Source organism: Arhodomonas sp. AD133, from assembly GCF_051195215.1.
Taxonomy (GTDB): domain Bacteria; phylum Pseudomonadota; class Gammaproteobacteria; order Nitrococcales; family Nitrococcaceae; genus Arhodomonas.
On sequence record NZ_JBNAZM010000002.1, the window covers coordinates 1 to 57,380 of the forward strand.

The 57,380-nt window shown below is 66.2% G+C and carries 50 protein-coding genes, 2 pseudogenes and 1 riboswitch; of the genes and pseudogenes, 26 read left to right on the forward strand and 26 right to left on the reverse strand.

Annotated elements, in window-relative coordinates; all coding sequences use genetic code 11:
• The 3 genes and pseudogenes from ACPEES_RS01455 to ACPEES_RS01465 form a co-directional block, all read left to right on the forward strand.
• Positions 1-161, forward strand: a pseudogene (locus tag ACPEES_RS01455) (IS481 family transposase); the annotation flags it as partial.
• 38 nt (positions 162-199) lie between these two features.
• Positions 200-631: an ABC transporter ATP-binding protein gene (locus ACPEES_RS01460; RefSeq protein WP_435100755.1), complete on the forward strand. Its 432-nt coding sequence runs from the start codon at positions 200-202 to the stop codon at positions 629-631.
• A 304-nt stretch (positions 632-935) separates the two neighbouring features.
• Positions 936-2,270, forward strand: coding sequence for a PKD domain-containing protein (locus tag ACPEES_RS01465; RefSeq protein ID WP_435100242.1), 1,335 nt, complete (start codon positions 936-938; stop codon positions 2,268-2,270).
• A 351-nt stretch (positions 2,271-2,621) separates the two neighbouring features.
• On the opposite strand, the gene ACPEES_RS01470 is transcribed toward ACPEES_RS01465, so the two are convergent.
• On the reverse strand, positions 2,622-3,023 hold the full coding sequence (locus ACPEES_RS01470) for a GlcG/HbpS family heme-binding protein (protein WP_435100245.1): 402 nt from the start codon (positions 3,021-3,023) through the stop codon (positions 2,622-2,624).
• Positions 3,024-3,474: 451 nt separating this feature from the next.
• Here ACPEES_RS01470 and cynS point away from each other — a divergent pair, with 451 nt between their 5' ends.
• The 4 genes from cynS (at position 3,475) to ACPEES_RS01490 (ending at position 8,143) form a co-directional block, all read left to right on the forward strand.
• A complete protein-coding gene (gene cynS / locus ACPEES_RS01475; RefSeq protein WP_435100757.1) occupies positions 3,475-3,924 on the forward strand; it encodes a cyanase in 450 nt (149 codons plus the stop codon).
• Between the two features lie 107 nt (positions 3,925-4,031).
• Positions 4,032-4,844: a formate/nitrite transporter family protein gene (locus tag ACPEES_RS01480; RefSeq protein ID WP_435100248.1), complete on the forward strand. Its 813-nt coding sequence runs from the start codon at positions 4,032-4,034 to the stop codon at positions 4,842-4,844.
• Between the two features lie 103 nt (positions 4,845-4,947).
• Entirely contained in the window at positions 4,948-6,672 is a 1,725-nt protein-coding gene (locus ACPEES_RS01485; RefSeq protein ID WP_435100251.1) for a protein kinase domain-containing protein, read from the forward strand.
• A 379-nt stretch (positions 6,673-7,051) separates the two neighbouring features.
• Positions 7,052-8,143: a GlxA family transcriptional regulator gene (locus tag ACPEES_RS01490; RefSeq protein WP_435100254.1), complete on the forward strand. Its 1,092-nt coding sequence runs from the start codon at positions 7,052-7,054 to the stop codon at positions 8,141-8,143.
• Positions 8,144-8,172: 29 nt separating this feature from the next.
• Here the strand turns inward: ACPEES_RS01490 and ACPEES_RS01495 are convergent, their stop codons facing one another.
• The 5 genes from ACPEES_RS01495 to ACPEES_RS01515 form a co-directional block, all read right to left on the reverse strand.
• Entirely contained in the window at positions 8,173-8,661 is a 489-nt protein-coding gene (locus tag ACPEES_RS01495) for a hypothetical protein (protein ID WP_435100257.1), read from the reverse strand.
• A gap of 4 nt (positions 8,662-8,665) precedes the next feature.
• Positions 8,666-9,199, reverse strand: coding sequence for a hypothetical protein (locus ACPEES_RS01500; RefSeq protein WP_435100260.1), 534 nt, complete (start codon positions 9,197-9,199; stop codon positions 8,666-8,668).
• A 110-nt stretch (positions 9,200-9,309) separates the two neighbouring features.
• On the reverse strand, positions 9,310-10,734 hold the full coding sequence (locus ACPEES_RS01505) for an efflux transporter outer membrane subunit (RefSeq protein ID WP_435100263.1): 1,425 nt from the start codon (positions 10,732-10,734) through the stop codon (positions 9,310-9,312).
• Positions 10,727-13,921 carry an efflux RND transporter permease subunit gene (locus ACPEES_RS01510; protein WP_435100266.1) on the reverse strand — a complete coding sequence of 1,065 codons (3,195 nt, stop codon included), beginning with the start codon at positions 13,919-13,921 and terminating at the stop codon, positions 10,727-10,729. Before ACPEES_RS01510 ends, ACPEES_RS01505 begins: the two co-directional genes overlap by 8 nt.
• 151 nt (positions 13,922-14,072) lie before the next feature.
• Complete coding sequence (locus ACPEES_RS01515) at positions 14,073-15,263, reverse strand: efflux RND transporter periplasmic adaptor subunit (RefSeq protein ID WP_435100269.1); 1,191 nt, start codon at positions 15,261-15,263, stop codon at positions 14,073-14,075.
• Positions 15,264-15,955: 692 nt separating this feature from the next.
• Between ACPEES_RS01515 and ACPEES_RS01520 the strand changes: the two genes are divergently transcribed.
• Together ACPEES_RS01520 and ACPEES_RS01525 are read left to right on the forward strand one after the other, a co-directional pair.
• Positions 15,956-16,912 (forward strand): AraC family transcriptional regulator, encoded by a 957-nt coding sequence (locus tag ACPEES_RS01520; protein ID WP_435100271.1) that lies wholly within the window; start codon positions 15,956-15,958, stop codon positions 16,910-16,912.
• A 14-nt stretch (positions 16,913-16,926) separates the two neighbouring features.
• A complete protein-coding gene (locus tag ACPEES_RS01525) occupies positions 16,927-17,430 on the forward strand; it encodes a DinB family protein (protein ID WP_435100273.1) in 504 nt (167 codons plus the stop codon).
• Positions 17,431-17,460: 30 nt separating this feature from the next.
• On the opposite strand, the gene alkB is transcribed toward ACPEES_RS01525, so the two are convergent.
• From alkB to ACPEES_RS01545, 4 genes are all read right to left on the reverse strand, one after another.
• Complete coding sequence (gene alkB, locus ACPEES_RS01530; RefSeq protein ID WP_435100276.1) at positions 17,461-18,138, reverse strand: DNA oxidative demethylase AlkB; 678 nt, start codon at positions 18,136-18,138, stop codon at positions 17,461-17,463.
• Positions 18,125-18,871, reverse strand: coding sequence for a 2OG-Fe(II) oxygenase (locus ACPEES_RS01535; RefSeq protein ID WP_435100279.1), 747 nt, complete (start codon positions 18,869-18,871; stop codon positions 18,125-18,127). Before ACPEES_RS01535 ends, alkB begins: the two co-directional genes overlap by 14 nt.
• A gap of 157 nt (positions 18,872-19,028) precedes the next feature.
• On the reverse strand, positions 19,029-19,493 hold the full coding sequence (locus ACPEES_RS01540; RefSeq protein WP_435100759.1) for an SDR family oxidoreductase: 465 nt from the start codon (positions 19,491-19,493) through the stop codon (positions 19,029-19,031).
• Positions 19,480-19,794 (reverse strand): SDR family NAD(P)-dependent oxidoreductase, encoded by a 315-nt coding sequence (locus ACPEES_RS01545; protein ID WP_435100282.1) that lies wholly within the window; start codon positions 19,792-19,794, stop codon positions 19,480-19,482. The genes ACPEES_RS01540 and ACPEES_RS01545 overlap by 14 nt, the downstream gene beginning before the upstream one ends.
• Before the next feature lie 222 nt (positions 19,795-20,016).
• On the opposite strand from ACPEES_RS01545, the gene ACPEES_RS01550 reads away from it, so the two are divergent.
• Positions 20,017-20,388, forward strand: a complete 372-nt coding sequence (locus ACPEES_RS01550; RefSeq protein ID WP_435100285.1) for a VOC family protein — start codon at positions 20,017-20,019, stop codon at positions 20,386-20,388.
• A 476-nt stretch (positions 20,389-20,864) separates the two neighbouring features.
• Here ACPEES_RS01550 and ACPEES_RS01555 read toward each other — a convergent pair whose 3' ends face one another.
• Positions 20,865-21,218: a rhodanese-like domain-containing protein gene (locus tag ACPEES_RS01555; RefSeq protein WP_435100288.1), complete on the reverse strand. Its 354-nt coding sequence runs from the start codon at positions 21,216-21,218 to the stop codon at positions 20,865-20,867.
• Positions 21,219-21,352: 134 nt separating this feature from the next.
• Between ACPEES_RS01555 and ACPEES_RS01560 the strand changes: the two genes are divergently transcribed.
• The 5 genes from ACPEES_RS01560 to ACPEES_RS01580 all read left to right on the forward strand — a co-directional run bounded on the left by ACPEES_RS01560 (position 21,353) and on the right by ACPEES_RS01580 (position 28,131).
• Positions 21,353-22,264: a LysR family transcriptional regulator gene (locus ACPEES_RS01560; RefSeq protein ID WP_435100291.1), complete on the forward strand. Its 912-nt coding sequence runs from the start codon at positions 21,353-21,355 to the stop codon at positions 22,262-22,264.
• Between the two features lie 52 nt (positions 22,265-22,316).
• Positions 22,317-22,916, forward strand: a complete 600-nt coding sequence (locus ACPEES_RS01565; protein WP_435100760.1) for a glutathione S-transferase — start codon at positions 22,317-22,319, stop codon at positions 22,914-22,916.
• Positions 22,917-23,512: 596 nt separating this feature from the next.
• A complete protein-coding gene (locus ACPEES_RS01570; protein WP_435100294.1) occupies positions 23,513-26,974 on the forward strand; it encodes a hypothetical protein in 3,462 nt (1,153 codons plus the stop codon).
• A gap of 18 nt (positions 26,975-26,992) precedes the next feature.
• Complete coding sequence (locus ACPEES_RS01575; protein WP_435100297.1) at positions 26,993-27,883, forward strand: RHS repeat domain-containing protein; 891 nt, start codon at positions 26,993-26,995, stop codon at positions 27,881-27,883.
• 5 nt (positions 27,884-27,888) lie between these two features.
• Positions 27,889-28,131 carry a hypothetical protein gene (locus ACPEES_RS01580; protein ID WP_435100300.1) on the forward strand — a complete coding sequence of 81 codons (243 nt, stop codon included), beginning with the start codon at positions 27,889-27,891 and terminating at the stop codon, positions 28,129-28,131.
• A gap of 412 nt (positions 28,132-28,543) precedes the next feature.
• Here ACPEES_RS01580 and ACPEES_RS01585 read toward each other — a convergent pair whose 3' ends face one another.
• Positions 28,544-28,804 carry a hypothetical protein gene (locus ACPEES_RS01585; RefSeq protein WP_435100303.1) on the reverse strand — a complete coding sequence of 87 codons (261 nt, stop codon included), beginning with the start codon at positions 28,802-28,804 and terminating at the stop codon, positions 28,544-28,546.
• 414 nt (positions 28,805-29,218) lie between these two features.
• Here ACPEES_RS01585 and ACPEES_RS01590 point away from each other — a divergent pair, with 414 nt between their 5' ends.
• Entirely contained in the window at positions 29,219-30,490 is a 1,272-nt protein-coding gene (locus tag ACPEES_RS01590) for an MFS transporter (RefSeq protein WP_435100306.1), read from the forward strand.
• Positions 30,491-30,570: 80 nt separating this feature from the next.
• Here the strand turns inward: ACPEES_RS01590 and ACPEES_RS01595 are convergent, their stop codons facing one another.
• The 3 genes from ACPEES_RS01595 to exaC form a co-directional block, all read right to left on the reverse strand.
• Positions 30,571-31,665 (reverse strand): M48 family metalloprotease, encoded by a 1,095-nt coding sequence (locus ACPEES_RS01595; protein WP_435100309.1) that lies wholly within the window; start codon positions 31,663-31,665, stop codon positions 30,571-30,573.
• Positions 31,666-31,825: 160 nt separating this feature from the next.
• Entirely contained in the window at positions 31,826-32,224 is a 399-nt protein-coding gene (locus ACPEES_RS01600) for a DUF779 domain-containing protein (RefSeq protein WP_435100312.1), read from the reverse strand.
• Positions 32,225-32,313: 89 nt separating this feature from the next.
• Positions 32,314-33,834 carry an acetaldehyde dehydrogenase ExaC gene (gene exaC / locus ACPEES_RS01605; protein ID WP_435100315.1) on the reverse strand — a complete coding sequence of 507 codons (1,521 nt, stop codon included), beginning with the start codon at positions 33,832-33,834 and terminating at the stop codon, positions 32,314-32,316.
• Between the two features lie 387 nt (positions 33,835-34,221).
• Between exaC and ACPEES_RS01610 the strand changes: the two genes are divergently transcribed.
• A complete protein-coding gene (locus ACPEES_RS01610; protein WP_435100318.1) occupies positions 34,222-34,803 on the forward strand; it encodes an ATP-binding cassette domain-containing protein in 582 nt (193 codons plus the stop codon).
• Positions 34,800-35,750 (forward strand): prolyl aminopeptidase, encoded by a 951-nt coding sequence (gene pip, locus ACPEES_RS01615; protein ID WP_435100321.1) that lies wholly within the window; start codon positions 34,800-34,802, stop codon positions 35,748-35,750. The genes ACPEES_RS01610 and pip overlap by 4 nt, the downstream gene beginning before the upstream one ends.
• Positions 35,751-35,759: 9 nt before the next feature.
• Here pip and pqqD read toward each other — a convergent pair whose 3' ends face one another.
• The 4 genes from pqqD to ACPEES_RS01635 form a co-directional block, all read right to left on the reverse strand.
• Complete coding sequence (gene pqqD, locus ACPEES_RS01620) at positions 35,760-36,068, reverse strand: pyrroloquinoline quinone biosynthesis peptide chaperone PqqD (protein ID WP_435100324.1); 309 nt, start codon at positions 36,066-36,068, stop codon at positions 35,760-35,762.
• Positions 36,038-36,799: a pyrroloquinoline-quinone synthase PqqC gene (pqqC, locus tag ACPEES_RS01625; protein ID WP_435100327.1), complete on the reverse strand. Its 762-nt coding sequence runs from the start codon at positions 36,797-36,799 to the stop codon at positions 36,038-36,040. Before pqqC ends, pqqD begins: the two co-directional genes overlap by 31 nt.
• Before the next feature lie 13 nt (positions 36,800-36,812).
• Positions 36,813-37,727, reverse strand: a complete 915-nt coding sequence (pqqB, locus tag ACPEES_RS01630) for a pyrroloquinoline quinone biosynthesis protein PqqB (protein ID WP_435100330.1) — start codon at positions 37,725-37,727, stop codon at positions 36,813-36,815.
• A gap of 298 nt (positions 37,728-38,025) precedes the next feature.
• A complete protein-coding gene (locus ACPEES_RS01635) occupies positions 38,026-40,050 on the reverse strand; it encodes a sigma-54-dependent Fis family transcriptional regulator (RefSeq protein WP_435100333.1) in 2,025 nt (674 codons plus the stop codon).
• 504 nt (positions 40,051-40,554) lie between these two features.
• Here ACPEES_RS01635 and ACPEES_RS23550 point away from each other — a divergent pair.
• Entirely contained in the window at positions 40,555-40,713 is a 159-nt protein-coding gene (locus ACPEES_RS23550) for a hypothetical protein (RefSeq protein WP_438825205.1), read from the forward strand.
• Here the strand turns inward: ACPEES_RS23550 and ACPEES_RS01640 are convergent.
• Complete coding sequence (locus tag ACPEES_RS01640; RefSeq protein WP_435100765.1) at positions 40,659-41,156, reverse strand: hypothetical protein; 498 nt, start codon at positions 41,154-41,156, stop codon at positions 40,659-40,661. The genes ACPEES_RS23550 and ACPEES_RS01640 overlap by 55 nt on opposite strands.
• On the opposite strand from ACPEES_RS01640, the pseudogene ACPEES_RS01645 reads away from it, so the two are divergent.
• Together ACPEES_RS01645 and ACPEES_RS01650 are read left to right on the forward strand one after the other, a co-directional pair.
• Positions 41,040-41,285, forward strand: a pseudogene (locus tag ACPEES_RS01645) (outer membrane protein assembly factor BamB family protein); the annotation flags it as partial. The gene ACPEES_RS01640 and the pseudogene ACPEES_RS01645 sit on opposite strands and share 117 nt — an antisense overlap.
• 167 nt (positions 41,286-41,452) lie before the next feature.
• Positions 41,453-41,668: a hypothetical protein gene (locus ACPEES_RS01650; RefSeq protein ID WP_435100766.1), complete on the forward strand. Its 216-nt coding sequence runs from the start codon at positions 41,453-41,455 to the stop codon at positions 41,666-41,668.
• A 245-nt stretch (positions 41,669-41,913) separates the two neighbouring features.
• On the opposite strand, the gene ACPEES_RS01655 is transcribed toward ACPEES_RS01650, so the two are convergent.
• From ACPEES_RS01655 to thiC, 3 genes are all read right to left on the reverse strand, one after another.
• On the reverse strand, positions 41,914-42,300 hold the full coding sequence (locus ACPEES_RS01655) for a PilZ domain-containing protein (protein WP_435100336.1): 387 nt from the start codon (positions 42,298-42,300) through the stop codon (positions 41,914-41,916).
• Positions 42,301-42,393: 93 nt separating this feature from the next.
• On the reverse strand, positions 42,394-43,230 hold the full coding sequence (locus tag ACPEES_RS01660; protein WP_435100339.1) for an IclR family transcriptional regulator: 837 nt from the start codon (positions 43,228-43,230) through the stop codon (positions 42,394-42,396).
• A gap of 128 nt (positions 43,231-43,358) precedes the next feature.
• Positions 43,359-45,239, reverse strand: coding sequence for a phosphomethylpyrimidine synthase ThiC (gene thiC, locus ACPEES_RS01665; RefSeq protein ID WP_435100342.1), 1,881 nt, complete (start codon positions 45,237-45,239; stop codon positions 43,359-43,361).
• A gap of 58 nt (positions 45,240-45,297) precedes the next feature.
• Positions 45,298-45,398, reverse strand: a riboswitch (TPP riboswitch).
• A gap of 231 nt (positions 45,399-45,629) precedes the next feature.
• Between thiC and gcl the strand changes: the two genes are divergently transcribed.
• The 4 genes from gcl (at position 45,630) to ybiO (ending at position 51,852) form a co-directional block, all read left to right on the forward strand.
• A complete protein-coding gene (gene gcl / locus ACPEES_RS01670) occupies positions 45,630-47,405 on the forward strand; it encodes a glyoxylate carboligase (RefSeq protein WP_435100761.1) in 1,776 nt (591 codons plus the stop codon).
• Positions 47,406-47,438: 33 nt separating this feature from the next.
• On the forward strand, positions 47,439-48,215 hold the full coding sequence (gene hyi, locus ACPEES_RS01675; protein ID WP_435100345.1) for a hydroxypyruvate isomerase: 777 nt from the start codon (positions 47,439-47,441) through the stop codon (positions 48,213-48,215).
• Positions 48,216-48,258: 43 nt separating this feature from the next.
• On the forward strand, positions 48,259-49,146 hold the full coding sequence (locus ACPEES_RS01680) for a 2-hydroxy-3-oxopropionate reductase (protein WP_435100348.1): 888 nt from the start codon (positions 48,259-48,261) through the stop codon (positions 49,144-49,146).
• Between the two features lie 348 nt (positions 49,147-49,494).
• Positions 49,495-51,852 carry a mechanosensitive channel protein gene (gene ybiO, locus ACPEES_RS01685; RefSeq protein ID WP_435100351.1) on the forward strand — a complete coding sequence of 786 codons (2,358 nt, stop codon included), beginning with the start codon at positions 49,495-49,497 and terminating at the stop codon, positions 51,850-51,852.
• 24 nt (positions 51,853-51,876) lie between these two features.
• Here the strand turns inward: ybiO and ACPEES_RS01690 are convergent, their stop codons facing one another.
• The 3 genes from ACPEES_RS01690 to ACPEES_RS01700 are packed head-to-tail and all read right to left on the reverse strand — an operon-like array spanning position 51,877 to position 56,083.
• On the reverse strand, positions 51,877-52,830 hold the full coding sequence (locus tag ACPEES_RS01690) for an ABC transporter substrate-binding protein (protein WP_435100354.1): 954 nt from the start codon (positions 52,828-52,830) through the stop codon (positions 51,877-51,879).
• The gene (locus ACPEES_RS01695; RefSeq protein WP_435100357.1) at positions 52,827-55,346 is read right to left on the reverse strand and encodes a PAS-domain containing protein; all 2,520 of its coding nucleotides are present in this window, start codon (positions 55,344-55,346) and stop codon (positions 52,827-52,829) included. The genes ACPEES_RS01690 and ACPEES_RS01695 overlap by 4 nt, the downstream gene beginning before the upstream one ends.
• Before the next feature lie 5 nt (positions 55,347-55,351).
• Complete coding sequence (locus tag ACPEES_RS01700) at positions 55,352-56,083, reverse strand: response regulator (protein WP_435100360.1); 732 nt, start codon at positions 56,081-56,083, stop codon at positions 55,352-55,354.
• Positions 56,084-56,340: 257 nt separating this feature from the next.
• Here ACPEES_RS01700 and ACPEES_RS01705 point away from each other — a divergent pair, with 257 nt between their 5' ends.
• Positions 56,341-57,354: a substrate-binding domain-containing protein gene (locus ACPEES_RS01705; RefSeq protein WP_435100363.1), complete on the forward strand. Its 1,014-nt coding sequence runs from the start codon at positions 56,341-56,343 to the stop codon at positions 57,352-57,354.
• Positions 57,355-57,380: the final 26 nt, after the last annotated feature.

Here is a 57,380-nt window from a genome sequence, read left to right on the forward strand (position 1 = left end):
TCCAGGCCACGCTCACGCGCTACGTCTGGCTCTACAATCACCATTTGCCCCAGAAAGCGCTCGGCCATATCGCGCCCGTGCAGGCGATGAAACACTGGTACGCTGACAGGCCCGATCTATTTCACAAAAAGCCACGGAATCGTCCGGGACCTGACAGCTAGCCAATCGCGGCAACTTCTGCCTTGGCGACCTGCACATCCTGGTCCGGCTTTACGCCTGGCACACCCACCGTGCCGGCGCCCTGGCCGTCGGCCAGCCGCAACGGGCCTGGATCGCCATGGCCCTGACCCAGCAGACCGATATCCTGCTGCTGGACGAGCCGACCACCTTTCCGGACTGGGGCTACCAGTTGAAGGTGCTGGAACTGCTCAGACGCCTCAACAAAACCCGGGGCCTGACGGTGGTCATGGCCCTGCACGACCTCAACCAGGCGGCCCAGTTCGCAGACCAGGTGGCGGTCCTGGCCACAGGCCGTCTGCAGGGTCTGGGCGCGCCGGAGCAAGTGATCGACGAAACCCTGCTGGCGCGCATCTTCCGGGTCCGCGGCACCGTGACCCGCACCGAGCAGGGCCACCCTCTATGCATGTCAGGTCGCATTGGGTCGGTTCCGGTCTGTCGTCACTGTATATGACGCGTATCCCCAGAAGTCGCTGTGGCGTCGCGTGGGCCGTAATACAAGCCATCCCCACGGGGTCGCTCCGACTGTGGGGCTGGGTGAATATGACAAGCTCGCTCTTGCCAACGGCAGCAATCCCCGCCTCAGCCACCTGTACCCCCTAATTTGCCTTCACGCCTGATACCTCCACCGTGCCGGTGGTTTGGACGGGCAGACCGGAGGTGCGCAAGAGCGTCTTAGGTCTATGCAAGATGCTCCAAGCCCGTGCTCGCTCCCGTCGCATATGGTGCTAGGGCGCCACTAGAGAAAGCGAGGCCGCATGATGACCAGCAATACTTCTGCCGCATACGCTCGGATGGGGGCGACAAGTGGCTCGGATGGCATAGACGCTAGGGTAACCGGACCGCGACGTTCAGCGTTCACACTGGTGATGCTCTCGCTAGTGCTTGCCCTGTTAAGCGCCTGCGGATCGGGCAGTGATGAAGACAACGATGGGTATACCGGGAGCATCACGGCAAGTCAGGTGGAGGGATTTGCGCCCCTGGCCGTCGACTTGAAGCTTACTGACCTGCCCGATGACACTGGATACTCGGGAGGTAGCTGGGATTTTGGAGACGGCGAACGAACATCGTCCCTCAATTTCCGAACGAGCGTTTCCCACACGTACGATGAGCATGGGAAATATACCGTTACCGCCACACTCCCCGACTATAACGGGAATACGTATCAGGTTTCGAAAACCATCGTGGTACATTCGAGAGCGAATCTGGTTGTCTCCAACTTCGCTGCGTCATCGATGCTCATCCCGGGACAGGACAACACGATTTCGGCGACAATTAGGAACGTCGGCACCGACCGGCTTACATGCAGCGAGCAACGGGGCTCGTCCTGCCGGATCCATGTCGGCTACTACCTCTCCAAGGATGGCGAGATAACCGTTGACGATATGCTCATCGGCGATACGACGATGCATATTAACGCCGATGAGCTTGACCCCGACGAGCACGCCTTGGAACTCGGGCCGCAGGAGACGTACACGTACAATCACCGCCTCCACCTGAAGACCAATATTCCGGCTGGTCATTACTTCATCGGCGCCATCGTCGACCACCTCGGCTTCTACGAGTGGGACAAGGTTCGACCGGTTACGGACACAGAGGAGTACTCCTTCCCGGAGCCCTACCCGCACATCTTGGAAACCGACGAAGGTGACAACGTTAGCGCGCTGCTCAAGCGCTCCGTAATAGGCTCGGAGGTTTGCCAGAGCGACCTCTATGAGGACAACGACGTCCGCGCCGATGCGAACGAGCTTCTTGTCGGGAGCACGCAGCAGCACACGTTGTGCTTCGACAACTCCGATTGGTATCGCTTTCAAGCGGTGAAGGGAGAGGTGAGCCAGATCACGACGACCGAGGACGGCGCAGCGGTCGATGAGCGCCTGCAGCTCTTCCTCTATGATCCGGAGGGGAAGCCGGTGCTATTTGACGAGCGCAATGGTGCGTGGTCCGCGACTGCGCCCGAGATCGTCTGGAAAGCGACTGCTACCGGCGAGTATCTGCTGAAAGTGCGCGTCAAGTTCTGCGACGAGGACGAGTGCGGATACTCAGCACATGGCGTTGGCTCGCAGACGGAGTATTCAATTTCACTGCAATAACTCTGGAAGCGCCCGGAGCCGCCCGCGTGTAGACGACAATATCCGTTTCACGCATCGGCCCCGGGCGCTTGCCCAGAATGCCGGTCTCTCTGTAGAGCGACGTGAAACGTCGTGCTACCTGAGCAATGTGCGGATTTGCGTGCAGAAGCTCCTGCGACGTTAGCGGTCATGTAACTTGGGTTCGTCAACCCACTGATTAGGAAAAGGTTGGCGCCTACATCATCGGCGAATGGCATTGCATCTATGTTCATTCAGCCGATACGGGAAGAGTGCCTTCGCGAGCGGTTCTAGCGTGTTAGCCCCACGAGTTGTCGCGACCGTGGGGCTAGCGGTGCACATCACAACCTCACCCTAACCAATCGCAGCAACCCCCGCCTCAGCAACCTGCACATCCTGATCCGGTTTCACGCCTGACACGCCCACCGTGCCGGCGACCTGGCCGTTGGCCATTACGGGCACGCCGCCGGACATCAGTCCGTCCATGGGGGCGGAGAGGAAGGCGTTGCGGCCGCCGTTGATCATCTCCTCGAACACCTGGGTGTTCTTGCGGCCCAGGGCGGCGGCGCGGGCCTTTTCGCTGGCGATGGAGGGGGTCATGGGCGCGGCGCCGTCGAGGCGGCGGAGGCCTAGGAGGTGGCCGCCGTCGTCGGCCACGGCGATGGTTACGGCCCAGCCGTTGGTCTCGGCCTCGCGCTGGGCGGCGTCGAGGATGGCGTTGACGTCCGTCAGCGTCAGGAAGGGTTTCGTCTGCATGTCTCCATCTCCTCAGTAGTTGTCGTGACTCTTGCCGATGGCTGTCGGCTTATGGGCCCAGCTTATTGCCTCATTTCGCCTGCGGCTAGGGATCGGTTGCCACTGCGTGGATGACGATTCCGTTATGGATTCGAGGGCGCACCAACGCTGTTGGTGTTCGCACTGGCTTGGTGCGGTGCATCAGGGGTGGCTCTCCGATGGTTGTGTAACCGATTGATTTTGCGTGATTTGTTCGTTGGCACGGTATTCGCTTAGCTCGTGTTGCGCTTCTCCGATCCGCTTTGGCCGCCCCGAGGGGGCGGCGGGCGGTGGAAATCCATGCAAGCGATGGCGTTCGGCAGTGACCGCCGGGAGTGCCGGGCACGGAATCCTGATCGGCCGAAGCGGGGAGCGCTCCATTCGGCCCGACGACGACAGGCACGCGCCAGCCACGCAGCACTGTCACAGGGGGTTGACCATGACCAAGAGCCAGATGCGGGAGGCCGTTCTCGAAGCCAAGGCGACCAGGCGGATGACCTGGGAGGCGATCGCCGAGCAGGTGGGCTGCTCGCCGGTATTCGTGTGCGCCACCTGCCTGGGCGAGCACAGCATGACCGACGACCAGGCCCGGGCGCTCGGGGAGGTGCTCGGGCTCGGCAAGGACGTGATCCGGGCGCTCACCGAATGCCCCACCAAGGCCCAGCAGGGCGAGGCGTTGATGACGGATCCGCTGGTCTACCGCTTCAAGGAGATCGGCATGGTCTACGGCGAGTCGGTCAAGCAGATCGTCCACGAGAAGTTCGGCGACGGGATCATGAGCGCCATCGACTTCACGCTGGACGTGGATCGGGTCGAGGACCCCAAGGGCGACCGTGTCCAGATCACGATGACCGGCAAGTTCCTGCCCTACAAGCGCTGGTAGCGCGGACGTTCACAGTGCCGCGCCGCCGGCGGCGCTTGGCAGGCGGGCGAAGGTGCCCCTGACCGGCGGAGCGAGGGCAAGCGTGTACACCAATAAGGAAGAGCATTATGTCGTACTTACAACCCACCGAATTCGTCACCAAGATGGTGGACGCCGGGGAATCCAAGATCTTCATGTCCACCCGCGACGCGGTGATCCGGGCCTACATGGCCGGCGCTATCCTGGCGCTCGCGGTGGTGTTCGCGGTCACCATCAACGTGCAGACCGGCCACCCCATCATCGGGGCGGCGCTGTTCCCGGTCGGCTTTTGCATGCTGTACCTGCTGGGCTTCGACCTGCTCACCGGCGTGTTCGTGCTGACGCCGCTGGCGTGGCTGGACCGCCGGCCGGGGGTCACCCTGGGGCGCGTGTTCGAGAACTGGGGCAAGGTGTTCGTCGGCAATTTCCTCGGCGCCATGACGGTGGCCGTCATCATGGCGATCAACTTCACGTACGGCTTCGACGCGCCGGTGAGCAAGGTCGGCCAGGTGGTGGCCACCATCGGCGAGAGCCGCACCGTCGGCTATGCCGAGCACGGCGCTGGCGGCTGGCTGACGCTGTTCATCCGGGGGGCGCTGTGTAACTGGATGGTCTCGCTCGGGGTGGTCGGCGCGCTGATTTCCACCACGGTACCGGGCAAGGTCATCGCCATGTGGATGCCGATCATGGTCTTCTTCTTCCTCGGCTTCGAGCACTCCGTGGTGAACATGTTCCTGTTCCCGCTGGGGCTGATGCTCGGCGGCGCGTTCTCCATCGGCGATTACATCTTCTGGAACGAGATCCCCACCGTGTTGGGCAACATCGTCGGCGGCCTCTCGCTGACCGGGCTCACGCTGTACTCGACGCACGTGCGCACTGCGCCCAAGCGTCAGCTCGCGTGATCCGCGCGTGAGAACCGGGCCCCGGCCTCGGTGGGAGGGCGGGGCCCGGTCGTGTAGGGACGGCCGCGATCGATCCGCCGTGAATTCCGCTCGGGAGCAGGGCATGCCGGGGCAGCTGGTGGTATCCGTCGGGCAGAGCTCCGAGAAGGGCCGTAAGGCGCGCAATCAGGATTTCCACGGCGCGTACGTGCCGAAGCCGCCCCAGCTCGGCTCGAAAGGTGTGGCCATCGCGCTGGCGGACGGCATCAGCAGCAGCGACGTGAGCCACGTCGCGAGCGAGACCGCCGTGCGGAGCTTCCTGGAGGACTACTTCTGCACGTCGGACGCCTGGTCGGTGAAGCAGTCCGCGCAGCGCGTGCTCATGGCGACCAACTCGTGGCTGTACGCCCAGACCCGGCGCAGTCAGTACCGCTACGACAAGGATCGGGGCTACGTCTGCACGCTGAGCGCCCTGGTCATCAAGTCGACCACGGCGCACGTTTTCCACGTGGGCGACGCGCGGGTGTACCGCCTGCAGGGCGGCGCGCTGGAGCAGCTCACCGAGGACCATCGGTTGTGGGTCTCCCGCGAGGAGAGCTATCTGCGCAACGCCCTGGGCGTGGACGACCAGGTGGAGATCGACTACCTGCCGCTGCCGGTGGAGGAGGGCGACGTCTTCGTGCTCGCCACCGACGGCGTCTACGAGCACGTGAGCGCCCGGTTCATGGCCGGGGCCGTCCGCAATCCGCAAAGCGATATGGACGAGTCCGCGCGGGCCATCGTCGCGGAGGCCTACGAGCAGGGCAGCCCTGACAACCTGACCGTGCAGATCGTCCGCGTCGAGCGCCTGCCCGAGCACGACGTGGACGAGCTGCACGAGCGGCTCACCGAGTTGCCGTTCCCGCCGGCCCTGGAGCCGGGGACGGTGCTCGACGGCTACGAGATCCTGCGGGAGCTGCACGTGAGCAGCCGCAGCTACGTCTATCTGGCGCGGAACCAGGAGACGGGCATGGAGGTGGCCCTCAAGTCGCCCGCCAGCGATCTGGCGAACGATCCCGTCCTGCTGGACCGGTTCCTGACCGAGGAGTGGATCGCCCGGCGCGTGAGGAGCCCGCACGTGGTGAAGCCCTTCTCGCCGAACCGCCGCCGCAGCCATCTGTACACGGTCACGGAGTTCGTCGACGGAAAGACGCTGACGCAGTGGATGGCCGATAACCCCCGGCCGGACATCGAGCGCGTTCGCGGCATCGTCGAGCAGATCGCGAAGGGGCTGCGCGCCTTGCACCGCCAGGAGATCGTGCATCAGGACGTGAGATCCCACAACGTGCTGATCGATGCCGCCGGGACGGTGAAGATCATCGATCTGGGCTCGGCCCGCGTCGCCGGCATCGAGGAGCGGGCGTCAGCCCTGGAGGAGCGGCATCTGCTGGGCACGGCCCAGTACACCGCGCCGGAATACTTCCTCGGGGAGCGGGGCACACCGCAGTCGGATATCTTCTCGCTGGGGGTGATCGCCTACCAGATGCTCACCGGCCGGCTGCCCTACGGGGCGCAGGTGGCGAAAACGCGAACACGGGCTGCACAGAACCGGCTCAAGTACGATCTCGCCCACAGGCACAACCGCGACTGCCCGGCCTGGGTCGACGGCGCGCTGCGCAATGCCGTCCACCCCGATAGGAACAGGCGTTACGAGGAAGTCTCGGAGTTCGTCTACGACCTGCGCCATCCCCGGAAGGCGTTCCTCGACGAGACGCGCCCACCGCTCATCGAGCGCAGCCCGGAGCGCTTCTGGCAAGGCGTCTCGCTGGTGCTGGCGATCGCGGTGGTGGTGTTGCTGTTTCTCGTGTAGCTCCCTCCCCATGCCGAAGCTGCGGTATGGCGCAGGCAAGCCACCGCACATCAGGCGGGAGATTGCCGTGCTCAAGGTGCTCCGAGGCGACGGAGCAGGCGTTCGGCGGTCTGTGCCACCGCCCGCCAGAGTCGAGCGCCGTCGGCGTCCCCGTCGAATCCGGCCGCCTCGGCTCGTTGTCGCGCTCGTTGCGGTGCCCGGGGACCGTGACGAGCGACCATTGCCCGAGCCGCGCGCCATCGGGTGAGATCTTCGACCATCTCGTATGCCTCGCTGTCGCTGGCTGTCCGGCGGGTATCGACCCGCCGCGCTCGCGGTCGGAAGTGGCTGACTGCATCGCAGCCCGGGCGACGCCTTGTCTGCCGAGGACAGCACAAGCATGGCGCTTGAGGAGTCGGCGGGTAAGAGCAAGACTCGTCGGTATCGGTCCGAATCCGTCACGGAGGTGGCGATGACCGCGCAACGGCAACCGGTCCACGTGAGCGTGGCGGGTATTCCGGGCTCGCTGTCACTGCCCGTCACCGGGCTTTTCGAGGTGCTCTCGGCGTTTCCCATGTTACGGAACCTCTACGAGGGGGTTCCCGAAACGCCGCCCTTCGATGTCGAGATCGTGGCCTGCGACAAGGCGCAAACGACCTCGCCGAGCGGTATGACCTTCAGCGTTCAACGGGCGATCTCCGAGATCGAGCGCACCGACATCGTCATCGTGCCGTCCATGGCCGGTCAGGAAGACTGGGACTGGCGCACCGGGCAGCACCGCGAGTTCGTGGAGTGGATGGTCCGGATGCACGAACGCGGGGCCATGCTGTGCTCTGCCTGCTCCGGCGTGCTGGTGCTCGCGGAGACCGGACTTCTCGACGGACGGCGCGCGACCATTCACTGGGCGTTCGCACCTGCCTTCCGGCGTAACTTCCCGTCGGTGACGCTATGTGTCGACGAGGTGCTGGTGGTCGCCGGTGAGCGCGACGAGCTCGTCATGTCGGGGGCGACCGCGTCCTGGCAGGACCTCGTGCTGTATCTGATCACGCGCCTGGTGAGCCCCACCGCGGCCCAGGCGATGGCCAAATTCATGTTGCTGGACTGGCATGCGGAGGGGCAGGCGCCGTATGTCCCGTTCACGGGGAGCCCGGATCACAACGATGCCGTCGTGAGGGGGCTACAGGAGTGGCTGCGCACGAATTACACGGTCGCGAGGCCCGTCGAAGAGATGGCGCGGCGTGCCGCGCTCTCCCGTCGCACATTCGAACGACGGTTCAAGCGTGCGACCGGTTATGCGCCCATCGATTACGTGCAGCGGTTGCGGGTGGAAGAAGCGCGGCGAAGGCTGGAGCGCACGGACACCGCCATCGACGAGATCGGTTGGGAGGTGGGCTATGAGGACGCCGCTGCGTTTCGTCGCCTGTTCAAGCGAATCACCCACGTCACACCCGGCGCGTATCGGCGGAAGTTCCGGATGCCGGCGCTCAGCTGACGGCCGCCGGCTGCGGGAGGCAATCCCGTTCACCACGGAACCAGCATGGCAATCGTTCCCGCGAGGGGCGCGAGCAGCAGGCTCACCAGCCATCGCCGCCAGACGAAGGGCCAGCCCATCATGGGCAGCTCGAATGCGAGCACGCGATGCAGGGCGAGTACCGACCACGCCGTGATCAACGCGACCATCTGCGGGGTGCCGGCGCCGGCGCGGAAGAGCACCAGCACCAGCGGGAAGGAGACGGACGGCCCCCCGGGGAGCACGCCGCCGAGCACGGATGCCGCGAGGATGCCTGTCATCCCGGAAGTGGAGCCCAGCACGGTCGCGAACCATTCCTGCGGCAGGAGCTCGGCCAGGAAGCTGGCCGCCACCAGGGCCACCGGCAGGCGCACGAGCAGCGGCCGGAGCTGGCGCCAGCCGAGTGTCCAGACCTGGCGGTGCTCCACCTCGGGGTGGCGGTGGCCGGCGAGCACCGTCACCATGAGCAGCGCGACGACAGTCAAGTAGGCGATCAGCATGCACTCATCCGCGCATGCGCCGCATTGCCAGCGTGGCCGCCATGCCCGCGATCAATGGCAGCGGAATCGAGACCAGCAGCCGCAGGAACGCGAAGTGGGCGCCCAGGAAGGGGATTTCCCAGACCAGTACCCGCTGGATGCCGAGCACGGACCAGGCGGTCAGGTAGGTGATGCATACGGGCATCGATGCGCCGGCTCCGCGGAGGCCGACCACGAGCGGGAACGCGGAAAACGGCCCGCCCGGCGTCAGCGCCCCGGCGGCGGTGGCGAGGATCAGGCCGCGCATGCCGCTGCCGTCGCCGAGCCAGCGCTCCGCCAGGCGCAGGGGCAACAGCCGCTGCACATAGGCGGCCATGAGCACGGCCAGCACCACCAGGGGCAGTATGGCGGCCAGCAGTCCGCCGGCGTGCCCCAGCGCCGCGGTCACCGCGTCGCCGCCGTGTTGCCACCACAGGGTGACGCCTGCAACGACGGCCACCGCCGCGAAGAACAGTGTTGTGCCGTCGGTGGCGGGAACGCGACTGTCGGGTCCGGACATGGTGTTACTCGCCCGCCCCGCTGACGGGCGATGGCTCCGTGGCGCTTTCGTGCATCGACTCTAACAGGTTGCCGGCCGCGAGGCGGATCGGGGCCGGCGTCATCCTCCGGCTACTCGGCGGCCGCTACGGCATCGACCGGTTCGCGAGGCGCGCCCGCCAGGGCACGGTAAACGTCCACCATGGCCAGTGTCGCCGCCATGCGGCTACGCACGGCAGCATCGCGGGTGGTGGTGAGCGCCTGTTCCGCGTCGAGCACTTCGAAGTAGGCGATCAGGCCGCGCTCGTAGCGTGTGCGGGCCAGCTCGACGGCTTGCCGGGCGTCCTGTTCCGCCTGCCGCAATCGTCGGACCCGTTGGCGCGATCGATGGTAGCGCTCCAGGCGTGTTTCGGTCTCTTCCAGGGCGGTGAGCACCGTCTGCCGGTATTCGGCCAGCGCTTCCCGCCCGGTCGCATCGGCGGCATCGATGCGGGCGCGCACCCTGGCGCGATCGAGGAATGTCCAGTCGACTCCCAGGGCGATGCGCCGCGATTCCGCCGGACCGGAGAACAGGTCGCCGGTGTTCGCGGCGACCGAGCCCAGCAACCCGCCCAGTGTGAAGCGCGGGAACAGGTCCGCCGTCGCCACGCCGATGCGGGCCGTTGCCGCCGCCAGCCGCCGTTCGGCGGCGGCGATATCCGGGCGGCGGCGCAGGAGTTCACCGGGGCTGTCCACCGGAATGGTGGGCAGGCTGGCCGGCAGTGGTTTCCTCGGCGCCAGGGTCTCGATCAGTGCCGCCGGGGGCTGGCCGGTGAGAACGGCTATGCGGTGCATGGCCGCGCGGATGCCCGCTTGCAGGGTGGGTAGCTCCGCACGGGTGCGTTCCAGTTGCGCCCGGGCGCGCACCCGGTCGAACGCCGTTCCGCGGCCGGCGTGGACGCGCGCATCCACGATTTCCAGGGAGGTCGCCTGCAAGGCGACGTTCTGTTCGGTCACCCTGTACTGTGCCTGCAGGCCCCGGAGCCGGAAGTAGCTGCTGGCCACCTGCCCGGTCAGGGCGACTTGCAGCGCGCCCACGTCCGCGCCGGCGGCGGCCAGCTCCGCCCGTTGCGCCTGGGTCGCCCGTCGCAGGCGGCCGAAGAAGTCCAGCTCCCACGTGGCGGCGACTCCGGTCCGGTAGGTCTCCACGCGTTCCGGGCCGGTGCCCGCGGGCGTGCGTTCCACCGCCGCCGGATGCGTCTCGGCGGCGGTGGCGCTGGCGGTGACGCTGGGCCAGCGGTCCTGCTCGGCACTGTCGAGCAGGGCGGCAGCCCGCTCGTAGCGGGCCATTGCCCCCTTCAGGGTCTGGTTGGCGTCCAGGGTCCGGTCGATCAGCCGGGCGAGGAGGGGGTCGTCGAACCCCTGCCAGAAACGCTGCTCGGCCTGGTCGAAGTCGCCGTTGCGGTGCGCGGCATTGAAGCCCGTTGGTGCCGGGGTGGCCGGTTTTTCGTAGTCCGGCCCCACGGCACAGCCGGTCAGAATGGCCAGTGCGCCGATCGCGACCATCCGCTTATGCATGGTTCTCTCCCGGCTGTGGGTGGTGGGCTTCGCCTTCCATCGTGGAGGCATGGTGGCTGGCGGGCCGGCGGCCGCCGGCGAGCTTGCGCAGGGCCACGTAGAACACCGGCGTGAGGAACAGTCCGAACAGAGTCACGCCGAGCATGCCGGCGAAAACCGCTATACCGAGCGCCTGGCGAACTTCGGCACCGGCACCGGTGCCCAGCATCAGCGGCACCACCGCTGCGGTGAAGGTGATCGAGGTCATGATGATCGGGCGCAGCCGCAGGCGGCAGGCCTCCAGTGCTGCCTCCACGGTGCCCCGGCCCTGCAGCTCCAGCTCCCGGGCGAACTCCACGATCAGGATGGCGTTCTTGCAGGCCAGAGCGATCAGTACCACCAGACCCACCTGCACGAAAATGTTGTTGTCGCCACCGCCGTACCAGACGCCGATGAGCGCCGAGAGCATGCACATGGGCACGATCAGGATCACCGCCAGCGGCAGCGTCCAGCTCTCGTACAAGGCCGCCAGCACCAGGAATACCAGCAGGACCGACAGCGGGAAGACGATCAGCGCGGCATTGCTCTGGGTGGCCTGCTGGTAGCTCAGGTCGGTCCATTCGAAGGTCATGCCGTGGGGCAATGCCTGGTCACCGATGGCTCGCAATGCGTCCATCGCCTGGGCGGATGACAGCACCGTCGGGTTGTATTCCCCGGCCAGGTCCGCCGCCGGGTAGCCGTTGTAGCGCAGCACCGGATCGGGCCCGAAGCTTTGCTGGATATCCACCATGGAGCCGATGGGCACCATTTCGCCGTGCTCGTTGCGGGTACGCAGCCGGGCGATGTCTTCGACGCTGTCGCGGTAGGGCGCGTCCGCCTGGGCGATGACCTGCCAGGTACGGCCGAAGCGGTTGAAGTCGTTCACGTAGGTGGAGCCGAGGTACGTCTGCAGGGTGTTGAACAACTCCGTGAGCGGCACGCCCTGGGCTTTCGCCTTGAGCCGGTCGACCTCCGCGTCCAACTGAGGCACGTTGGCCTGATAGCTGGTGATGGGGAAGCTCAGCCCCGGTGTCTGGGCCACCGCGCCCTGGAAGGCATGCACCGCTTCCTGCAGCTTACCGTAGCCACGGTTACCGCGGTCCTCGATGAACAACTGGTAGCCGGAACCGTTGCCCAGGCCGAGTATCGGCGGCGGCATGAACGAAAAGGCCATGCCCCCCTTCAGGCCGGAAATCTTGCGGTTGATCTCGGCGTTGATGGCCTTGGCGCTGGCTGTGCGCTCCTCGAAGGGGTCGAGGGGGAAGAACACCACCCCGGTGTTGGATGTGTTGGTCTGCTGCAGGGCATTGAGGCCGGGGAAGGCCACGGAATGCGCCACGCCCTCGGTGTTCATGGCGATGTCGGTGACCTGCTGCAGCAGCTCGTCGGTACGTTGCAGCGACGAGCCCTCCGGCAGTTTCACGCCGGCCATCAGGTACATCTTGTCCTGAATGGGGATGAAGCCCGGTGGCACCACCCGGAACATCACGCCGGTGGCGGCGAGCAGCAGCGCGTAGACCAGGAACACGGCTCCACGCCGGCGCAGGGTACGCGACACTGTGCCCTGATAACCTCGCGAGCTGGCGTTGAAGAAGCGGTTGAAGGGCCGGAAGATCCAGCCGAACAGCCAGTCGATAATGCGTGTCAGCCGGTCCCGGGGCGCATCATGAGCCTTGAGCAGCTTCGCCGCCAGCGCCGGTGACAGGGTCAGCGAGTTGATCGTGGATATCACCGTGGAAATGGCGATGGTCACCGCGAACTGCCGGTAGAACTGCCCGGTCACGCCGGAGAGGAACGCCATGGGCACGAACACCGCGCAGAGCACCAGGCCGATGGCGACGATGGGGCCGGAGACCTCCTTCATGGCCTGATGGGCAGCGGCCAGCGGCGTTAGCCCTTCCTCGATGTTCCGCTCCACGTTTTCCACCACCACGATGGCATCGTCCACCACGATGCCGATGGCGAGCACCAGGCCGAACAGGGTCAGCGTGTTGATGGAGTAGCCCAGCAGATAGAGCGCCGCGAACGTGCCCACCACGGATACCGGCACCGCCAGGAGAGGAATGATGGATGCCCGCCAGGTCTGCAGGAACAGGGTGACCACGAGCACCACCAGGAGAACCGCTTCCAGCAACGTCTTGATCACCGAGTGGATGGAGTCGCTGACGAACACCGTGGTGTCGTACACGGTGCGGTAGTCCACCCCTTCGGGGAAGCGGGTAGCGAGCTCGTCCATGGTGTCGATGACCTGCTCGCGTATCTCCAGGGCGTTGGCACCGGGGGCCTGGAAGATACCGACGGCCACGGCGTTCTTGCCGTCGAGCTGGGCGCGCAGGGTGTAGTTGCCGGCGCCCATTTCCAGGCGCGCCACATCCGCCAGGCGGGTGATTTCGCCGTTTGCGCCGCTCTTGAGCACGATGTTGCCGAACTCTTCGGTAGTGCGCAGGCGGCCCTTGGCGTTGATCAGCGTCAGAAAGTCACTGCCGGGCATGGGCTCGGCGCCGAGCTGGCCGGCGGAGACCTGCACGTTCTGCTCGCGTATGGCGCTGACCACATCGCTGGCGGTGAGTCCGCGCGCGGCCACCTTGTCCGGGTTGAGCCAGGCGCGCATGGCGTAGTCGCCGCCGCCGAAGATCTGCGCGTCGCCCACCCCGCGAATCCGCGCCAGCCGGTCCTTCACGTGCAACCGGGCGTAGTTGCGCAGGTAGAGGGTGTCGTAGCGGCCGTCCGGCGAGGTCAAGTGCACCACCATCAGGAAGGTGGGGGACTGCTTCTGGGTGGTCACGCCCTGGCGGCGCACGGCCTCCGGCAGCCGCGCCAGTGCCTGACTGACCCGGTTCTGCACCCGCACGGTGGCGTCTTCGGCGTCCGTGCCGGGGCGGAAGGTCACGGTCATCCGCAGCACACCGTCGGATCCGGCCACGGACTTGAAGTACATCATGTCTTCGACGCCGTTGATGGCCTCTTCCAGGGGCGTGGCTACGGTTTCGGCGATGACCTTGGGGTTGGCGCCCGGGTAGACGGTGCTCACCACCACTGACGGCGGCACGACTTCCGGGTATTCGCTCACCGGCAGATTGGGGATGGAGATCAATCCGACGGCGAAGATGATGATGGACAGCACCGCGGCGAAAATCGGCCTGTCCACGAAGAATCGGGAGAAATTCATGGCAATACGCTCCTGCGCGGCCCGGGGGAAGCCGCTGCCGCGAACGTCCTCGACGCGAGGATGAACGGGCAACGTGCCCCTGGGCCGGTTTGCCGTGGATCCGCGTTCCCTTGGTGTGCGTCAGGCGGCCGACGCCGGACGCATCGCTGGATTACGGGCGGTTCGTGGCCATGGCGGTATCGTCGACGGCCGGTTGCCCGCGCATGGCTATCTGGTTGGGGGTGACTTTCATGCCGGCACTGAAGATCTTCTGTGTGCCATTGACGATCACCCGGTCACCGCTTTCGAGGCCCTCGCGAATCACCAGAAGGTCGTCCACCCTGTGGCCGGTGGTGACCTGGCGCCGCGCCACTTGATTGCTGTCGTCCACCACGTAGACGTAGCGGCGGTCCTGGTCGGTGAGCACGGCCTTGCGGTTGACCAGCAGTGCCTTGTCGAGCTCGGCCACCGGCATTTCCACACGCGCGAATTGCCCGGGCTTGAAGGTGCCGTCCGGATTGGCCAGTACGGCCCGATACTGCAGTGTGCCGGTGCTGGCGTTGAGCCGGTTGTCGACGAAATCCAGCTCACCCCGGTGCGGAAAGCTTTCCTCGCCGGCCAGGCCGATCCGCACCGGGGTCGTCTTCTCCGGACCCAGCAGGGGCTGGCTGCGCATGGCGCTGGCTTCGTTGCTGTCGAAGTAGACATGCAACGGATCGACGGCCACCACGGTGGTCAGCAGGGTCTGGTCCGCCCTCGCCAGGTTGCCCTGGGTGACCAATGCACGCCCGGTACGACCGCTCACCGGTGCGGTGATCCGAGTGTACTGCAGGTCGAGCTCCGCTGTTTCCAGGGCCGCCCGGGCCGCGTTGACGCTGGCCTGTGCGCCAAGCCGTGCCGCCTGGCGGCGGTCGTATTCCTCCCGGGAGATGGCTCGGCTTTCGAGCAACTGCTTGGCACGGCTGGCTTCGGTGTCGGCGAGCTGCAGGTCGCTGCGCGCCTGCGCCAGCTCGGCCCGGGCCGCCTTTACCTTCGCCTGGTAAGGGCGTGGGTCGATCCGGAACAGCAGGTCACCGGCTTCCACCATCTCGCCTTCTTCGAACGCCACTTTGTGGACGTAGCCGCTTACCCGGGGCCGCAACTCCACGGTCTCGGATGCGTCCACGCGACCGGTGAAAGTCTCGGTCACGGTCACCGGCTCCGCCACGACACGTGCCACGTCCACTTCAGGCGGTGGCGGACTGGCCGGTTTGGCCTCGCCCTGGGCATCGCAGCCTGCCAGCAACGCCAACGAGATGAGCGAGGCGGTCAATCCCCAGACGAAACGTTTGTTACCGGCGGTTTCTCTACTGGAACCTTCCACGGCTTATCGCTCCTGATGTGATGAATAAAGGCCCACCTGTCTGCGGGGGTGCCAATCCATGAGCCTTTCCACAGCCGGGGACGGGCACGCCGAGGTGCGCCAGGACCCATGGATTAGCACGCTCTTGTCGAATGAGTCCGGCAGGACTCGACAGCGAAGGTATTTGCTCAATTAAGGTTGAGGTCAATAAGGGCCATCCCCGGTTTGCCTGTGGCAGGCGGGTAACGATCAGGCCCCATGGGCGATTACCTTAGTCGGGCGGGGACTGGAGCCGGTAGCGCATTACTGCGCAACGCTTGCCTGATTCTGCGGGCTGGGTTCGGTGCGCCTGCTGTAGCCAGGGCAGTAAGGTGTTGCTATCGGTTTAGGGCGGTTCCGTTACCACGGCTTTCAGGCAAGCGACACCCTGGTAGGCGATGCCCGGTTGGGATGCCGTTGTCGCTGCCGCAACAGGCCAAGGGGGCGGCCGAAGGGGCGCAGCGGGCTCCGGGGCCACGGGCGAGCGCGCCGGCGATACAGTCTCGGCATCCGGCACGGGGCGTGGCCGGGCTCGGCACGGATACGCCGGAGAATTGCACGTTTCTGCGAAGTGATTGCCCGATCCTGCGCAATCGCCGGGGATGCACTACCGGTAAAGACAGTGCTACTTATACTGCGGACGTTGTCGCGACCCGTTTGGAGGAAGGGCAGAAATGACGGCTACGAACGCCTTGCCGGAACGCGAGGCCGCAAACTCGCCCCACGACCAGCTGGTTCGCCTGGTCAGTGAGTGGGTGCCGGAGTCGGGTGGGCGGACGACGGCCATTGAAGGGCTGGATCTGTATCGTTCCGATACGCCCACCCATTGCGAGTCGTCGGTTTATGAGCCGTCGATGACATTCGCCATCCAGGGGGCCAAGAGCATCCAGCTCGGTGACCGCGAGATTGTCCAGGGGCCGTTGACGTATCTGGCGAGCAACGTGTCGCTGCCGGTGTTGGGGCAGATCGTGGACGCGACGCCGGAACAGCCCGCTCTCGCGGCGAGGTTGACCGTGGATCCGCAGGAGGTCACTGACCTGGTGCTCGCCTCCGGCGACCGGTTGCCGGCTTTCGATCCGGACGAGGCCTGTCCGGACATGGCGTGCGGGCTGTGTACCGCCCCCATGGATGATGCCATGCAGGTCGCGTTGCTGCGCTTGCTGTCACTGCTCGATACACCGGCGGATATTCCGGTGCTGGCGCCGCTTGCCCGGCGTGAGATCCTCTATCGCGCGTTGACCGGGGAAATCGGGCCGCGAATTCGCAAGTTCGCGGCCACGGATTCGCAGGTGTATCGGGTTTCCCGCGTGATCGCCACGCTCAAGGATCGCTACGCGCAGCCGTTGCGCGTCAGCGATCTCGCCGGAGAGGTCAATATGAGCGAGTCCAGCCTGTTTCACAGCTTCAAACAGGTCACTCGCATGTCACCGCTGCAGTTCCAGAAGAAGCTCCGTCTGCATGAAGCACGTCGCCTGATGCTGGCCGAGGGCCTCGAGGCGGCTGCCGCGAGTTACCGCGTGGGCTACGAGAGCCCGTCCCAGTTCAGCCGGGAATACCGTCGCCTGTTCGGCGCTCCGCCCCGGGCGGATGTCACCAAGCTGCGCGGTGGCGCCGAGCCGGCGCGGGCATGAGCGAGGAGGTCTGCATGCTGACTTACGCGCGTACCATGGCGAGCTACAACCGCTGGATGAACGAGCGTCTCTACGATGCCGCGGCGTCGCTACCGGATACCGCGCGCAAGCGTGACGTGGGCGCGTTCTTCAAGTCCGTCCACGGCACGCTCAACCACTTGCTGCTGGCCGACCGGCTGTGGATGGGGCGATTCACCGGAGAACCCTATGCCGTGCGGTCGTTGGACGAGGAACTGTATGCGGATTTCGCGACGCTGCGTGCCGAGCGGGAGCGCGAGGACGAGCGGATCATCGACTGGGTGGAGACGCTGACGCCGCAAGATCTGGACGGCGAGCTATCCTACGCCAGCGCGGTGAATCCGCGCCCCCGGCGCTATCCGCTGTGGTTCGCGGTCTCCCACTTCTTCAACCACCAGACCCATCACCGCGGGCAGGTAACCACACTGCTCACCCAGCAGGGTGGCGACCCGGGCGTCACGGACCTGATCTGGCTGCCCGAGTTCAACGCGGCAGAGTGAGGTGGCCGGTGGCGCGCACACGGGGTGTGCTCAGACCGCCCGGCGCAACGTCAGATTGATGCGGCACCTGCCGAGCAGTGGGTGATGCCCCGTTTCGAGCCGTTTCACGCCATGGTAGCGAAGGCGCGACGGACCGCCCCAGACCACGACATCGCCGTGGGTGAGGGGTAGCTGTGCGGGCCGGTCCTTGCGTCTGACGCCGCCGAAGAGAAACGTGGCCGGCAGCCCCAGGGAAACCGAGACGATGGGCTGGTCGTAGTCCCGCTCATCCTTGTCCTGGTGGAGCGAGAGGCGGGCCCCGGGGTCGTAACGGTTGATAAGGCAGGCGTCCGGGGTGAAGCCCGGGAAGCCGGCGGCTTCGGCGGCATCGTGGGCGAGGCGCTCGAAGACCTTGGGCATGGGCGGCCAGGGCTTACCGCGTTCCGGGTCGATGGTGTCGTAGCGGTAGCCGTGCCGGTCGGTGACCCAGCCGTAGGTCCCGCAGTTGGTCATGGCCACGGACATGCGGTAGCCGCCCGGGGTGATCATGTGGCGAAACGGCGCGGCGCGGGCGACGTGGTCGATCGCGGCTTGCAGCGCCGCTTCGGCGGGGCGCGCGAAGCCGCGCAGCAGCATCGCGCCGGGACAGAGCGTCTCGTAGCGGGGAAGCGCACCGGAGGTCCCCGCGAACAGGTCGCCGGTCATGGCGTCGTGGTCAGGCCGCGTCATGGAAGATGATCCCCAGGGCCTTGCGATGACCGGCACGAACGCGGCTCACGCCATGGCGCAGGTTGACGCGGTAGAATCCGCGCTTGCCCCGGACCGGCCGGTGGCGCACGGCGAAGACCACCGCATCGCCGCGTGTCAGCGGTACCACGTCCGCCCGGGATTGTCGGCGTGGGCGCTGCTCGGTCATCACGAACTCGCCGCCGGTGAATTCACTCCGCGGCTCCGAGAGCAGTGCCGCGATCTGCATGGGAAACACGTGGTCTCCGTAGAGGTCCTGATGCAGGCAGTTGTAGTCGCCGGCGCCGTAGCTCAGCACCAGCGGGGTGGCGCGGCGCTGGCCGGCGGCGTGGCATCGCTCGAGGAATTCCGCGTGGGCCGCCGGAAAACGTGCCTCGAAGCGCATCGTCTCGTGCCAGCGGTTCGCAAGCGCCACCAGGTGTGGATAGATTCGGGTACGTAATCGATCCACGAGCCCGGGCAGCGGGTAGTCGAAGTACTTGTACTCGCCGCTGCCGAAGCCGTGGGACGCCATGACCACGCGGCTGCGGAAAATGCCTTCTTCGCCATAGAGCCCCGCCAGCGTCTTGCACTCGTCGACGGTGAGCAGGCCGTTGATCAACGCGTGGCCGTGGGTGTCCAGGTCCGCGCACACGCGGTCCCAGTCGATCGCCTCGACGCGCTCGCCGATGTCCGTTGCGGTGGCCGCCACGGCCGTTTCCACGGGGTCGTTCATGGACTATTCCCTCGAGCGTCACGCTCGCCATCCGAGCGTATCAAGCGGTGGGCACGATCGCATTCCGAACGTGCCCTGTAGCGTCATTGCGTGCGTCGGCACCGATCGAAGGCGCAACGTGAACCGCTCCCCGGCGTGGGTTACGGTGGTTGCCGGATCACGTTCGAGCGATGGACACGCCACCGTCGACCCGGTGTGCAGTACCGGTAACGAAGCTCGACGCCTCGGAGGCGAGATAGACGGCCGCGCGAGCGACCTCCTCAGGGGTGGCCATGCGTTTCATCGCGTGTAGGCCATTGACGAATTCCCGCACCTCCGGCCCGGCGTTCGGGAAGTTCGCTATGTTGGTCGGTGTGTCCGTGCCGCCGGGGAGGAGGGCGTTCACGCGAATGCCCTGGCCGCCGAGCTCCGCGGCGAGTGCCTGGGTGAGACCCACCAGCCCCGCTTTGGCGGACGCGTAAGCGGCCATGTTGGGCAGGCCGACGCCGTTACCCACGAACGAGGCGGTGAAGATCAGGGAGCCGCCGCCGCGTTCGAGCATCGCCGGGATCTGGTACCTGGCGCCCAGGAAACCGCTCGTGAGGTTCGTCTCCAGGGTGTCGTGCCAGTCACCGAGGGTCAGCTCCGGGGGCGGGCGCCATGGTGCCGGCGGTGCCGGCGTTGTTGAAGGCGATGTCGAGCCCGCCGAAGCGGGTTACGGCAGTCTCCACCAGGTTCCGGGCGCAGGTCTCGTCACGGATGTCACCCGCCACGGCCACGGCTTCCCCGCCGCTGGCGGTGATCTCCGCGGTCAGTGCGTCCAATGCCGCTTGGCGGCGGCCCGACACCACGAGTCCGGCGCCTTGCGCAGCGAACAGCGTGGCGGCGGCACGTCCGATGCCGGAGCTTGCGCCGGTGATGATGGCGACTTTGTTCGTGAGCATGGGCATCTCCAACGTCCTTTGTGTGATGGGGCGGGAGCAATTTGCATCCCCGGCGCGGGGCGTAGCTATCCGGATCTTGCGCCGCAATTCGCCGTTGCGGGCAGTCGGTCGTCGCAGCAGCCGCAATCGGCAGGGCGCAGTCGATTTCCGGCGTGCCCGTTCGACATCTGGTTACGGGGCGTGCACGCGCCGTGACATCAATCGCCAGGATGGAGAGCAGCCATGAGCAACAACCCGGTATGCTGGTTCGAGATCTATGTCCAGGACATGGCCCGGGCCAGGGCGTTCTATGAAAGCGTGTTCTCGGTAACGCTCGAGCCGTTGGACAATCCGGACTTCGAGCTGTGGGCATTCCCCGCGAACATGGCGGGTGCGGGCGCAGGCGGTGCGCTCGTGCGAATGCCCGGCCTGTCTTCCGGCGGCAACAGCACCATCGTTTACTTCGCCTGCGATGACTGCGCCGTGGAAGAGGCGAGGGTCAGGGAGTGCGGTGGCAGGATCCAGCGGTCCAAGACGTCGATCGGTGACTATGGATTCATGGCGCTGGCCATCGACACGGAAGGCAATATGTTCGGGCTGCACTCGATGCAGTGAGCCGCGGATCGGGCCCACGCGGCAACGGCGTCGTGTGGCGGAGGTATGCCCGCAGTCACGGACTGATCAAAAATTAACCGTGTTTGTATTCGGGTGATTAGACGGTGTTTTTTGCGGTTGTCCACAGTGTTCTCCACGGGGTGAGTGGATAACACGTGGCTGTAATACGCGGTGGACATCGGTGCCTGGGCGGTGGCCTTCGTGGGACGGCTGTGTCTGCGGTCACGACGCAGCCATTGGCGTTCCGCGATCCTCCGCCTGCGAGCGCACCCCGGCCGCGCGAGTAGGTCGGGGACCGCCGCAGGCGGTGCCCGACGTTGACGTGGAGGCGGTCTCTCGCCGCTGCTGTATGGGATCGGACATCGGCGCTGGCCGGCGTGTGCAATGCTGGTCCGGCTCGCATCGCCCCGCGGTGGGGCGAAACCCGGGATGTCGGCTGCCAAGGGCAGCCGACCCACGGGAGGCGAGGCGCATGGTTACCGGCCGGTGGCCTGCGTCGATTCGCCGGATTCCGTCGGGTAGCCGGCTTCCACCCAGTCGGCCTTGCCTTCGTGATAGTCACGTACGTTGGTGTAACCGAGCCGGGTGAGCTCTTCGGCGGCGATGGCGGAGTTCCGGCACGGCCCGCTGGCGCAGTAGACCACGATCTCCGCGGACCGCTCGGGCAGCATGTCCGCCGCCAGCTCCCGGACCTCGTCGTGGGGAATGTTGAGAGCCCCCGGCAGGTGCTGGTGGCGGTAGTAGCGTGCGGGCAGGGCCTCGACCAGGGTGACGTCGTCACCACGGTCCAGCTTCGTCTTGAGCTCGTCACGGGTGATCTTCTCGGTCATAGCGGGTTCTCCAACAGAGCCTGTGATTGCCGCAGCGGTCTGCGGGTGAGTGCTATTCTGGGTTTGCGCTGCTGCATCCGGAAGAAGCAGTACTGCGAGTTCGAATTGCGTCAATGCAATGCAATGGAGTGGCAATGCTCGACTGGGACGATCTCCGCACCGTGCTAGCCATCGCGCGTAGCGGCACGGCTGCGGCCGCCGCGGAACGTTTGGGCGTGCACGCCTCCACCGTCTTTCGCCGACTCAACGCCATGGAGCGTCAGCACGGCGTGCGCTTTTTCGAGCGGCTACCCGATGGCTATGTGCCGACCGCGGCCGGCGAGGAGGTCTGCGTCGCCGCCGAGAAGGTGGAAGCGGAGGTCGCCGTGCTCGGACGACGGCTCTCCGGGCGCGATCTCCGTCCGTCCGGGACGGTGCGGGTGACCACCACCGACACGCTGGTGGGGCTGATCAGCACGGACCTTGCCGGGTTTCGCCGGGCGTATCCGGATATCGACCTGCAGATGAACGTTACCAACCGCTTCTTCGACCTCACCCGCCATGATGCGGACGTGGCGGTACGTCCGACGGTCAAGCCGCCGGAGACGCTGGTGGGGCGCCGTGTGGCACGGGTCGCTGCAGCGGTTTACGCGGCGGATGGCTATTTCGGCGAGATGCCGGCCAACGCGGACCTCGCTGCCTGTGACTGGATCGGCCCGGACGAGAGCCTCGGGCACCTGCCTGCCGCGCGCTGGCTCGAAACTGCAGTGCCCGCGGTCCGGGTGCACTACCGGGCCAGCACCCTGATGGCCGCGTTCGAGGCAGCGAAGGCGGGTGTCGGTTTGTGCGTGCTGCCCACTTTTCTCGGTGATCCGGAGCCGCGGCTGCAGCGGGTACGCGATCCACTGCCGGAGCTGGAGAGCACATTGTGGCTGTTGACCCACCCGGATCTGCGCTACGTTGCGCGGGTCAAGGCCTTCATGGATTTCGCCGCCGATGCCCTGGGGCGCCAACGTGACACACTGGAAGGCCGGGGCGCCCCCGCTAATGGCTTGGCAGGGAGGTAATCGTGCAACTGGTCATCGGTAACAAGGCCTATTCGTCCTGGTCGCTGCGCCCCTGGCTGCTGCTGGCCGAGTAGGCGTGGCGTTCGAGGAGGTCCGGATACCCCTGGACACCGAGAAGACACAGAGCCTTATCGCCGCACACAGCGGCGCCGGCAAGGTGCCGGTGCTCCATGACGGGAATCTGGTCGTCTGGGACTCGCTGGCCATTTGCGAGTACGTGTCGGAACGGTATCTCGATGGCGGCGGATGGCCGGCCGATGCGGCGGTGCGGGCGCAGGCGCGCGCGAGCGCCGCCGAGATGCACTCGGGGTTCTTCGAACTGAGGGCGAAGATGCCGATGAACTGCCGGGCCACCGGACGGCGCGTGGTGATGACCCCCGGACTGGAGCGGGACGTGAACCGCATCATCGATCTCTGGACGACGCTCAGGGACCGATACGCCAGCCAGGGCCCATGGCTGTTCGGGGTGTTCTCCATCGCCGACTGCATGTATGCCCCCGTCGTCTCGCGCTTTCACACGTACGGCGTGCCGGTACCCGATGCCTGCGCGGACTACATGGAGCATGTCCTGGCGAATCCCGGCATGCAGCGCTGGCTCGCGCAGGCGGCGGAAGAGACTGAAACCATCGACGACGCCGAGGTGGGGCTCTGACAGGGCGGTGCCGAGTGCAGGAGCCGATCAGTTGGGAACTTGGCCGGACACGATCCCGAAGAGGCGCATGGAACGCAACGCCCCAGGAACGGCGGCTTCGTGTGAATGCCGCTGTAGGAGAGTAGATAGGTAGGGAGCCCAAGCCGGAGCGCGACCAGCCGTCCGGCCGTCGGCGTCCTGTGAAATTTGTCGCACTATTGAACGCCCAAGTTTGACGGGGGATTCCAGAAGTACCCTATCCTGCATATAAGGAACATGTTTTGCGCCACACGGAGGTGCCCTATGGGTGTTCTGGCGCGTTGCATCGGCGTGCGGCCGATTGCCCTATCCCTGTCAGACAGGCTACTCACCGGCGCTCGTACTTTGAGCGCTTCCGGAGGCGGGCAACGCGAACCCCCGCGTTCTACGCCCGGTTAGGACGTACTCGTCCAAGCGTCGACGATGCGATTGTCGGGATTCCGTATTGCCATGCGTGTGAACCGTTCGCGTCGCAATGGCTTATCCATGCATCGCATCCGCGCGCTATATGGAATTTCGTCTAGGTCCTCGAACTGCTGAATACTGTCTACTTGGTGGACGGCGCAAGGAGTGCTGCCATGAAACCGACATATCGGACCGTCATGCTCGCGATGCTGGTGTGCGGCGTCGCAACTAAAGCGAGCGGCGCCATACGTGACTATTACAATGAGCCGGGCCTGAATCCGTTACGCGAAACCATAAACGACAACTTCAACGAACACATCGATCCGTTCTCAGGCATCCTCCAACTTTCTTTCACGGATGTATTCATTCCCGGCGATGGCGGGTTGGATCTCAAGATACGACGTGTCTACACGAACCCCCAGGAGACGTTCCTGGACTATAGCCCGTACGGCTACGGCTGGCGTATTCATTTCGGCCGCATCGTCGTTTCCAGGGCCAACGACGATAAAATCTGCTCGCAGAACTCATGGGATACCTCGGTTCGGGATAACCCTTCGCTGGAATTGCCTGATGGAAGTCGCCACCTCCTGGTTCTCGCCGACTACCATGAACCGGAGCTGATTACCCGAAACTTTTGGGCAGCGGATTGTGATGGTGACGAGATCATCGTGCGTTCACCCGACGGGGTTCGGTACGAAATGACGCATTGGAGCACTGGGCGTGATATGATAAGCGTTTACACAACGCGTATCGAAGACCCCAATGGCAATAGTATCGATATCCAATACGAAACGAATTCTATCGGTCACTCCCGTATCGAGGGGGTAACGACCAGCGACGGGCGGGATGTCGACTTTCAATATGATGACACCGGAACCGATAGGGTGAGGCTGGAGCAGATCGAGGCAAACGGCAGGACTTGGGACTACGAATACGAGTTCACGAATAATACCATTCCCGATTTTCCTCAGCTCGTCGAGGTGGAACGCCCGGACCGAAGCCGGTGGCGATATAGTTATTATCCACAGGATCCCGACGACCCAGGGTCTCTCGCATTGCAACGTGTGGAATACCCCTGGGGCGGTTATATCGAGTACACCTACGACGAAGTGGATTTCGACCCGCATGAGTATGGAAAGGATGCCGTCGTCTCCCGCAAGGAGACCGGCGGCCGGGACATAGACGACGGTGAATGGACCTTCGAGTATACCCCGGGCTGGAAAGGCAACGACGATTACGACGAGACGGTCGTGGAGAAGCCGGACGGCGGGAAACGCTACTATCACGTTGGCTATTCAACGGTGGGCAGCGGCGATATCTGGCGTATCGGTCTGAAAAAGCGTGAGGAAACGCTGTCTTCAGGCGGACGAGTTATTGACTCGAAGGAATGGGATTATACATGGGTTGCGATATCTGACGAGAATTACTGGCACGGTCGGGATACGACGAAGAAGGATGACATGACGGTTTCTCCGCGTATCCAGGAAGTGCGTCATTGGCGGCAGTATGACGAGGTCAAGACGACCTATTCGGACACGAATGCCTACGGCATGCCACAGGAAGTCACGGAGACGACGACGGCGTCTTCCTGGCCGCCGCGCGTTACGACCTACGAGTATGCCAACGACGAATCGGACTGGATTCTGGGGCTCGTCGAAGAGAAAACCGTGGAGCACGATGTGCATCCGGACGGCGGTCGACGCTGGACGATACAGCGATCGTTCGACGACGCCGGCAACGTCGTTTCCGAGGATCGCTACGGCGCGGAAACCACCTATTCCTACACCTCGGAAGGCAACGTGGCGAGCGTTACCGATCCGCGGCGCCACACCACCCGATACGACGACTACTACTTGGGCGTGCCGCAGCACGAGGGTCGACCCGACGGCACGGATGTCTACCGCGACGTCAACAGCGACGGAACGATCGCGAGCGTCACGGACGGACGTGGGAACACCACGCGATATGGCTGGGACGCACTGGGGCGTCTTACCGGCATCGACTATCCGGTACGGGCCGATGTCCACGTCGACTATGACTACGACGCAAAGGTGCTGACACGCGGCAGTTACCGGGAAGTCAGGGAGTGGGACGGTTTCGGGCGGCCTACGCACATAACCCGTGACGACACCACGACACCCGGATCGATCACGACAAAGCGCACGCGTGACGCCATGGGCCGAGTCAATTATCGAAGTTATCCGGGTAGTCGCAATGGCGATGTCATCGGGTATGACGCGCTTGGACGCCGTGAATACATCAGCCACGCGGATGGAACCAGTCGCGTTTTCGACTATGCCAGTGGCACGGAAGTGGTCATCGAGGACGAGAACGGTCACGAAACCACACGACACTACGTACGCATCGGCGCCATGGACGACGGTTGGCTCATGCGCATCGAGTCGCCCGAATCGATCACGACGACATTGGCACGGGATGCGCGCGGAAAGATGGTCCGGGCGGTTCGGGACAACCGGTCGGGGGCGGATTGGGTACGGGAGTACGCCTATGACGACCGCGGCTATCTCACGAGCGCGACTCATCCGGAAACGGGCGTGACGCAATACGGCCGGGATGCTGCCGGCAATATGACAGCACGGGAGGTCGGAGAAAGCGGCATCGTCGAACGGTTTCGCTACGATGAACGCAACCGCGTCACTCGTGTTACATACTCAGACGGCTCGCCCACCGCGTACTTCGACTACGACGGCAATGGCAATCTCACAGGCCTCGAGCGAGGCGATGTCCAGCGCTCGTTCAGCTACGACGCCAACGACAACCTGACTGGTGAGACCCTGGCGGTCGGTGTACGTCGGTACGAGGTGGGCTATGCCATCGACGGGCTCGATCATGTCAGGGCCATTACCTACCCCAGCGGCCGGCAGGTTGAATTCGCCCCGAACGTCCTTGGGTGGGAGACGCAAGCGGCGCCCTATGCCACGGAGATTGCCCACCACCCGAACGGTACGATCAAGGAGGTGGCGTTCGCCAATGGTGCAACTATGGATGTTGCGCTTGATAACCGGCAGCGGATCAAGGACATAGAAACGGCAGGAAGCGGCGGCCGCTTCATCGATTTGCGATACCGATACGACGCAAACGGCAACATCGTCGACGTAGCCGATGGCATGGGCGGCCGCCATGATCGGAACCTGGACTACGACGGCGCCAACCGCCTGATCTCGGCGACGGGCCCGTGGGGGCGGGAACGATTCTCGTACGACAGCGCCGGCAACATCGTCTCGCGTGAGCGCGCGAGTGGTTCGGTGCTGGACTACGAATACGAGGGTATGCGCCTGGTCTCGCGCGAGGTCGCGGGCGGTGAACGGAACTACCGCTATGACGCCCGCGGCAACGTGATCCGCGATGGCGCTACCGCGTATGGCTACGACGGGGGCGGCAATCTCGTGCGGGCGAACACGGGGGATGCCGTGGTCACCTACGCCTACGACGGTGACGGCAACCGCGTCCGGCGTGACGATGGCTCGACGGTCACCGATTTCTTCTACAGCCGCGACGGCAAGCTGCTCGGCGCCTATGACGTTGCCGGCGGATTCCGGGAGTACGTCTACGTTGGCGGGCAGCTGATCAGCAAGATCACGGATGACAGCGCCGTGGTCGGTAGCCGGAACTAGGTCAGGGAGGACGCTGCGATGAACCGTTTGATCGCGTTGCTCACCGCGCTCTGCGTGCTGTGTGCGCCGGTGGCGAATGCCGCCGAGCGCGTCATCTACTACCACAACAACGCCCAGGGCTCGCCGATTGCGGCCACGAACGCCGATGGCGAAGTAATCTGGCAGCGGGCCTACGACCCTTACGGAGCGCCACTCGACCCGGTGGCCGGCGACCAACGTGCCTACACCGGCGCCCCGCGGGATCCCGCAACGGGCCTGCTGGATCTGGGGGCACGCTCATACAGCGCGGATGCAGGGCGGTTTCTGTCGATCGACCCCGAGCCGTTTGATCCGAAGCGCATCCACAGCTTCAACCGCTATGCTTACGCCAACAATAACCCGTACCGCTACGTCGACCCCGACGGCGAGTTTGCCGTGTTGGCGGGCGCGGCGATCTGGAGTGCCGGGGCGGCACTGACCGCCTACACCACCTACGATACCTACCAGAGAGAAGGCGCGACCGCCGCCGCGACGGACTTGGCCATTGGCGGCGTCGCCTCCGTTGCCGGAGGCGCCGTCGGTGCTGGCGCGGTGCGGGCCTACAAGGCGTATAAGACGTACAAAGGCGCTAAGCGGGCAACAAGGGTTGCGAAAAGTGCTACGGAAGTTGCCTTAGAAGGAGGGAAACACGCAGGTCAGCTTAAGCAGTTTATGAAGCAGACTCCAGAACAGCTTCAGAAAACCATTAAGACCTTCGATAAGCAAATTGCAAAACACGAGGAGTGGGTTAGGGATCCGGTGTCAAAAGTTGGAAACTTCAATGAGTTGCGGCCAGAGCATCAGAAAAATCTTGTTCGTCACTGGCAGCAAGATATTGCTCGGCATAAGGAGTTGAAGTCAATTGCTCAAGATGTCTTGAAAGGGCTGTAGGTTCTATGGGTAAATTTGAAGATGCTGTAGTGTACAAGTATTATGCGAAGGATTTGGGTGTTCTGGTGAAGGAGTTGGCGTTGGAGGCAAAACGTAATGCATCGAAAGAAAAAACTGATTTCTCCGTGGGGTATATGGCTGGGTTCCACAGGGTGGTCTCATTAATGCAGCAGCAGGCAGAGGCTTTTGGTATTGCGTATGCGGACATTGGATTAGATGGAATTGATGCTGACGAAGATCTCGTTTGACGTTGCCCATGTGTAGAAGTTGAATGATTTTCTGGCTCCTGCGGCTCCGGTTACTCGATTTCGCTGGGTCTTCAGCGTCGCTGGTGTCCTCGTCCAAGATGATGGCTGGAAGTACTTTGCATGCGTAGGCCTTGAGAAGAACACCGTCTGACAGCGGCAAGGAAGACGACGCCGACGCCGCCTGATACCCGGGGCTCGTCACCCCGACCAGATCATCATCAATAAGTGGACATTTTAGGTCGGGGAAAACCGGGCAACCTCAACCGGGATCGAGGGAAGGTGCAACCGCCGCCGCGACGGACTTGGCCATTGGCGGTGTCCACGATTGCTGGGTAGGATCAATGCCCCGACGGCGAGTTCGCGGTGCCGGCAGAGTGGCGATCTGCGGCGCGGCGGCTGCGGAGATCTCGTTTCAACCTTGCTCCGGGAACCATTCCTGGATCATGCGGCCCCGGTCCCAGAAGAAGCAGTATGCGAACGACACGAAGCCTGCCGTTCGCCAGTCCAGTGTCCATTCGATATTGATGACCAGGCACAGCATCACGGCCGCGAACATGCCCGTGACCAGCGCAGCGAGATTGTCGACGATGCTTCGGCTGGCGCGTCTTAGCGCCCTGGATAGAATGAATCCGCCGGTGCCGAACGCGATAGCGCCGAATAGTAATCCCTGCATGTTGCCGAGTGTCCCATTCTCCGGTTGTGGGGCACGCTGCCCGTGGCTACGGGACCAGCGACGGGAGCGCGCCGTGCGGCCGTCGGTTTCTCACCCTATCCGGATCGGGTCCATCGCGCCATGCCGACACGGTTTGCTGCCGCAGCCCATGACGGGTCCTGAGGGCTGTCCGTCGCGGCGCCGGTGATACGGCTCGGCGGATCGGCATCATTCGACGCGGGCCATGCGAGTGTGCGACTTTATCGGTAGATACGTGCATGGCTACTGAACCATTGGCCCGGCGTCTCGGGGGTACGCCTTTGTGTGGTCACCACCGGGCGACTACCCGACGGGCTCGAATGTCGGTCTCCACACTGCCGTGTCGCCGCCCGGTACAGGGCACGGATATCGCAATGACGCAAACGGAAACCGCCTGTGAATATAAGCGCGCGACACACCGCACTACTTGCCGGGTTCATCGGCAACGTCGTCGAATGGTATGACTTCGCGCTCTACGGATACATGGCCGGTATCCTCGCCGGGCAGTTCTTCCCCGGCGAGAATTCCACCGCGGCGCTGATTGCCACTTACGGCGTTTTCGCCGCGGGATTTCTCATGCGCCCCCTGGGCTCGGGGGTTTTCGGCTGGCTGGGCGATACGGTGGGGCGCAGTACCACCATGCTGATCTCGGTGATCATGATGGCGCTGCCGACGTTTCTGCTCGGCTGCCTGCCCACTTTCGATACCGTCGGCATCTGGGCTCCGGCTTTGCTGGTGGTGATCCGACTGGTTCAGGGTCTCTCGGTGGGTGGGGAGTTCAGCAGCTCCGTGACCTACCTGGTGGAGACGGCCCCGGACGAGGCGCGCGGCTACGCCGGCAGCTGGGCCAATACCGGCAGCATGGTGGGGATGCTGCTCGGCTCTGGCGTGGCGGCGGCGGTGACCGGCCTGCTGTCGCCGGAAGCGCTGCAGAGCTGGGGTTGGCGTCTGCCGTTCATACTCGGAGGCGTGATCGGCGGTGTATCCATCGTGTTGAGACGGCACTTGCCGCGGTCGCCGCATTTCGAGCGTCACCACAGTGACCGGCCGACAACATCGCCGCTGCTGCAGGCGTTCACCACGAACCGGCGGGAGATGCTCCAGGCGATCCTGTTCGCGTCCGCCTACGGGGTGGTGTTTTATCTGCCTCTGGTCTATCTGCCGGAATGGCTGCACGGGCAGACCGGTATGGCGCGTGACGTAGCGTTGCGGATCAATACCGCGGCGACGACCCTGCTGCTCGTGCTGATCCCGGTTTCCGGCTGGGTGGGCGACCGTCTATTCAGACGCACCCATTTCATCGCGGGCGCGATGCTGGTCATGGCCGTGCTCTCCATGCCGCTGTATGCATGGCTTGCCGCCGACGGTGTCCTGGGGGCGTTCGTCGTGCAGTTCGCCCTCGTGATCCTGCTGGCGGTTCCCCTGGGAACGGCGCCGGCGATGTTCGTGGAGCTGTTCCCCGCGCGCGACCGGCTGTCGGGCTACTCGGTCGCCTATAACCTGGGCCTCGGTGTCGTCGGTGGCGCGACCCCCATGATCGCGACCTGGCTCATCGAGGTGAGCGGGGTGTCCGCCGCGCCTTCCTCGTTGCTGGCGTTTGCTGCTGCCGTGGGGTGCATCGCATGCCTGTGGATGCGCGACGGCAGCCGTGAGCCGCTGCAGGAGTAGGGGCTCCTTCACCTTTCCGCCTCCGGTTGCGTTGTGCTGCCTGCTGTGCGCTCACCACGGTGAGCGCGGGCTCCGGTGATTCACGGCGTCTCCACATGGCCCATCAGTCGTTGCTGACGTTGCGCCAACGTGGGGTAGCCGCGGGTGAACAGGTCGTACCAGCGATCGGGGGAGGGTTCGGTATTGTCCTGACCGCCGAGGCGTTCCAGTGCCGAGGCGAGATAGCGGGCGGGCACCACGCCGGTGGCGAAGCGGTCGGCTTCGAGTTCCAGGTGGCGGCGATGAAGGTTACCCAGCGGTGCGGCCAGGAATGCGAGCACCGGTTCCATCAGTAACAGCCAGGTGAGGCGCTCGGTTGCGCTGGCTTGCTCGGGCAGTCCGATGGCGGCGGCCAGTGGACCCGGCTGGCCGAGCAGGAGGAACAGGGGCAGATATCCCAGCGCGATCGGCGCGTAGTAGCGCAGTCGGTGGTACAGGTGGACATGGCCCAGCTCGTGAGCCACCACGGCATCCAGTTCCGCGGGTGAGAGACGGCTCATCAGCCGTCCTCCCAGAACGACCCGCTGCCATGGGGGACCACCGGTGGCCGACGCGTTGTCGCTGTCCGGTTCCACAAGCCATTGTGTTTTTCCGACTCCGCTGAACCGGCGCAGTGTCTCGAGCCTTGAACGCGGTTCTACGCCGAGCCGGGTGGTGGTGGACGTCCACCGCGGTAACCACGCGTTCCGGATCAGGAGCGCGGCTGCCCATAGTGCCCAGATGCCAAGCCATCCCGTCAGATGGATCGTGGCCAGTCCGGTGAATGCCACCGCGATGACGGGCGCAGTCGTCCGGGCAGTTGCCGTAACGTTTGGGTAACGTCCGTCAGTGGCGTGGACGCGCAGCCAGTACACGGCGATGGCTATCATGGCGAGGTTGAGCGTGCCGGCGGCGGGGGTGTCGCCCACCAGCGCCTGCCATTGATGCCACGTTGCCGTGGCCGCCCCGGTGGGGCAGATGCCGATGAACAGCAGGTGGTCGGCGGTGACCCGCCGCCGCCAGCGATCCAGCTGTTGCCGTGCCCCATCGGGCGACTCATGGCGCCAGGAGGCCGCCACTGCCAGGCGTCGCCGCTGTCGACCGGCGAGCCACCACGCGAGCGTGAGCGATGTGGCTGCCGCTAGGAATGCACCCATGGCGGCCGTGTTCCCCCTGTGGCGTTTCGCATCCCGGCTTCGGCCGGGCCGCGGCGGTAGGCGCGCTACGCCGGCAGTGCCTCCGTGCACGTGTGCCGTTACCGGGGCTCAGCAGTGGTCCGCGCGCGGACCGAGTTGTCACTGCTGAACACCACAACGTTCAAGCGCGCTCGTGCTGCGGGCCCCGCGGTGGTGGTCCGGCGGCTTCGAGGTCGGCGCTTTCCTCGTCGGTGAAGAGTCGCGAGCGCAGGAGAAATCTGAGCCCCGCCGGCGCCTCCAGGGAGAACCCGCTGCCGCGGCCACTGATCACGTCGATGATAAGATGAGTGTGTTCCCAGTACTCGAACTGGGAGCCGCTGATGTAGAACGGCTGGCCGGCGATTTCGCCGAGGAAGACGTCGGCCTGGCCCACCCGGAACTCGTTGCGTGGGTAGCACATTGGCGCGCTACCGTCGCAACAGCCGCCGGACTGGTGAAACAGCAGCGGCCCGTGCACGGTCTCGAGGCGCTCGATCAGCGCCCGAGCCTCTTCGGTGACCGAAACCCGATCGGCGCACATGCTGCACCTCCTGTCTGCGAGTCGGCGGTAAAAAGGGCCGCCGCGGCGTGGCGGACCACGACCGGGCGGCAACGCTCGAGGAGGTGGAGTCAGAAGAAGCCGAGGGGGTTGGGGTCGTAGCTCACCAGGAGGTTCTTGGTCTGCTGGTAGTGCTCGAGCATCATCTTGTGGGTCTCGCGGCCGATGCCCGACTGCTTGTAGCCACCGAAGGCGGCGTGCGCCGGGTACTGGTGATAGCAGTTGGTCCAGACACGGCCCGCCTCGATGCCCCGGCCCATGCGGTAAGCGGTGTTCATGTCCCGGGTCCAGACGCCGGCGCCGAGGCCGTAGAGGGTGTCGTTGGCCAGTGCCAGGGCATCCTCGCTGTCCTTGAAGGTCGTCACCGAGACCACGGGCCCGAAGATCTCCTCCTGGAAGATGCGCATCCGGTTATGGCCCTGGAAGATGGTGGGCTGGACGTAGTAGCCGTCGGCGAGGTCCCCCTCGGGTTCGAATCGCTCGCCGCCGACGGCGACGCGGGCGCCCTCCTGCCGGCCGATGTCGATGTAGGAGAGGATCTTCTCGAGCTGGTCCATGGAGGCCTGGGCGCCGATCATGGTGTCGGTGTCCAGCGGATTACCCTGTTTGACCGCCCGGGTGCGCGCGATGGCCGCATCCATGAACTCGTCGTAGAAGGATTCCTGGATGAGCGCCCGGGACGGGCAGGTGCAGACTTCGCCCTGGTTGAGGGCGAACATGGTGAACCCTTCCAGGGATTTTTCCCGGAAGTCGTCATTCGCGGCGAAGCAGTCCTCGAAGAATACGTTGGGGGATTTACCGCCGAGCTCCAGCGTCACCGGAATGAGGTTCTCCGAGGCGTACTGCATGATCAACCGGCCGGTGGTGGTCTCGCCGGTGAACGCCACCTTCGCCACCCGTGAGCTGCTCGCCAGGGGCTTGCCCGCCTCCACGCCGAAGCCGTTGACCACGTTCACCACGCCGGCCGGCAGCAGGTCGGCGATGAGCTCCATGAGCACGAGGATGGATGCCGGTGTCTGCTCGGCAGGCTTGAGCACCACGGCGTTGCCGGCGGCCAGTGCCGGCGCGAGCTTCCAGGTGGCCATCAGAATGGGGAAGTTCCACGGGATGATCTGACCGACCACGCCGAGCGGTTCGTGGAAATGATAGGCGATGGTGTTGTCGTCGATCTCCCCCAGCGTACCTTCCTGGGCACGAATGACGCCGGCGAAGTAGCGGAAGTGGTCAATGGCGAGCGGAATGTCGGCCACCAGGGTCTCGCGCACCGGCTTGCCGTTGTCCCACGTCTCGGCCACCGCCAGGGCTTCGAGATTCTCTTCCATGCGGTCGGCGATGCGATTGAGCGTGCTCGCCCGTTCGGCCACAGGGGTCTTGGCCCACTGGGTCTTGGCGGCGTGCGCAGCGTCGAGGGCCGCCTCGATGTCTTCGGCGGTGGAGCGGGCGATCTCGCAGAAGGGCCGGCCATTGACCGGGCTGGGGTTCTCGAAATACTGCCCCCGGGCCGGCGCTTTCCACTCGCCGCCGATGAGGTTGTCGTAGCGGCTTCGGAACTGGACCTTGGAGCCTTCCTGTCCGGGCTGTGCGTAGCGCATCGCGGTCTCCTCCTCAATGGGCTTGTCGTTTCGTGATGAACACGGCATCACCGGGGCGGAGCAAGGTTCGCGCTCCGGTAGCAATCGGGGTACAGCAAGCGGCGTGCCAAACGTCATCACCCGTGTCCGGGGCCGACGTGCGTGCCGCGCCGGTGCCCGGGTCACGGCCTATGGCCATGAAAGCGGCGTCGGGCCGCCGCCGGGGTGAATGGGCCACGATGCGGGTCACTGCCCCTGGCCGTGACAGTCGCGGCGAGACACTCTGTCACGGATTCGGGACGCCCTATGCCGTGGAGCACCCTCGGCCCCGGCCGGTTGCCATGGCCCGGCTCTTGCAGCCGGCAGGGAGCGACGACGACCGAAGCCACCGCCGAAGGGGGAGCCGATATGACCCCGGAGCCATCAGCGCTGGAGGCCGTTGGCCTCAGCAAGGCCTACGGTGACCGGCAGGTGCTGTGCGGGCTGGACATGACGGTAGCCGCCGGCGAGGTCGTGGTCCTGCTGGGACCGAACGGGGCGGGCAAGACCACGCTGTTTCAGTTGCTCACCGGGCTGTTCGCGGCTGACGCCGGTCTAGTCGTCATCGCGGGCGCCGACCTGCGCGACGATCCCAACCGTGCGCTGGCGTCCATGGGCATCGTCTTCCAGCAGCCGGCACTGGATCTCGACCTGAGTGTCGCTGCCAATCTGCGCTTCGCTGCCCGTCTGCACGAGATCGCGCACACGGAGCGGGCGATTCGTGATGCGCTGGCGCGGGTGAAACTCTCCGCCGACCGCCGAGGCGCGTACGCGTGTGCGGGCGCTGAGTGGCGGCAACCGGAGTCGGGTGGAGTTGGCGTGCGGCATGCCTTCTACGGCGAGCTCGATGCCGTGGCTGCTGCTGCGGTGGTGGGTGCGGTGCTCGCGGTATCCTTCATCATGGCGGTGCTGGGCTATGATCCACAACGCGGCCTCGTGCGTGCGTCATGACCATGACTTATCCGCCCATCGATCCCTATACCCGAGGTTACCTGGCGCGGGAACCGCACCAGCGGCTTTATGTCGAGGAGTGTGGCTCGCCGGCGGGCATACCCGTGGTGGTGCTCCACGGCGGGCCCGGCAGCGGCTGCCGCGCCGAGCAACGTGCGTTGTTCGACCCGGCGGTTTTCCGGATCATTCTGCCGGATCAGCGCGGGGCCGGGCGTTCGCGGCCGTTCGGCAGCCTCGCCGGCAACGATACGGACACACTCGTCGCGGACCTGGAGGCGTTGCGCCGGGCGCTGGAGATTCAGCGCTGGGTGGTGTTTGGTGGCTCCTGGGGCGCCACGCTGGCGCTGCGCTACGCGGCAAGGCATCCGGATCGGGTAAGTGGGCTGGTGCTGCGAGGCGTACTCGCAGGCCGACGGCGTGACCGGGACTGGGTCTTCGGCGCCGACGGCGTCGCGCGGCTGTATCCCGAGGCGTACCGGCGGTTTCTGTCCGCCTTGCCGGCGGACTTGCGGGACAGTCCACTGGCGGGTTACGCAACGCTGTTCACGGATCAGTCAGCGGCCACGCGTCGGCGGGCGGCGGAGGCCTGGCTCGCCTGGGAGGTGCACGTCGCCACGGGCGGTCAGTTCGGGGGGCGGGGCGACCGTCCCGCGGTGGCGGTGGAGCGCGCGCAGATCGCCTGCCACTATGCCGTCAACGACTTCTTTCTCGACCCCTGTGAGGGAGCGCTGCCCGCCCACGGGGCACTGGCGGGGATTCCCGGCGCCATCGTGCACGGCCGCCGGGATCTGATGTGTCCGGTGGAGCAGGCGTTTGCCGTGCACGAGCGCTGGCCGGCCGCGACGCTGGAGGTCGTGGAGGATGCCGGCCACCTGGCGGGAGATGCGCCCATGCAGCGCGCCCTGGTTGCCGCCACCGATCGCTTGCGCGATAGCCCAAGGCACTGAGTGTCCCTGTCAGAGCCTGTCCCGTCGGCGCTTGGGCCCGTGGGCTGGCACGATCCAGCCCTCTTCGCGCGCACTCCGCAGGAAGTCGCGGACATCGGCCTCGGCGTGCCGGCCCGGACACTGGTGGGCGAGCTCGGTGGCGATCTCGCCGACCCGGCGGTGGCCGTCGCACCGCCGCAGGACCTCGCTTGCCAGGGCGCTCAGTGGCACCAGGCCGGCAGGATAGAGCAGGAGATAGATCTGTCGCTCCGGCTCCCACTGCAGGCGGCAGGTCGGCGCCAGCCGCATTATCGATCCGTCGTCGAGCCGCTTGTCCATTCCTCGTCCCCCACGCAGAAAAACGGTGGCATATCCGTGACGTAGGCGTGGTACATGGCATCCGCCATGGTCCAGAGCACTTCCAGCTTGAAGCGGACGATCTCGAGCGCACGTTCCTGCAGCGCCCGGGTGTCGAAAGCGTCGAGCACGATGCTCAGGCCGTGCTCTACGTCACGGTGGGCTTCACCGATGCGATTGCGGAAATAGCTCAGCCCGTCGGGCTCGATCCAGGGGTAGTGCTCCGGCCAGCCGGTGATGCGCTCGCGGTGGATCGTGGGCGCGAAAAGCTCGGTCAGCGATGAGCACACGCCGGCTTGCCAGTCCGAGCGGCGCACGAAATCGACGTAGGCGTCCACCGCGAAACGCACGCCCGGGAGCACGTGGGTTTCGGATACGATCTCCCGGCGTTCGAGGCCGCAGGCTTCGCCGAGCCGGATCCACGCCTCGATGCCGCCGTCGCGCCCTTGCCGGCCGTCGTGGTCGACAATGCGCTGCAACCAGCGTCGCCTGACCGCCCGGTCGGGACAGTTGGCGATTAGCGCCGCGTCCTTGAGGGGGATGCTGATCTGGTAGTAATACCGGTTCGCCACCCAGGCACGCAGTTGCGCCGGCGTGAGGCGGCCGGTCGCCATGAGCCGGTGGTAGGGATGATGGATATGATAGTAGCGTCCGAGCTCGCGCAGTCGCGCCTCGAACTCGTCTTTGGGCCAGGGTCGAATCGCGGCGTTCATGATCGTCCCCCCTTCAGACGTCCAGTGACATGCCGTCGCGGGCGGCGGTGATGCCCGCGCGGCGCAGCATCTCCGCCTCGGGCGAGCGTTCGTCGAGGACCGGGTTGGTGTTGTTGATGTGGACGAGATACTTCTGCGGGCGCGGTAATCGCTGGAGGACAGCGATGAGCCCGTCCGGGCCGCTCAGTGGCAGGTGTCCCATGTCGGCGGCGTGCTTGCTGCCGGTGCCGGTGGTGAGCATTTCGTCCTCACGCCAGAACGTGCCGTCCACCATCAGGCAGTCCACGTCCGCCATCCGGCGGATCAGCCCCGCATCCAGCGCGCCCAGCCCGGGGGCGTAGAACGCCTGGCGGCCACTGCTGCGCTCGTGTATGAGCACACCGATGTTGTCGCCGGTCCGCGGCGCGTGGCGGCCGGGAGAGTAGGGCGGCGCCTTGCCGGTCAGGGGGACTGCAGTAAACGCGAGCTCGGGGACACCGTCGACCTGGAAGGCGTCGTCGTCGGCGGCGACCTCCCGCCAGTCGACGCCGCAGTAATGCTCCAGCATCGGGATGACGGGGAAGCCGGTGGTCAGGTCCTCGTGCACGCTGCGGGTGGTGTACAGGCGCAACCGGCCATGCTCGCGCAGGGTCAGCAGTCCCGCAGTGTGGTCGATCTGGCTGTCCACCAGCATCACCGCATGGATACCCGTGCCGCGCACGCTGTCGCCGGCCGGTTGTGCCGCGGGAAAAGCCGCGAGCTGGGCGCCGATGTCCGGCGAGGCGTTGATCAGGATCCAGCGTTCACCGTCGCCGCTGACGGCGATCGAGGATTGTGTGCGCGGCTGCATCGAGGGATTGCCCCGGCGCACCTCGGCGCAGTTGTGGCAATTGCAGTTCCACTGGGGAAATCCGCCACCCGCGGCGGAGCCGAGAATGTGAATCTTCATCGCACCCGTCCTGTGTCCGCGTGAGCCGGGCTCGCCGGCCTGAGCCGTCGCTGACGGGCGATGCAGCTTGCATGCCATGGCCGGTGGTCTAGTGATATTGCCCGGGAGGCGGGGCGCAGAGCGGTAATGGGCGTCGGCATGGCGGCGAAGACCCGGGCGTGAGCGCGCCGGTGTACCGTGTATCTGGCACAGAGTGTGCCATGGTCGGGACAGTGCTTCGCGGCGGCGGCTGGAGGCGTCGGCGTGCCCCGCCGCCGGGGCGGGGCACGTGCCGTGGTCGGGTGGCGATGCGGGGTGGTCAGTCCGGTGACGGATTGATCCCGTGGCGGCGCATCTTGCGGTAGAGCGTGTTCCGGCTGACGCCCAGCTCCGTGGCGGTTCGGGTGACGTTCCAGCGCTGGCGTTCGAGCTCGCGAAGGAGTGTGTCGCGCTCGGCGCATTCCAGGGGCGACGCGGAAGGCGATGCCGGCGCTGCCGGTTCCGTGCTTTCCGCCGGCTGAATGGAGGCGGCCTCGGAGGCCGCTTCCCCGGAGGCAGGGGTGGCGATCTCCGGTGGCAGGTCGGCGACACGGATAACGCCGCCGTCGCACAGGGCGAGCGCCGTACGCAGACAGTTGCGCAGTTGCCGGATATTGCCCGGCCAGTGGTAGGCGAGCAGGCGCTGGAAGGCTTCGTCGTCGATACCGGCGGCTTCCCCCGGATCGCTCTCGGCAGCGAGGGCGGAGCGGATGAGCAGATCCTTGTCCCGGCGCTCGCGCAGCGCCGGCAACTGCAGGGTGATTCCGTTCAAGCGGTAGTAGAGGTCCTCGCGGAAGCTGCCTTCCGAGACCAGGCGCGGCAGGTCCTGGTGGGTGGCGCTGATGACGTGCAGATCCACGGGGATCGGGGTCTCGGCGCCCAGGGGCAGGATTTCGCGCTGCTCCAGCACCCGCAGCAGCCGGGTCTGCAATTCCTGCGGCATGTCACCGATTTCGTCGAGGAAAAGTGTGCCGGCGCTGGATTGCAGGATCTTGCCGCGCATCCCTTCACGGCGGGCGCCGGTGAACGCGCCGCCCTTGTAGCCGAACAGCTCGCTCTCGATCAGGGATTCCGGAATCGCCGCGCAGTTGACCGCCACGAACGGCTGCTCCGCACGCCGGCTGGCGTCGTGTATCGCCCGTGCCATCGCCTCCTTGCCGGTGCCGGTCTCGCCCTGGAGCAGCATCGCCACGTCCCGGTCCACCACGCGCTCGGCACAGCGGACGTTGTAGGCCATGCGCGGGTCGCCGCCGGCCATGAGGGAATTCAGCGTCAGTCCCGCCGATGCCGGTTCCGAACGCGGCGGCCTGATCACCCGCCCGGTGGATACCCGTGTTCGCGCCTCCTGATTGCGGTTGACGGGGCCGCGCATCATGGCGAAGTAGCGGGTGCCGTGACGCAGGTCGTGCACCGGCCAGACGGATTGTCCCTGGCGGAAGCTGCGCTCCTCGATGGCGTTGGGCGAGAGGTCGAGGACCTCGTTGATCGCGCGGCCGACCAGGTCGATCTGCGATTGCTGACCGAGCTGGGAGACGGCGCTGCGGTTGGCCGCCAGGATGACGCCATCGCCGTTGATCGCCAGCATGCCCTCGTTGAGCAGACCCACGAACTCCGGGCGCACGTGAAAGCGCAGCACCCAGTCGTCGTGGAAGACGCGCAGGAAGTTCGAGTTCTCGATCAGCCGTGCCGACATCTGCACCAGGGCGACGGTGTGGCACTGACTCTGGCGCGTGTCACGGCTGTTGACCGATGAGGCGTCCAGAACCGCCGCCAGATTCCCCTTGGGATCGTGAATCGGCGATGCCGAGCAGGACAGCGCGGTGTTGCACGACAAGTAGTGCTCGTCGCGATGGATGGTGATCGGCCGCTTCTCCTCGATACACGTGCCGATGCCGTTGGTGCCGGCGTGTGCTTCGCTCCAGGCCGCACCAGGCCAGAGACCGACGTCGAGGAAATCGCGGTCCAGGGTCGGATCCCCGACCCAGTCGACGATGAACCCCCGGGCATCGGTGAGAATCACGGCGTAGCCGGAGCCCGCGGTCTGCTCGTAGAGGTTGTGCATTTCGGTGCGGGCAATGCGAAAGAGCTCGCCGAGCTCTTCGCGATGCGCGTGCAACTCCGACTGCTCGAGCACCACCTCGACATTCGTCGTATCCGGCTGCAGCCCGTAGCTCGACAGGCATCGCGTCCACGACTGAGCGACTCGGCGGGCGTCGTCGGGTTCCGGCAGAGCGGTGGAGGTGCGGCTCCAGCGGTCAACGGCCTGGATGACGCGTCGCGCGTGTTTCGCTTCGGTATGCGTCACGGAATCTCCTCCCCTTGTGCGTAGCCGTTCGAACAGCGCCCGTCGTTGTAGTTGGGTCGGTGGAATGGGCGCTTCGCGTTTCGCCACACCAGCCCTTCTAGCAAGGATCGTGCTGAGCGTGCATACCGGCCGTCGTAAAGGGCACGCCCGCCGGGCGTCCTCAGGGCCCAACGGCGAGGCGTACTGTGACGATGCCACGAAGACCGGGTCGCCGGCCACAGCCGTGCGTCGTGGCCCGGCGTGGCCGCGGTGCGTGACGGCAGCGGGACGAGCGCGGGTTACACACTGTCACATTCGTGCACCAGTGGTTTCGCGTGGCGCGTGCACCCTGGCTCGGGCGCGGTCGTGCGCGATGCCGAAGCAGCGGCACGGGGGCAGCGCCAGCGCACCGTCGCGGCGTTCCCAACGGTGATACCTGGCCGGAAGGCGCCTACAAGCACGGCGGTGGCTCCGCCTGACTGACCGGCAGCTACGATCCCGAGACCGATACGCTGTTTTTGGGGCGTGGGCAATCCCGGTCTCTGGCTCGCCACGCTGCGTCCCGGCAAGAACCTCTACACGAACTCTGTGCTGGCACTCGACCCCGACACGGGGGATATCAAGTGGTACTACCAGTACACGCCACACGGCACCTGGGAGACGGCGTCAACCATAGCGTGCTGACGGACAGCGAGTACCAGGGTGAGACGGTTCCCGCGTTGCTGCACGCCGATCGCAACGGCTGGTTCGTCGCGCTCGACCGTCGCGATGGCGACTTCCTGTGGGCCGAGCCCTTCGTCCGGGTCGACTCGATCACCGGCTATACCGACGAGGGCGTTGCCATCGACGACGACGAGCTGCGTCCCGACGTGGGCAAGGAGGTGTTCACCTGTCCGAGCTTCCTCGGTGGCAAGAACTGGTGGCCGATGGCGGTGAACCCGGACCAGGGGCTGGCTTTCGTCCCCACCCTGCATGCGTGCATGAAGATGGAAGGCACGGCTGTCAGCTATATGGCCGGTCTGCCGTACCTGGGTGAGACGTTCGAGGTGTTGCCCGAGCCGGGCAGCGACGGCTGGGGGGAAGTCCAGGCAAGCGACGTCAACACCGGCGAGCAGGTGTGGTCCCACCGCACGGATCTGCCCTGGAACGGCGGCATGCTCGCCACGGCATCGGGGCTGGTGTTCAGCGGGAGTGCCGACGGCTACTTCACCGCATTCGACGGCGAAACCGGCGAGGTGGTCTGGAAGAGCGACAAGCTGGTCTCCGGGATCATCGGCGTGCCCAGCAGCTACACGGTCGACGGCAAGCAGTACGTGGCCGTCTACGCCGGCTGGGGCGGGGCCACTCCGAGGCCGCGACCGCCGAAGCACCAATCGATGTATGCGTCGATCAGGCCAGCCCCACTGAGGACTTCGATCGCGCCGTGGCCAATGCCGTCGGCGAACGGTTGGATACCTCCGTTGCCGTGCAGGCATTCGACGGAACCGGTGACGATGAGAGTGGATTCGTTCCGGCACGATTCGCCCGCCTGGCCGAATCACGCTGTGATGTCATCATGGGTTTTCCGGTCCCGCGGGAGAGTCCGTGGGTACCGGAGTCGCTGGAAGCGACCGACGCCTACGCGGCGATCATGGCCTAACTGCTCCGTGAGAATGGATACGATGTCGGTACATCCGAGCTCACCTACGATGCCGCCATGCAGTCCGAGCATCCACTGGTGTGGCGGGATGACGCCTCATCCGGGGTGGGCGGAACCGTCGTCAGTGAGGCATCCCGGGCCCGCTAGGTTCGGTCTGCGGCAATCCTGGGTGTCGAGGAACGCCTTGGCCCGGCTCCCGCCGGGCCAAGGTCGTCTGGTCCCGGTGTGCCACCGCGGGGAAGCGGTTAGGTATTCTCTGCTCCGGGGCCGGAAGTGGCCAGCGCTTCCAGGTCGCGCTCCAGTAGCGAGGGGTCGCCCAGGTTGAGCTCCACCAGGCGGCGCAGGTGCGCCGCGCTGTCCAGCGGCAGCCCGTCGCAGCGCAGTCCCACCATACTGCCATGGCTGTGGACCGCGGTGACCTGCATCTGTATGCGGGCCTCCCCGTCCAGCTCGATGACGAGCTCACCGGATTCAGGCAGTGCATCGGCTGCGCTCTCCGCCTCCACCAGGGCGCCGTGCAGGCTGAGGTCGATCACCCTTACCGACACTTGATCCCCCGCGCCGCTGAGATAAGCCGGGCGGTCGACGTTGACGCGGTGAAAACGGCGCCGCTTGAAGTCGCTGTCGCTCATCTGTCCTCCGGCAGCGGTATTGGCCTACTGTCCGCCACTATAGACGCGCATGGCACGGGTGCCGCGCCGGCGGGGCACAACATGCAGGGCGTTTCAGCGTCCCACGGCCTCCATGCGTGGCAGCTCGCCACCCAGGCGGGCGGTGATCTCGCGGGCGGTGCGGGAGACTGCCGCCCCGAGCTCGTGCATGAGGCTGTCGGTGATCCGGGCCTTGGGTCCGGATACGGAGATCGCCGCCAGTGCCTTGCCGGTTTCGTCGTGAATGGTGGAGGCCACGCAGCGCAGACCGATGGCGTGCTCCTCGTAGTCGCACGCGTAGCCGCGTTCGCGGATCTCGGCGAGGTCCGCGCGGAGCTTGGCCGGCGTGTCCAGCGTGTTCGGGGTGACCTTGGGCAGGCCGCGGCGCTGGAGGATGCGTTCGATTTCCGCCTCGTCCATGCTCGCCAGCAGTGCCTTGCCCACCCCCGAGGCGTGCAGGGGGGCGCGGCTGCCGAGCTTGACGATCATGCGCATCATCTCCTGGGATTCCACCTGGGCGAGGAACACGGCGTAACCATCGTCCTGGACGCCCAGGTTCGCGGTCTCGCCGGTCTCCTCCATCAGGCGGTGGAGGTACGGGCGCGACTCGGCGACGAAATCGCGCGCGCTGACGAAGCCGTTGCCGACGATGAACGCCTTCACGCCGATGTGCCAGAGGCCGAGCTCCTCGTCCTGCTGCACGAACTGAAGCTGCTCGAGGGTGCGCAGCAGCCGGTGCGTGGTCGACGGCGCCAGGCCCGCCATCTGCGAGACGTCCGACAGCGACAGGCCGTGGCCGGCGCCCGCCAGCGCCTCGAGGATGTTCAGCCCGCGGGTCAGCGACTGGCTCTGGCCAACGCTGCGGCCGGAGGTGCGCGGGCGCCCGGTGGTTCGGGTCTGTCGTTCAGCCAAAATCCGTCCTCACGGCAGTTCTTTCCGTATGCGCCGTAGGATACCGTTTCCGGACGACCATGTCCCGGGCCCCGGAAAACGGGGCCCGTTTCCACCGGGCGCTTCGGCGCGGCACCGGCGGGCGGCCGCTACTGCGCGTGGTAGATCTCGCTGCCCCGCTCGCGGAATTCCCGCGCTTTCTCCTCCAGCCCGATCTGCACGGCGCTGTCGTTGTCGAGCCCCTTCTCCCTGGCGTACTCGCGGACTTCCTGGGAGATCGCCATGGAGCAGAACTGCGGCCCGCACATGGAGCAGAAGTGGGCGAGTTTGTGCGCCTCCTTGGGCAGGGTGGCGTCGTGGTACTCCCGCGCCCGCTCCGGGTCCAGCCCCAGGTTGAACTGATCGTCCCAGCGGAACTCGAAACGCGCCTTGGACAGCGCGTTGTCGCGGATCTGGGCGGCCGGGTGGCCCTTGGCCAGATCGGCGGCGTGGGCAGCGATGCGGTAGGTCACGATGCCCTCGCGCACGTCGTGCTTGTCGGGTAGCCCCAGGTGTTCCTTGGGGGTCACGTAACAGAGCATCGCCGTGCCGTACCAGCCGATGTTGGCCGCGCCCAGCGCGGAGGTGATGTGGTCGTAGGCGGGGCCGATGTCGGTGGCGAGCGGCCCGAGGGTGTAGAACGGCGCCTCGTGGCAGTGCTCGAGCTGCTCGGTCATGTTCTCGCGGATCTTCTGCAGCGGCACGTGCCCGGGACCTTCGATCATCACCTGCACGTCATGGCGCCAGGCGATCTCGGTGAGCTCGCCCAGTGTCCGCAACTCCGCCATCTGCGCCTCGTCGTTGGCGTCGGCGATGCAGCCGGGGCGCAGTCCGTCGCCCAGGGAGAAGGCGACGTCATACGCCTTCATGATCTCGCAGATATCCTCGAAGTGGGTGTAGAGGAAACTCTCGGTGTGGTGGGCGAGGCACCACTTGGCCATGATCGAGCCGCCGCGGGAGACGATGCCGGTGACCCGGTCGGCGGTGAGCGGCACAAAGGGCAGACGCACGCCGGCGTGGATGGTGAAGTAGTCCACCCCTTGTTCGGCCTGCTCGATCAGCGTGTCGCGGAACATCTCCCAGGTGAGGTCCTCGGCCTTGCCGTCGACCTTCTCCAATGCCTGGTAAATGGGCACCGTGCCCACAGCCACCGGGGAGTTGCGCAGCACCCACTCACGGGTCTCGTGAATGTGCTTGCCGGTGGACAGATCCATGATCGTGTCCGCGCCCCAGCGCGTCGCCCAGGCCATCTTCTCCACTTCCTCCTCGATGGAGGAGGTCACCGCGGAGTTGCCCATGTTGGCGTTGATCTTCACGCGGAAGTTGCGGCCGATGATCATCGGCTCGCTCTCCGGGTGGTTGATGTTGTTGGGGATGATGGCGCGGCCGCGGGCGAGTTCGTCTCGCACGAACTCCGGCGTGATCTCCTCGGGAATCGCCGCGCCGAAGGACTCGCCGGCATGGCGCTTGCCGAGCACCGGGTGATCCCGGTAGGCCTCCAGCTTCTGGTTCTCGCGGATCGCCACGAACTCCATCTCGGGCGTGATGATGCCTTGGCGGGCGTAGTGCATCTGGGTGACGTTGGCGCCCGCCTTCGCCCGGCGCGGCGCCCGGATATGGCCGAAACGCAACTCCCCGGTCGCCGGGTCGTCCAGGCGTTCGCGGCCGAAGGCGGAGCTCGGGCCGTCCAGCGTCTCGGTGTCGCCGCGCTGGTCGATCCACGGACCGCGTAGCGCCGGCAGGCCTTCGCGCAGGTCGATGACCGCTTCGGGGTCGGTGTAAGGGCCGGACGTGTCGTAAACCGCCAGTGCCGGATTCTTCTCGGCGCCGAACTGGAACGGGGTGTCGCTCTGCGCGATCTCGCGCATGGGCACCCGGATGTCCGCTCGGGAGCCTTCCACGTAGATCTTGCGGGAGCCGGGGAAGGGGCGGGTGACCTCGCTGTTGAGCACGGCCGCCGCCTGGCGGACGTCCTTTTCATTTGCGCTCATGTTCAGTCGCCTCGTTCGCATCACGTGAAGGGGCGACGAAATGGGGGTGCGCGCATTGTCCAGAGAGCGTGAAGCTTCCCTACGCCGGTACTAGCCGGGTCAGGTTCCAAGGGACTCTCTCAGCCCGGACCGCCGGTCCGGGCACCCCCGCTTCGTCAGCGTTGTCGCCGCACCCCGTGGCGGGTGCGACAGGTTGCAGCATAGGTGGGGCCGGGGGCGGGGTCAAATGCGGCGCCGTCCCCGACCCGTGGCCGCCCGCCATCCGTCGGCCACGCATTCACAAAAATGGAAACAATTTCCAATTTGTTGACACGGTCAGTCGTGTGAGCTAGCGTTCCATTCAACAGAAACCCGTTCCGAATAATTATGGAGGAGCGTGCCGTGGCCAAGATGACTGCTGCCGAAGCGGCTGTGTGGGTGCTCAGGAAGGAGGGCGTGGATGCCGCCTTCGGGGTGCCCGGTGCCGCCATCAACCCGTTCTATGCCGCAATGCGCAAGATCGGCGGCATCGATCACGTGCTCGCCCGTCATGTGGAAGGCGCTTCCCACATGGCCGAGGGCTACACGCGCACCAGCCCCGGGAACGTGGGCGTGTGCATTGGTACCTCCGGCCCCGCCGGCACCGACATGGTCACCGGCCTGTACTCGGCCGCCGGCGACTCCATCCCGATTCTGTGCATCACCGGTCAGGCCCCGACCTCGCAACTCCACAAGGAGTCCTTCCAGGCGGTGGACATCGAGTCGGTGGCCAAGCCCGTGACCAAGTGGGCGAAGACAGTGCTCGAGCCAGCGCAGGTGCCGCGGGCCATTCAGCAGGCCTTCCACGTGATGCGCTCCGGCCGTCCCGGCCCGGTGCTCGTCGATCTGCCGCTGAACGTGCAGATGGCTGAGATCGAGTTCGATCCGGACACCTACGAGCCGCTGCCGGTCTACAAACCCTCGGCCACCCGCGCGCAGGTGGAGAAGGCGCTGGAGATGATGAACGCCGCTGAGCGCCCGCTTCTGGTCTCCGGCGGTGGCGTGATCAATGCCGATGCCGCCGAGCTGCTGCAGGAGTTCGCCGAGCTCACCGGCACGCCGGTCATTCCCACGCTCATGGGGTGGGGCACGATCGCCGACGACCACCCGCTGATGGCGGGCATGGTGGGTCTGCAGACGGCGCACCGTTACGGCAACGCCACGCTGCTCGAATCCGACTTCGTGATGGGCATCGGCAACCGCTGGGCGAACCGTCACACCGGCGGGATCGACACCTACACCGAGGGCCGGACGTTCGTGCACGTGGACATCGAGCCCACGCAGCTCGGGCGCGTGTTCGGGCCGGACTACGGCATCGTCTCCGATGCCAGGGCGGCTCTGGAGCTATTCGTCGAGGTCGCACGCGAATGGCGGGATGCCGGCAAGCTCGCCGATCGCAGCGAGTGGTCGGCGTCGTGCCGCGAGCGCAAGCGCACCATGCTGCGCAAGACCCACTTCGACGACGAGCCGGTGAAGCCGCAGCGCGTCTACGAGGAGATGAACCGCGCGTTCGGTCCGCAGACACGGTACGTGAGCACCATCGGGCTCTCGCAGATCGCCGGTGCGCAGTTCCTCCACGTCTACAAGCCGCGCCACTGGATCAACTGCGGCCAGGCCGGTCCGCTGGGCTGGACCGTGCCGGCGGCTCTCGGTGTTCGCAAGGCCGATCCGGAGGGCGAGATCGTCGCGCTTTCCGGTGACTACGACTTCCAGTTCATGCTCGAGGAGCTCGCCGCCGGCGCGCAGTTCAACCTGCCCTACATTCACGTGCTGGTGAACAACTCCTACCTGGGGCTCATCCGCCAGGCGCAGCGCGGCTTCGACATGGACTATCAGGTGCAGTTGTCCTACGAGAACATCAACTGCCCGGAGATCAACGAGTATGGCGTCGACCACGTCTCCGTGGTCGAAGGGCTGGGCTGCAAGGCGATCCGGGTGTTCGACCCGGACCGGATCCAGCCCGCCTTCGAGCAGGCGCGCGAGCTCATGCGTGAGCACCGTGTGCCGGTGGTGGTCGAGATCATCCTCGAGCGGGTGACCAACATCTCCATGGGCACGGAGATCAACAATATCAACGAGTTCGAGGCCCTCGCCGAGCAGCTCGACGAGGACGCGCCCACGGCGGTCGGCCACCGCTACGACCAGTAACGACGCGCCATTACGACAAGGGAGGTGCGAGACATGCCCAAGTTTGCCGCCAACCTGTCGATGCTCTTCACCGAGCACGACTTCCTCGACCGGTTCAAGGCCGCGGCCGATGCCGGCTTCAAGGGGGTGGAGTATCTCTTCCCCTACGATTTCGCCGCCAACGACGTGGCGGACGCCCTGAAGACGAACGGCCTCACCCAGGTGCTGCACAATCTGCCGGCCGGTGACTGGGGCGCGGGGGAGCGTGGCATCGCCTGCCACCCCGACCGCGTGAGCGAGTTCCGCGAGGGCGTGGACAAGGCCATCGAGTACGCCAGGACCCTCGGCTGCCAGCAGCTCAACGTGCTCGCCGGCAAGGTGCCGGAGGGTGTGGCCGAGCAGCAGGCCCGCGAGACTTTCGTGGAGAACGTGCGCTTCGCCGCGGACAAGCTCGAGGCCGAGGGTATTCGTCTGCTCGCCGAGCCCATCAACACCCGCGATATCCCGGGCTTCTTCCTGCACAACACGCGGCAGGCGCTCGAGATCTTCGACGAGGTGGGCTCCCGCAACGTGGCGCTGCAGTACGACATCTACCACATGCAGATCATGGAAGGGGATCTCGCCCCCACCATCGAGGCCAACCTGGAGCGCATCGCGCACATCCAGCTGGCCGACAACCCGGGTCGCCACGAGCCGGGCACCGGCGAGATCAACTACCCGTTCCTGTTCAGATTCCTTGATGAGCACGGCTATCGCGGCTGGATCGGCTGCGAGTACAAGCCGGCCAACGGCACCGAGGCGGGGCTGGACTGGGTCAAGCCCTATCTGTGAGCGGCCAACGCCATAGCGACGACGCATTTACAGGAGGCAAGCAATGAGCAAGATCGGATTCATCGGCCTAGGCATCATGGGCGCGCCCATGGCCGGTCACCTGCAGCAGGCGGGCCACCAGATCTTCACCGTCGAGCACAGCAAGCCCATCCCCAAGGAGCTCGCCGACGGTGGTGCCGAGGTCTGCGCCAACCCGGCCGAGGTGGCCAAGCAGGCCGACATCATCATTACCATCGTCCCGGACACCCCGGACGTGGAGAAGGTGCTCTTCGGCGACAACGGCGTGGCCGAGGGCCTGTCGGCGGGCAAGACCGTCATCGACATGAGCTCCATCGAGCCCATCGCCACCAAGGGCTTCGCCCAGAAGATCAACGATCTCGGCTGCGAGTACGTGGACGCCCCGGTCTCCGGCGGTGAGGCCGGCGCGAAGAACGCCGCGCTCACCATCATGGTCGGCGCCACCGACAAGGGCTTCGAGACCGCCAAGCCCCTGTTCGAGATCATGGGCAAGACCGTGACCCACGTGGGTGGCAACGGTGACGGCCAGACCTGCAAGGTCGCCAACCAGATCATCGTCGCGCTCACCATCGAGGCGGTGGGCGAGGGGTTGCTGTTCGCCTCCAAGGCGGGCGCGGACGTGAGCAAGGTCCGCGAGGCGCTGCTCGGCGGCCTGGCCCAGTCCAAGATCCTCGAGATGCACGGCGAGCGCATGATCAAGCGCACCTTCGATCCGGGCTTCCGCATCGAGCTGCACCAGAAGGATCTCAACCTGGCGTTGCAGGGTGCCCGCCAGATCGGTGTATCCCTGCCCAACACCGCCACTGCGCAGGAGCTGTTCAACGCGTGCTCCGCCAACGGCGGCGCCGGCTGGGACCACTCCGGCATGGTCCGGGCGCTGGAGCTGCTGGCCAAGCACGAGATCAGCGAGTAAGCGTGCTTGGGGCCTGCTGGTGACAGGCCCTGACCCCCGGCCCCGCGCCCCGCGCGGGCCCGGCCGATTGCCTCCCTCGGGCGCTCCCCTGCGCCCGCCACGGGGTCGTTCGTGAATCGTGGCCGCGCCCTATGGGCCCCGTGGATTTCGCACCGGCACCCGGTTTTCCGGGTTGCCGGTTTTTTTGGTCCGGAGCGGGTCAACGAGTCGTGGCCGCTCGGTGCCCCGTTGTCCCTGGCGGATGATACCGTTAGTGTCGAATTTTTCGTCACGGGGATCGTATGTCGCGCCGGTGCGTTCGCGTCCGGCATCCTGTGAACATACCGACCCGTTAACGGGAGAGTTACCGTGATACCGATCGCTCGCCGCCTGATATCACTCCTCGCCATGGTCCTGATCATCTCGTTCGGTGCGACCGGTACGGCGTTTGCCCAGTCCCAGGGGGAGTCCGGCGACACCGCGGAGCGCCCGTCCTACGCGGCCATGGCCGACCTCCTCGAGGACGAGCAGTCCCGCCAGCGGTTGATCGACGAGCTCCGCCGGCTCGCCACGGAGCCGGAGGCGGGCGAGGCGCCGCCTGCCCCCGCGGCGGAAGCGGCCGAACCGGCGGCCGGGCAGCCGTCTCTGCCGCGGCGCATCGCCAGTACCACCCAGGCGTTCGCCGAAGAGCTGGGCGAGCGTCTGGGGGCGGCGACGGCGGCGATCACGGCGCTGACGAGTGCGGATGCCGCGGATCGCGACGTCGACTTCGCCGCGGTGGCCAGTGTGGCGACGCGCTTAGCCCTGGTGGTAGTTGCCACGGTGGTGCTGTTCTTCGTCCTGCGGGCCCTGGCCAGGCCGCTTTTCGCCCGCTGCGGTCGCTGGGCGGCGCGCGACGGGGGGCGCTCGATGCTGCGCCGACTGGCTGCCGTCACTACCTGCCTGCTCGTGGACCTGGCAGCGGTAGCGCTCGCCGGCGTCGGCGGCTACGCGCTGGCGCTTTTCGTGCTGGGTGAGCGGGGCAGCCTGGATGCCGCCTCGTCGCTGTTCATCAACGCTTTCGTGCTCATCGAGGCGTTCAAGGCGCTGCTGCGAATGATCTTCGCTGCACGCTACGACAGTCTTCGCCTGTTCCCCGTGTCGGCGCACGCGGCCGGCTACTGGAATAGCTGGCTGGCGCGTCTGTCCGGGTTTATCGGCTATGGCCTGCTGGTGGTGGTGCCCATCGTCACCGCCAACGTGTCCGCGGCGCTCGGGCAGCTGGTCAGCCTTGCAGTGATGGTGATCGCCTTCGTCTACGCGCTGGTGGTGATCCTCAAGAACCGCACGTGGGTGCGCGAACGGCTCGAGGCGCGCGCCAACCAGGCGTTGATGGGGGTGACCGGTGTCGCGCAGCGTCTGCTCGCGCGCACCTGGCACGTGCTCGCTATCGCCTATTTCGCCGTGCTGCTGGTGGTGAGCCAACTTCGCCCGGCGGACGCCCTGCCGTTCATGATGCGCGCCACCCTGGAGACGCTGGTCGCGGTCGCCGTGGGTCTGCTCGTCTCCAGAGCGCTGACGCAGCGTTCGCGGCGGCGTATCGAGCTCTCCGCTGACCTGCATCGCCGTCTGCCCATGCTCGAGAAGCGGCTGAACGCCTACGTACCCAACGCGCTCAAGGTCGCCCGCGCGGTGATTCTGGTGGCAGTCGTACTGGTGGTGCTCAATGCCTGGGAGGTGTTCGATCTCGCCGCGTGGCTCGCCTCCGAGGCGGGCATGGGCCTGGTGATGATGTTCGTGCGGGTTCTGCTCATCCTGGCGATCGCCGGGCTGCTGTGGATGGCGGTGGCAAGCGGTATCGAGCATCGCCTGAGCCCGGAGACCGGCAGTGGCGAGCCCAGCGCACGGGAGAAGACGCTGCTCACCCTCTTCGGCAATGCGCTCGCGATCGTGTTCATCACCATCACCGCGATGATCATGCTCTCGCAGATCGGTATCAATATCGGGCCGCTCATCGCCGGTGCCGGTGTCCTCGGTCTCGCCATCGGTTTCGGGGCCCAGAAGCTGGTGCAAGACGTCATCACCGGCGTGTTCATCCAGATCGAGAACGCCATGAACACCGGCGACGTGGTCACCGTCGCCGGAGTGAGCGGAACCGTGGAGCGGCTTACGGTGCGCTCGGCGGGTATCCGCGACCTCTCCGGCACCTATCACGTCATTCCCTTCTCCTCGGTGGATACCGTGGCCAACTACATGCGCGGCTACGCCTACCACGTTGGCGAGTACGGTATCGCCTACCGCGAGGACGTCGACGAGGCCGTGGAGCACCTCGAGGCCGCGTTCGAGGAGCTCCGCGCGGACCCGGCCTGGGCGAAGGAGATCCTCGACGACCTGGAGGTGAGCGGCGTCACCGCGCTCGCCGACAGCTCCGTGAACATCCGCGTGCGCATCATGACCACGCCCGGCAACCAGTGGGCGGTGGGCCGCGCGTACAACCGCGTGGTCAAACAGCACTTCGACCGCGCGGGCATCGAGATCCCGTTCCCGCATCTCACCCTGTACTTTGGCCAGGACAAGGACGGCAGTGCACCGCCGGCGAACGTCGCCGTCGCCCAGGGTGGCCCGGGCTACGACGAGCTGATGACCGCGGCGGAACGCGGGCGCGAACCGCAGGCGGGCGACGACGATGCCGCCGCGGCGAAAACGCCGCCTCCAAAGCAGCAGGACATGCCCCAGGGGGAGGGCTGACCGGAACCGCCGGAGTGTGCCGGATTACCGCCCCCACCCCTCGTAGCCGGCGACGTTGTCGGCCGTGATCAGGCGGGATGGGATGTATACCCGCGTGGGGGACGGTTCGCGGCCACGCAGGATGTCATAGCCGAGCTCGACGGCCCGGCGGGCGATGCGCCCGGGGAACTGGGCGGCAGTGGCGCGGATGAGGCTGTCGCCGCTTTTCAGCCGTTCGACCACTGCTGGCGAACCATCCACGCTGACGATGAACACGTCGTCGTGGCCGGACCGCTGTGCGGCGAGCTCCGCACCGAGGGCAGTGGGGTCGTTGATGGCGAATACGGCGTCCAGATCCGGGTGGCGCGTGAGTAGCGCGGTCATCTTCTCCAGCCCGCCGCGCCGGCTGCCGCCGCCGTTCTCGGCGGCGGAGAGCAGATCGACACGCGGGTAGCCGGCCAGCACCTCGCGGCAGCCGGCCACACGAGCGTTCACCGCGGACACCGGCGGCCCGTTGATGATGACCACCTCGCCGTGGCCGTCGAGTGCCTCGGCCATGTGCTCGCAGGCGATGCGGCCGGCCTGGGCGTTGTCGGTGGTGACGGTGGCGTCGGCACCCTCCGCCTCCACGTCCACCGCCACCACCCGGGTTCCGGCCGCCTGGGCCCGGTGCACGGCCTCCGCGATGCCTTTGGGCTCGGAGGCGGACAGGACGATCAGGTCCCGGGCCTCGCGGACGAAACGCTCGATCTGAGCCTCCTGCCGCGGCAGGTTGTAGGCGCTGGATACCACCGTGACGTCCACATCGCCGGCGAGCTCCCGGGCGCGGATCTCGGCATTTTCCGCAATGGCCACGAAAAACGGGTTGCCCAGGTCCAGCACGGATATGCCCAGCGACCGCAGCGGCCCGGCGGTTGGCGCCGTGGGCAGCGCGAGCAGTGCGGCGGCGGCGAGATGCACGATGGCGGCGCGCGGGGTCGGTCGGTTCATCATTCTCATACGGGGTCGTCCCGGGTTCGCCCAATGGCCTCGGCGAGGGCATCGAGCCGATAGGGCTTGGCGAGTACGGGGACGTCCTCGGCCAGCCCGTAACGCTTGACCAGCAGGTCGCGGCTGAGCCCGGACGTGAGGACCACCGCAGGGGCCGAGTCCCGGGCGACGATCTCGCGGCGGAGCTCGACGCCATTGCCGCCTTCACCGAGGTTCACGTCGGTGAGCATCACATCGTAGCCCTGGGCGTCGAGATCCAGCGCCTCGCGCGCGGTCTCGGCATCGGCGACGGCGACCACTTCGTGTCCCAGGCGTTCGAGCATGTCGCAGGCGGTCTCGCGCACGTCGTCGTCGTCCTCCACCAGCAGCACGCGCCGTGCCGGCGTCGTCCCGCCCGGCGCGGCCTTGGCGGCATCGGCCGCCATCGCTGGCCGGATCGTGGTCGGCAACTCCAGCCGCACCGAGGTGCCTTCACCGACGCGGCTGGTAATGCGCACGTCGCCGCCGGACTGCTTGACGAAGCCGTAGACGATGCTCAGGCCCAGCCCGCTGCCACCGCCGCTCTCCCGCGTGGTGTAGAAGGGTTCGAGCACGTGCTCGAGCTGAGCATCGGGAATGCCGCAACCGGTGTCCGCCATCTCGATGACGGCCGGGCCCTTGCGGGTACCACGGGTGCGCACGGTGAGCCGGCCGCCGTCGGGCATCGCCGCGCTGGCGTTGATCGCGAGGTTGAGCAGGGCGTTCTCGAGCTGCTCCCGGTCCACGTCCACCACCGCGTCGCGTGCACCCAGGTCCAGCTCGATGCGCACGGCCGGGCCGACGCTGTACTCGATGAGGTCCACCATGCCGTTGACCAGGGAATCCACATCGGTGGGCTGTGGGGCGAGGCGTTGCTTGCGGGCGAAGGCCAGTAAACGCGCGGTGAGCGAAGCGCCGCGCTCGGCTGCGGCCAGGGCGCGCCGCGCGTACCGGCGGTGGCGGTCGGCCAGGGCGGGGTCATCGTCGAGGAGTTGCAGGTTGCCGGTGACCGCGGCGAGCAGGTTGTTGAAGTCGTGGGCGACGCCGCCGGTGAGCTGACCGAGCACCTCCATTTTCTGGGACTGGCGCAGTTGTGCCTCCACCGTCTTGCGCGCGGTGAGATCGCTGTAGAGCGTCACGAAGCCGCCGTCGGGCATGGGGCGGCTGCGGAACTCCACGACGCGGCCGTCGGTGAAGTGGCGCTCGAATGCCTGGGGCTGGTGCTGGCGGCGCTGGTTGAGCTCGCCGGTGGCGAGTGCGGTGCCTTCGGGCGTGCGGTTCTCGCTCGCCACCGGTGGCAGCAGCGCCTGTACTTCCTGCAGCGGCATTCCTGTATGGATGCGTTCGGCGGGCAGCCCGAGAATCTGCAGGTATTGCGGATTCCAGGTCACGAGCCGGCCCTGGGCGTCGAATACGCTGAGGCCGTCATTGATGTTGTGAAATACCGTTTCCAGCAGCCGCGACTGCTCGTCCAGGGCCACGGCGTTGCCGCGGAAGACGTGGAATGCACGGGCGAGGGCCCCGAGTTCGTCATCCCGATCCGTGGCGGGGGTGGCGCGGGCGGTGTCTCCCTGGGCGAGGCGGGTCATCAGGTGGGTCACGGCCTTGAGGTTGCCCACCAGCTCGCGCACCAGCAGCGCGCCCAGCGCGGCGGCGGCGGCGCAGACCAGCGCAATTACCACGATGCCCGTCTTGCCCGAGCGCACCGTGGCGCCCAGCGCCTCCGCCTGAGTGCCCACGCGTTGCTGCAGGGCGGTGACATAGGTGCGCACCTCGCTGCTGAGCTGTTCGGACAGGGCCCGCGTCTGCGCCAGGAGGAAGGCCTGCTCTTCCTCGATGGCGAGCTTGCGCGCGCGCAGGGCGAAGATGCCATCCTCGCCGTTGCCGATTCCGCGCAGCGCGGTAGCGGCCGGTGTGCCGGCGAGCGCATCGACGCGTTCGTCGTAGGCCGAGCGGAAGCGATTCAGCGCATCGGTGGAGTCGGCGGCCGCGGCGGCGGTGAGCGCGGTGAGTGCCGGGGGCAGTGCCGCCGGGCCGTTGTCGGCGTCGTCCCGGAGCTGGCCGATGCGGTAGAGGTGCTGGCGAATGTCCTCCTGGAGGTAGAGTCCGTCGCGGGTCTTGTCGATGAGTGCCGTGAGTGTGTCGTCGAGGCGCCCGACCAGCGCGGGCAGGCCGGGCGCGGCATCCTCCAGGTCGGGGATTCGGCGGGCGAGGGCGAGCACGTTGCCGATGCGCTCGCGCAGCGCCGCGCTCTCCGCCTGGAGCTGGAAGGGGACGTTCACTTCGGCCACGTAGGGCGCCAGTGCGGCCAGGTTGGCGGCGCGCTCGGCGAGCTCCAGGGAGCGGGCGATCTCCGGGAGCACGCGCTCGTTGAAGCCCTGCATGGCCCGGTCGGTGTTGGTGAGGCTGCGCCAGCCCACGGCCGCGAGCAGCAGTGCGGCGATGGCCAGGATGGTGAAGGCGAGCAGCAAGCGCGCGCGGACGCTTGCGGGGATCAGGCGCGGCATGGCGGTCAGTACTGGGTGACCCGTGCGGCGAAGATGTAGCCCATCCCGCGTTCCGTGCGGATGTAGCGTGGTTGGCGAGGGTTGGGCTCGATCTTGCGCCGCAGCCGGAGGATGAGCACGTCGATGGTGCGGTCGAATACCTCCGCATCGTAGCCGCGGGTGATCTCCAGGAGCTGATCCCGGGTGAGGACACGGTTGGGGTGGCGCACGAACGCCTCCAGCAGGCTGTATTCCCCGTGGGTGAGCCGCTGAGGCTCGCCCACGGGGTCGATGAGCTCCCGCCGGCTGAAATCCATGACCCAGTCGCCGAAGGCGTAGCGCTCGCGGGCGTCCTCGCCTACCGCCGCCGGCGTGCTGAGCTCCGTGGAGCGGCGCAGCATGGCGCGCACGCGGGCGACGAGCTCGCGGTTGTTGAACGGCTTCATGAGGAAGTCGTCCGCGGCGAGCTCCAGGCCCAGTATGCGGTCGGTGTCGTCGCCCTTGCCGGTGAGCATCATGATGGGGATGGCGGAGGCCTCGCGCAGCCGGCGTGCCAGCGCCAGCCCGTCTTCACCGGGCAGGCGCAGATCCAGGATCACCAGTGCGTAGGCACGCTCGGCGAGTGCCGTCTCCATGGCCGCACCGTCGGCGACCGTGGCGACGTCGTAGCCGCTGTCCGTGAGCAGGTCGTGGAGCAGCGCCTGCATCTGCGGCTCGTCGTCGACCACGAGCACGGCGGGACGCACGGGCTGCGTCATGTTCTTGTCCTCCTCCACTCGTTCGTCATCCCGGCTGCGTTGGCCGGGGCACCTCAGTATCGCCGCCGGAGCGGGGCATTTCATTTCAAATGTTACAACCCGGCGCCCGCGATGAAATTCGTCATTAGCACGCGGCTCGTCCACTGGGAGCGTCGCCGGCGGCGAGCGCATCGACCGTCGCTGCCGGCGCATCGCGCCACGTGCGCAAGCGTTCGGGGCCGCACCAGGCGGCCGAGACGGAAAGCAGGAGGAGAGCCATGATGCGTGCATTGCTGCGTGCCACGACCATCGTCGTGGGTATCGCTATCACGACACCCGCCGCGTTCGCTGCCGACCAGCCGCTGGTCGGCATCATCACCAAGACTGACACCAATCCTTTCTTCGTGAAAATGAAGGAGGGCGCGAAGAAGAAGGCCGAGGCGCTCGACGTCGAGCTGCGGACCTTCTCGGGGCGCTTCGACGGCGACAACCAGTCCCAGGTCCGGGCGGTCGAGAACCTCATCGCCGCCGGCGCCGACGGCATCCTGATCTCGCCCAACGACCCGTCAGGCATCGTGCCCGCCATCCGCCAGGCGCGAGAGGCGGGCATTCTCGTGATCGCCCTGGACACGCCTCTGGATCCGGCAGACGCCGCCGACGCCACCTTCGCTACTGACAATTTCCGCGCCGGCGAGCTCATCGGTCAGTGGGCGCGCAAGAGCCTGGACGGCGCCGCCGAGGATGCCCGCATTGCTCTGCTCGACCTCAACGAGAGCGAGATTACCGTGGACGTCGCCCGCGATCAGGGCTTTCTCAAGGGATTCGGTGTCGACCTCAAGGACCCCAAGGATATCGGCGACGAGACCGATCCGCGCATCGTCGGCCATGACATCACCCAGGGCGCCGAGCAGGGCGGCCGCCGGGGGATGGAGAACCTGATCCAGAAGGATCCGTCAGTGAACGTCGTCTACACCATCAACGAGCCCGCTGCCGCGGGGGCGTACCAGGCGCTGCGGGCTGTCGGCCTCGAGGACCAGGCGTTGATCGTCTCCGTCGACGGTGGCTGCCCGGGCGTGGAGAACGTCCAGGCGGGCGTGATCGGCGCCACGTCCATGCAGTTCCCCCTGCGCATGGCGAGCATGGGCGTCGAGGCGGTGGTCGAGTACGTCGAGACCGGCGAGAAGCCCGCCGAGTCGAACGTCAACACCGGCGTCGAGCTGATCACCGACGAGCCCGTCGAGGGCGTGCCGTCGAAGTCCGCCGAGTGGGGCCTCGAGCACTGCTGGGGCTGACGGCGCCCGAGCGCGTGCGCGGGTCC

Bases quoted from the DNA above. Each gene is read 5' to 3' on its own strand.
- ACPEES_RS01465 (WP_435100242.1), top strand. From the start codon at position 936: ATGATGACCAGCAATACTTCTGCCGCATACGCTCGGATGGGGGCGACA.
- ACPEES_RS01470 (WP_435100245.1), bottom strand. From the start codon at position 3,023: ATGCAGACGAAACCCTTCCTGACGCTGACGGACGTCAACGCCATCCTC.
- ACPEES_RS01480 (WP_435100248.1), top strand. From the start codon at position 4,032: ATGTCGTACTTACAACCCACCGAATTCGTCACCAAGATGGTGGACGCC.
- ACPEES_RS01485 (WP_435100251.1), top strand. From the start codon at position 4,948: ATGCCGGGGCAGCTGGTGGTATCCGTCGGGCAGAGCTCCGAGAAGGGC.
- ACPEES_RS01490 (WP_435100254.1), top strand. From the start codon at position 7,052: ATGGCGCTTGAGGAGTCGGCGGGTAAGAGCAAGACTCGTCGGTATCGG.
- ACPEES_RS01495 (WP_435100257.1), bottom strand. From the start codon at position 8,661: ATGCTGATCGCCTACTTGACTGTCGTCGCGCTGCTCATGGTGACGGTG.
- ACPEES_RS01500 (WP_435100260.1), bottom strand. From the start codon at position 9,199: ATGTCCGGACCCGACAGTCGCGTTCCCGCCACCGACGGCACAACACTG.
- ACPEES_RS01505 (WP_435100263.1), bottom strand. From the start codon at position 10,734: ATGCATAAGCGGATGGTCGCGATCGGCGCACTGGCCATTCTGACCGGC.
- ACPEES_RS01510 (WP_435100266.1), bottom strand. From the start codon at position 13,921: ATGAATTTCTCCCGATTCTTCGTGGACAGGCCGATTTTCGCCGCGGTG.
- ACPEES_RS01520 (WP_435100271.1), top strand. From the start codon at position 15,956: ATGACGGCTACGAACGCCTTGCCGGAACGCGAGGCCGCAAACTCGCCC.
- ACPEES_RS01525 (WP_435100273.1), top strand. From the start codon at position 16,927: ATGCTGACTTACGCGCGTACCATGGCGAGCTACAACCGCTGGATGAAC.
- alkB (WP_435100276.1), bottom strand. From the start codon at position 18,138: ATGACGCGGCCTGACCACGACGCCATGACCGGCGACCTGTTCGCGGGG.
- ACPEES_RS01535 (WP_435100279.1), bottom strand. From the start codon at position 18,871: ATGAACGACCCCGTGGAAACGGCCGTGGCGGCCACCGCAACGGACATC.
- ACPEES_RS01545 (WP_435100282.1), bottom strand. From the start codon at position 19,794: ATGCTCACGAACAAAGTCGCCATCATCACCGGCGCAAGCTCCGGCATC.
- ACPEES_RS01550 (WP_435100285.1), top strand. From the start codon at position 20,017: ATGAGCAACAACCCGGTATGCTGGTTCGAGATCTATGTCCAGGACATG.
- ACPEES_RS01555 (WP_435100288.1), bottom strand. From the start codon at position 21,218: ATGACCGAGAAGATCACCCGTGACGAGCTCAAGACGAAGCTGGACCGT.
- ACPEES_RS01560 (WP_435100291.1), top strand. From the start codon at position 21,353: ATGCTCGACTGGGACGATCTCCGCACCGTGCTAGCCATCGCGCGTAGC.
- ACPEES_RS01570 (WP_435100294.1), top strand. From the start codon at position 23,513: ATGAAACCGACATATCGGACCGTCATGCTCGCGATGCTGGTGTGCGGC.
- ACPEES_RS01575 (WP_435100297.1), top strand. From the start codon at position 26,993: ATGAACCGTTTGATCGCGTTGCTCACCGCGCTCTGCGTGCTGTGTGCG.
- ACPEES_RS01580 (WP_435100300.1), top strand. From the start codon at position 27,889: ATGGGTAAATTTGAAGATGCTGTAGTGTACAAGTATTATGCGAAGGAT.
- ACPEES_RS01585 (WP_435100303.1), bottom strand. From the start codon at position 28,804: ATGCAGGGATTACTATTCGGCGCTATCGCGTTCGGCACCGGCGGATTC.
- ACPEES_RS01595 (WP_435100309.1), bottom strand. From the start codon at position 31,665: ATGGGTGCATTCCTAGCGGCAGCCACATCGCTCACGCTCGCGTGGTGG.
- ACPEES_RS01600 (WP_435100312.1), bottom strand. From the start codon at position 32,224: ATGTGCGCCGATCGGGTTTCGGTCACCGAAGAGGCTCGGGCGCTGATC.
- exaC (WP_435100315.1), bottom strand. From the start codon at position 33,834: ATGCGCTACGCACAGCCCGGACAGGAAGGCTCCAAGGTCCAGTTCCGA.
- ACPEES_RS01610 (WP_435100318.1), top strand. From the start codon at position 34,222: ATGACCCCGGAGCCATCAGCGCTGGAGGCCGTTGGCCTCAGCAAGGCC.
- pip (WP_435100321.1), top strand. From the start codon at position 34,800: ATGACCATGACTTATCCGCCCATCGATCCCTATACCCGAGGTTACCTG.
- pqqD (WP_435100324.1), bottom strand. From the start codon at position 36,068: ATGGACAAGCGGCTCGACGACGGATCGATAATGCGGCTGGCGCCGACC.
- pqqC (WP_435100327.1), bottom strand. From the start codon at position 36,799: ATGAACGCCGCGATTCGACCCTGGCCCAAAGACGAGTTCGAGGCGCGA.
- pqqB (WP_435100330.1), bottom strand. From the start codon at position 37,727: ATGAAGATTCACATTCTCGGCTCCGCCGCGGGTGGCGGATTTCCCCAG.
- ACPEES_RS01655 (WP_435100336.1), bottom strand. From the start codon at position 42,300: ATGAGCGACAGCGACTTCAAGCGGCGCCGTTTTCACCGCGTCAACGTC.
- thiC (WP_435100342.1), bottom strand. From the start codon at position 45,239: ATGAGCGCAAATGAAAAGGACGTCCGCCAGGCGGCGGCCGTGCTCAAC.
- gcl (WP_435100761.1), top strand. From the start codon at position 45,630: ATGACTGCTGCCGAAGCGGCTGTGTGGGTGCTCAGGAAGGAGGGCGTG.
- hyi (WP_435100345.1), top strand. From the start codon at position 47,439: ATGCCCAAGTTTGCCGCCAACCTGTCGATGCTCTTCACCGAGCACGAC.
- ACPEES_RS01680 (WP_435100348.1), top strand. From the start codon at position 48,259: ATGAGCAAGATCGGATTCATCGGCCTAGGCATCATGGGCGCGCCCATG.
- ACPEES_RS01690 (WP_435100354.1), bottom strand. From the start codon at position 52,830: ATGAGAATGATGAACCGACCGACCCCGCGCGCCGCCATCGTGCATCTC.
- ACPEES_RS01695 (WP_435100357.1), bottom strand. From the start codon at position 55,346: ATGCCGCGCCTGATCCCCGCAAGCGTCCGCGCGCGCTTGCTGCTCGCC.
- ACPEES_RS01700 (WP_435100360.1), bottom strand. From the start codon at position 56,083: ATGACGCAGCCCGTGCGTCCCGCCGTGCTCGTGGTCGACGACGAGCCG.
- ACPEES_RS01705 (WP_435100363.1), top strand. From the start codon at position 56,341: ATGATGCGTGCATTGCTGCGTGCCACGACCATCGTCGTGGGTATCGCT.